Genomic DNA, 52,476 nt, shown 5'->3' with positions numbered 1-52,476 from the left:
TGGCAGCGCCGCCTGCCAGCAGTTGGTCGAGAAGCTCATTGGGGATTGCAGGCTCTTTGCGTCGAGACATAGGGGACTCCTTGTTTACCCACTATGCCCGACCACACACGGAAATCCTGACACTCCCGTCCGCAGGGCAACGGACACTGGACCGACGGCGAAGCACTGAACATGCCGGCCGCCGAGCGGCCGGCATTCTCGTCTCAGAAGCGATAATACAGCCGCACGCACCCCTTGCTCACCGGCTTTGCCGAAACCAGTTCGGGCGAGGCCCGGTACCCGGTGGCAGGAAACAGCGGCGCCCCGCCGCCCAGGATTTCGGGCATCACATAGATTTCCAGTTCATCCAGCGCACCGCGCTCCATGAATGCCATCTGCAAGCGACCGCCGCCAAGCATCCAGACATCACCATCATCGAGCCCGCGCAATTCGGCGATCAGCGCGTCAATATCGGACCGGGTCTCGAGCGGTCCCTTTGGGTCTTCGATCGGGCGCGAGGTCACTACGATGCAGCGCTGGTCAGCATAGGCCCAGGGTGCTTCCTGATCGGCCAGCCAGTCATAGGTAGCGCGACCCATGACAACAGTGCGGATCGACTTGATAAATGTGCGGTAGTCGTGCTTGCCCAGATCCATGTCGTCATATTTGAACAGCCAGTCCAGGCTGCCCTTTGCATCGACAATGAAGCCATCCAGGCTGGCGGCGATATATCCCAGAATGCGTGCCATACGGTCCTCGTTTGGTGGTCTGCGCCGGTTTGGCCTGAACGCGCGACAGAAATTGTCAGCAAAGGTCAGGGCAGGGCGCATGCCCCATCTGGCGTCCGCCTGAGCGGGCGCTTATGCTTTGGCCATGGAAACGGTAACTTTCGAGACAGCATTGGGATTGTTCGGCCTTGGCTGGACCGAGCGGGGTCTGGCCAGGGTCTTGCTGCCCGATACGTCGCAAAAGGCGATGCTGGAACGTCTCGGGCGGGACGGGGCGCAGCCGGGCGAGCCGACGCGGCTGATTGCCGGGTTGATAAGCCGGATCGAAGATTATGCGGAAGGTCTGGAGGTGCATTTCGGCGACGTCCCGCTCGACCTGTCCGGGGTCTCGGGCTTTCACCGCAGGGCCTATGAGCGCCTGGTGCAGGTGCCCTGGGGACAGACCATCACCTATGGGGCGCTGGCGCGTGAGCTGGGTGATCCCGGCCTGTCGCGCGCGGTGGGTCAGGCCATGGGCGCCAATCCCATTCCGCTGGTCATACCCTGCCACCGGGTGCTGGCCAGCAATGGCAAACCGGGCGGGTTCTCGGCGCCGGGCGGAACGGTCACCAAGGTCAAGATGCTGGCGATGGAAGGTGTCAATGTCGGCACACCGGCCGGCCAGATGAGTTTCGGGTTCTAGTTTTCGGGTTCAAGTCATGGCCTATGCCTTCAAGCAGTCCACTGGTGTTGCCGGTCAGGTGCGCGCTATCGCCGCCGAGCAGATCGACAAGGCATTGGAAGCGATTGCGGCCAGTGAGGATTTTGACCAGACCGTCCATACGCTGCGCAAATCGTGCAAGAAGCTGCGTGCCCTGCTCAAGCTCGTGCGGCCGGTCTTTGCCGAAAATGATGCGGAAAATGCCGCCTTTCGGGCCATTGCCGACCGGTTCTCGGTAGCCCGTGACGCTGCCGTGATGGTCCAGACCATGACGGTCCTGGTCGAACATTCCGGCGCGCGGCTCGGTGTCGATGGGGTGGGATCGGTAACCCTGCTCGATCGGCTGCGGGAGCGCGCCAGGCATCTGCGCCAGCAAATGGGCGAAGAGGAATTGCTGGCGCTGGCGGCCGCCGATTTCACTGAAGCGCGTGCGCGGGTGCCGAGTTGGCAGTTTGACGCCACGGGCACAGCTATTGTGCAGCCCGGTCTTAGGGCGGGGTATCGCCGTTTTCGCAAGCGTCTGGCCAAGGCGCGCAAGGCGCCCGAAGGCGAGGTGGTGCATGATTGGCGCAAGGCTGCGAAGGTTTGGTGGTATCACATGCGCCTTTACGAGCGCACCGCGCCCGCGATCATGGAAAATCTTTGTGCCCGGCTCGATGAATTGGGCGAGACCCTGGGTGACCACCACAACCTGATGGTGCTGTCCGACTGGATCGTTTCCACGCGTGCGCCGGGTGACAGCTCTGTCGACGCATTGCTGGCGATCATTGCCGAGCAACAGGCAGCGCTCAGCGAGAAGGCTTTCGTTCTCGGCCGGCAGTTGGCGGCGGAGCCTCCCAGCGGTGCGGCCAGGCGGTTCGATGCCTATTGGCAGCTTCTGAGATAGGGCGAAATGGCCGAAGAAATCGAACGTAAATTTCTGGTTGCCGGGGACGGCTGGCGACAGGCTGTCACGGGACAGAAGCGCTTGGTGCAGGGGTATCTGTCCAGCAATGCCAAGGCCACTGTACGCATCCGTATTGCGGACGAGCAAAGGGCGGTGCTGACCCTCAAGGGCCCCGCCGAGGGGATCAGCCGCGCCGAGTTCGAATATGACGTTCCACTGGACGATGCCCGGGAAATGCTCGCCCTGGCGCAGCCAAACGTTGTCGAAAAGACCCGATATCTGGTGCCGCATGGCGGATTGACCTGGGAGGTCGATGTCTTTGCCGGTGCCCATGCCGGCCTGATTGTGGCCGAAGTCGAGCTTGAGGCTGTCGATCAGGCGATCGACATGCCGGGCTGGGCGGGCCGGGAGGTCAGCCATGATGACCGCTACGCCAATGCGAGCCTGGCGCGAGTGCCTGGCGTGCCGCCTGTTGACCCTGACGCGGCGTAAGGGACTATTACCTCGTCTCGCGGAGGATGCGGGACCATGACCAAGACCTATACCGTCAATCAGCTCGCCCGGCTTGCCGGCGTAACGGTGCGCACGCTGCACCACTATGATGATATCGGTCTGCTCAAACCCGCATTCACCGGCGAGAACCGCTATCGCTATTATTGCGAGGAGGAATTGCTGCGCCTGCAGCAAATTCTGATCCTCCGGGAGCTGGATATGCCCCTGGCCGAGATCGGCGCCATCCTGGATGCGCCCGGCTTCGACCGGCTCGGCACGCTGCAGCAGCAACGCGAACGGCTGGATGCTCAGGCGAAGCGTTACGCCGGTATGGTCAGGACGATTGACCGCACGATCGCCCATCTCAAAGGAGAAGGCGCAATGACGCACGAAGAACTCTATTCGGGCCTGGTGGATCCGAAAAAACAGGCCGAATACGAAGCCTGGCTGGTCGAGCATTATGGCGAGCAGATTGAACAGGACATCATCCGCAGCCGCGCGAAAATGGCCGGGATGTCCAAGGACGAACAGGCCGCGATGATGGCCGAACTCAAGGACATCGAGGACGGGCTGGCCGAAGCTCTCCGCCGTGGCCTGCCGCCTCAGGCCAGCGCCCTTGATCCGCTGATCGAGCGTCACCGGCAATGGGTCGGGGTCAGTTGGGGCCGCGAATGCCCTCCCGAGGCCTATGCGGGCCTGGCCGACGTCTACGAGCATCCCGACTTTCGGGCCCGCTACGAGGCGATTGAAACCGGCTTTGCCGACTACCTGATCGCCGCCATGCGGTCTTGGGCCAGGCGCCAGGATTAGTCCTCGCCCCCATGCAATGGCAGGCGCGGTGGATCGCTTGGGTGGTTCGCCGCGTTAGCCCGGAAGGCAGGGACGGGGGAAACCATGACCGATCAATTGCTCCATATCATCGTGCGCAGTGTCGAATGGTTCGGCATCGCCATCATTGTCCTGGGCCTGATCGTGAGTACGGTCCGGTTCGCCATGCAGTTGCGCATCCAGGAGGCCCATGACCGGTTCCGCGCTTACCGGGCCGATATCGGCCGGGGTATCCTGCTTGGGCTCGAGGTGCTGGTTGCTGCCGACATCATTGCCACTGTTGCCATAGAGCCAACGCTGGACAGCCTGGCGGTACTGGCCGGCATCGTGGCAATCCGGACCTTCCTCAGCCTGTCGCTGGAAGTGGAGGTCAGCGGGCGCTGGCCCTGGCAACAGACAGCCAGGGAAGTCTCCGAGCGGCAGCAATCGAGATGATCGTCACTTCGTCCGTCGCTCCGCTGCCGGTTACCTTGCCGCCCGACATGAACATTGTGTTCGATCCCAAACTTGATCCAGCGCATGGCAGCACCCTTCGGGCAGCCCCATATGAAGGGGAGACAACAAGGAGATTGAAATGACCAATGATTTTGCAGGCAAGGTTGCGCTGGTAACAGGCGCCGCTTCCGGCATTGGCGAAGCCGTGGCGCGCCAGCTGGCAACGCGCGGAGCCAAGGTCGTCGTAGCCGATCTCAAGCTTGATGCGGCCGAGAAAGTCGTTGAGGCGATCAAAAGCGATGGCGGAGAGGCGGCGGCGGTGGCCGTTGATGTGGCACAGGCCGATCAGGTCGAGAAGGCTGTTCAGTTTGCCGTCGATACCTTCGGCAAGCTTGATCTTGGTGTGAACAATGCCGGCATTGGCGGCGCGGCGGCGCCGTTGGGCGATTACACGCTGGAGGACTGGCACAAGGTCATCGACGTCAATCTGAACTCTGTCTTCTATTCAATGAAGTACGAAATTGCCGCCATGCTGAAGTCCGGCGGTGGCGCCATCGTCAACATGGCCTCCATTCTCGGATCGGTCGCTTTCCCCAACGCACCGGCCTATGTCGCGGCAAAGCATGGTGTGGTGGGCATGACCAAATCGGCGGCGATGGACTATGCCAAGCAGGGCATCCGGGTCACGGCCGTTGGCCCCGGCTTCATCGATACCCCGCTTCTGGCTGCTCTGCCCAAGGACAATTACGATGCGCTGGCCTCCGCACATCCGATCGGTCGCCTGGGCAAGTCCGACGAAGTCGCTGCCCTGACCCTGTTCCTGCTTTCCGACGCAGCGTCCAACATCACCGGATCCTACCATCTGGTGGATGGCGGCTATGTGGCGCAATAGGGCGCGCTGCGTTCAGCGGGCTATTGCCAGCGCTTGAAGCTCTTGAGGTGATCGAGCGCGCCAGTGACGGTGCGTACGATCTTGTCGACGCTGTCGGTCACGGGCACATGCAACGTGTTTTCCGTGGCCGGGTCGGGCACTTCGAGCGTGGCGAACTGGCTGCCGAGGAGGCTCGTTGGCATATATTCGTGGCTGCGCTTGGCCATGCGCTCGCCAATCACCTCCTTGGAGCCGTCCAGGTAGACGAACAGCACCGGCTCGCCGGCCTTTTCAGTAATAAAGTCCCGATAGCTGCGCTTGAGGGCCGAACAGGCACCGATGGCAACGTCCTTCTTCTGTGCCGCCTGTATGAGGGCCGTACTCAGGGCCTCCAGCCAGGGCCAGCGATCCGCGTCGGTCAGCGGCGTGCCGGCGCGCATTTTCTCGACATTGGACTCGGGGTGATACTGGTCCCCATCAAGGAAGGGGGCATGCAGGGCGCGCGCGAGGGCCGCCCCTACGGTGGATTTTCCCGAAGAGCTGACGCCCATGACAATGATGATGCGAGCCGGTTCAGACCGTGGCTGTGAAGGCGCCGTCGACATAGAGAATGTGTCCGTTCACGAAACTGGAAGCGTCAGATGCAAGAAAGATTGCGGCAGGGCCAAGTTCCTCGACCTCGCCCCAGCGCCCCATGGGCGTGCGCTGCTTTACCCAGCCATCGAAGGCCGGGTCGGCGATCAGAGCCGTGTTGAGATCGGTCTTGAAATAGCCCGGCGCAATGGCGTTGATGTTCAGCCCACGCGGGGCCCAGTCGGCTGCCATTCCGCGCGTGAGGTTGGCAATGGCTGCCTTGGCAGCGCCGTAGGGCGCGGCGGTCGGGCGGGCATGATTGGTCAGGATCGAACAGATATTGATGATCTTGCCCCTGCCGCGCGCCAGCATGTGCTGGGCAACAGCCTTGCTGACCGAAAAGGTGGAGACCACATGGGCGCTCAGCATGGCCTCGAAATTCTCGTGGCTAAAGGTCTCCAATGATCCCCTTATCTGCATGCCGGCATTGTTGACCAGAATGTCGATTGGACCAATCTGTTCTTCGCAATGGCCGATGGCGTCGGCCACGCTGTCGGGGCTGGTCACATCGAAGGCCAGGGCCGAAACCGTGGCCCCGCTTTCGGACAGATCGGCGGCCGCTTTGCCCAGGGCTACTGCGTCCCGGCCGTTGAGGACCAGTTCTGCGCCGGCCCCGGCCAGGGCCGTTGCCATGGCCAGTCCCAGGCCGCGGCTGGAGCCGGTCACCAGGGCTCGCCGGCCCGTCAGGTCGAATTGCGCTATGCCCCGCTTCATTGTTGGCCTTATCCTCCCAGTATGGCACCGTCCTCATCGGGTGTTAGAGGACGCCCCGATGCGATGCAAGGTGGAGGAGGGACCCCATGGCGCTGGAATACGACACGTCAATTGTCATCGACCTGCCGCGCGACAAGGTCATTGAACTGTTCGACAACCCGGACAATCTGCCCAGATGGCAGAAGGGCCTTCTCAGTTTCGAGCCTCTCTCTGGAGAACCGGGGCAGGTTGGCGCGACGTCGAAACTGGTCTTTCTCATGGGCAGCCGGCGCATGGAAATGATCGAGACCATCACCCGCCGGGACCTGCCCGATGCCTTTGATGGTACCTATGATGTGGAGGGCGTGCACAATGTTGTACAGAATCGCTTCACTGAACTGGGACCGGACCGCACCCTCTGGGAAAGCCACAATGTCTTTGAAATGAAGAGCCCTTTCATGAAGATCATGGGCTTTCTGATGCCGGGCATGTTCAAGAAGCAGAGCCAGCAATATGCCGAGGCCTTCAAGGCTTTCGCTGAGCGCGGCGTGGATGTGCGCGAGGGCAGTTCGGCTTGATCTTCCATACAAGTTGTGCGATCTGGCCGGAAATTGTGTAATCCGCACTTCCTTCAAGGCGCGGATTGTGGTCATTTCCCGCCCGCGTGCCGTGCCCTTGAGCGCATGGAATGAACACGGAAGCGATTTAGAAGGACTGTTTGTATGTCGACAGCAGATATCGGCCTTATCGGCCTGGCGGTCATGGGATCCAATCTGGCCCTGAACATTGCCGAGAAGGGCTACACTGTTGCCGTTCACAACCGGTCGGCGGGCCGTATTGACGAGCATATGGCCGACGCTAAAGCCCAGGGCCTGGATGGCAACACCATCCCCAAATATGACCTGGCCGAATTCGTGCAGACGGTGAAGGCGCCACGCTCGATCATCATCATGGTCAAGGCCGGCCAGCCGGTCGATGACATGATCGAGCAGCTTCTGCCTCATCTGGCAGCCGGTGACGCCATCATCGAATGCGGCAATTCGCTGTTCTCCGATACCCAGCGTCGCTTCGACTATCTCAAGCCCAAGAATATCGGCTATCTCGGCGTCGGCGTTTCCGGCGGCGAAGAGGGGGCCCGGCACGGACCCTCGATCATGGTCGGCGGCTCCAAGGAGCAGTGGCACAATGCCGAGGCCGTGCTGACCGCCATTGCCGCCAAGTTCAACGGTGAAAGCTGCTGCGCCTATCTCGGTGAAGGTGGCGCCGGGCACTTCGTCAAGACCATCCACAACGGCATCGAATACGGCGACATGCAGATGATCGCCGAAGTCTACGGCGTGATGCGCGATGGCCTCGGGATGTCGCCCAAGGAATGCGCCGACGTCTTCAAGGAGTGGAACAAGGGGCCGCTCAATTCCTACCTCATCGAAATCACCGGTCACGTGCTGGATGCCATTGATGACCAGACCGGCAAGCCGCTGGTCGAATTGATCCTGGACAAGGCCGGCCAGAAGGGCACCGGGGTGTGGTCTGCCATTGCCGCCCAGCAAATGGGCGTGCCGGCCACAGCCATCGAAGGCGCCGTTGCGGCCCGCTCGATCTCCTCACGCAAATCCGAGCGCGTTGCCGCTGAAGGCATCTATGGCAAGCCAAACCGCGCCAAGACCGATGTGACCCTGGCCGATCTCGAAAAGGCGCTGCTCGCCGGCAAGATCGTTTCCTATGCCCAGGGTTTTGCCGTCATCGCCAAGGCTTCGGAAGAGAATGGCTGGGCCCTGCCGCTCGCAACCATCGCCAAGATCTGGCGCGCCGGCTGCATCATCCGTTCGCGCTTCCTCGACCAGATGGCGTCCGCCTATGACAAGGGCGAGGCGGTCAACCTGCTCGTCGTGCCAGATTTCGTCGAGATCATGAAGGACAGCCATCCGAGCCTGCGCAAGGTCGTGGCCGCTGCCGCCATTGGTGAATTCCCGATGATCTGCCTTTCGGCCGCGCTGAGCTATTTCGACAGCTATCGCCAGGCTCAGGGCACCGCCAATCTCATTCAGGGCCAGCGCGACTTCTTCGGCGCCCACGGCTTCGAGATCGAAGGCCGCGGTTCCGACCTGCACGGCACTTGGCCGAGCACCTTGGGCAACTAAAACCCTTGCAAATCGCGCCAATTGAGGCCGGGCAGTTTGCCCGGCCTTTTTCACAGGTCGAGCTCACCCTGTAGCGGCGGATTGGTTGTCGTCACTCCGGCATTGAGTCCATCCAGAAAGCGCGTCGCCCTCTGCTGCATGCCCTGAACAGCGGAAGCATCCATTCTGTCCAGATTGCGATAGGCCATTGCCATGCGCGGATTGGCCTGAAGGACCCTGCGGTTTTCAATGAGAAAGTTCCAGTAGAGCAGAGTGATGGGGCAGGCGTTCTCGCTGTCTTTGACCTTGGGGCTGTAGCGGCAGCCGGCGCAGTAGTCGGACATCCGGTTGATATAGGCGCCCGAGGCCGCATAGGGCTTGGACGCGAGCAAGCCACCATCGGCAAACATGACCATGCCGTGCACGTTTGGCAGTTCGACCCAGTCGAAGGCGTCAATATAGACCGCCAGATACCATGCCTCGATCTGGCGTGGTTCGATGCTGGCGAGGAGCGCAAAGTTCCCGGTGACCATCAGGCGCTGGATATGGTGGGCGTAGGCATGCCGCCGCGTGTCGTCAATCGCATTGGCCATGCAGTTCATGTCCGTCTCGCCGGACCAGTAGAACCACGGCAGGTCGCGCTGCGCGCCCAGAAAGTTGGTCTGCGCATAGTCGGGCATTTTCCACCAGTAGATGCCCCGCACATATTCCCGCCACCCTAGAACTTGCCGGATAAAGCCCTCGGCGGCGTTGAGCGGTGCGTCGCCGGCGTAATACGCCCTTTGCGCCGCCGCGCAGACTTCTTCGGCCCCCAGCAGGCCGATATTGAGATAGGCCGACAACAGGCCGTGATGCAGAAAGGGCTCCCCGCTTTTCATGGCATCTTGATAGGTGCCGAAGCCGGGCAGGGCCGCGGCAATGAAGTGGTCCAGGGCCCTGAGAGCATCGTGGCGGGTGACTGCCCAGGAGAACGGCTCAATCTCTCCAAAATTGTCCGGAAAGCGCTCACGCACCAGGCCAATCACCCGCCTTGTTTCGGCATCCGGGCTGAACCGCAGGCGCTCAGGTGCGCGATGACCGGGCGGCAGCGGACTCCGGTTCTCTGCGTCAAGGTTCCACTGGCCGCCCTCCGGCCGGCTGTCCTTCATCAGTAGGCCCGTCTCCCGGCGCATCTCCCTGTAAAAGAACTCCATGCGGAGCGATTTTCTGCCCTTCGCCCAGGCTGAAAAGCGCTCGTGACTGCAAATGAAGCGATCATCCTCGCGGATCTCTACGGGTACCCCAAGGTTTTGTTCCCACTTGTCCATGAGGGCACGAACGCGCCATGCCCCCGGCTCGGTCACCACCACGGCCTCCACGTCATGGCGGTTGAGGGCGCGCTTGAGTTCGCCATCCAGACTTTGCGTGTTGTTGGGGCAATCCAGGCTAACATAGTCGACCGTGATGCCTTCGGCGCGCAGCGCTTCGGCGAAGTGGCGCATGGCTGAGTAGATCAGCACCAGCTTCTGCTTGTGAAAGCCGACAATGGTGGATTCGCCTCCCACCTCGGCCATCAGGACGATGTCGTGGTCCTTGTCGATGTCCCTGAGGCTCGCAAGGTTGCGGGAAAGATGGTCACCCAGGATGAAGCGCAGTTTTGCCATGACTGCACTACGCATCGCGCCACGGCCCGGTTCAGCATTCAGGCACAATCGCTAGACAAACCCGATCCAGCGACCGGCAACCAGTACCGTGATCCAAAGCATGGAAGATGCTGCCGCCTGCCAACGCAGGACGGCGGCGATTTCATTGGTCTCGATGGCCTGCTTCCAAGCCCGGCCGCGATCGACGCTCACCGCGTTGGCGATGGCCAGCACCAGGATGAGAAGCTTGAGAAGAAAGGCCGGGTTGCCAGCATAGTTGGCCGGCTGCACGCTGAACAGGCCCAGGCCGGTCACAATGGCGAGCCCGACGCCGAGCTTGGCGACGGCCGCCAGGAACGGCCCCACGACACCAATAGGGATATGGCGGACCAGGCCGAGCAAGCGCGCATCCAGCGCCAGGATCGGACCGACAATCAGCCCGATCCCCAGGATGTGGGCGGCATTGACCAGCAGGTAAAGGACCGGGGAACCCCGCAGGGCGACCGCGCCCGGCCAGCTCTGCAGGGCGTCCCACATGCGCTAGGAGGGGATGCGCTCGGGATAGATGTCGTAAGCCGTGCCATCGATGGTAATGCGGACCGCCTTCATGCGAGTCGTCCCATCGGCATCCCGATTGCCCAGCGCCACGATTTCCTGGCCGATTTCGGCGGCGCCCTCAACGAAGCCGGCCCGCTGGGTGGCCGAGGGATTGCCCAGTTCCACGGTCCAGATCTCGCCATCGGCGTCGACTTCTATCACAGGGTGGGGCGGGGCAATGGTGATGCTGGATATGGTGCCGGTCAATTCGATCATGCCGGCTTCCGCCCAGCTCCAGCCGTGATGCGCCATGGCGGAACCGGCCAGACCGGCAAAGGCCAGCGCGAGACCTGCGCTCAAGATGCTGCGGCGGCCGAGATGATGAAAGTTCATGGTGGCTGTCCTCCGGGTTGTTCCCCTGGAACGGTAGTGTCCTCCTCTTGATCCGAGCCAGCCATTCAACAAATCGCGATGCCTCGGGTCCAATCCTGTACTGCGGGTTTTGCGCCTGCTCGTGACGTCATCATTGAGTCATTTGGCGCCGGTGGATATTTTGTCTGAACGATTGTTATCCCCGCACCCAATTCTCCCCGCATAATCCGTCCATCTCTCTCGCGTCAGGGCGGCCTGCAGCGACCAGTGGCGGGAGGGACAGCCGGGCGTGGGGCAGTCGCTTGCCCTCACGGTCTGCGGGTCGGCGGTTGAGAGCCTGGGCACCATGGGCGGCACATTGCGATGTCGTCCCCAGGATAGGCCTGCCAAGTTACCTGCTAACGAGAAAACCCGGCATCCCGAGACGGTTTTCGTCTCAGTTTTTAGTTTCAGGGACGGCGACCGTCTCGGGATTCCGCTCTATTTTTCAAACCCGCAGGTCCAGGGGCCGTGCGGATGCCTGTGCTGGAGAAATGGGTCCGTGCTAGAGCGCCCGGAACATCACATAGCTGTCTACATAGCCATGCGCCGGATGCTTGAAGGCCTCTGGCAGCGTCCCGACAATTTCAAAGCCCAGCTTCTGCCACAGTGCGACGGCGCCGGTATTGGTGGAGACGACATGGTTGAACTGCATGGCGCGGAACCCGCGTTCACGGGCCCGCTCGAGCGAGTGCAGGCACATGGTCCGGGCCACGCCCTTGCCGCGCGCCTCCGGGGCGGTCATGTAGCCGCAATTGGCCACATGCGCGCCGCCTCCGGCCTGATTGGCCATCAGGTAGTAGGTGCCGACGATCTTCCCCCCGATTTCGGCCACGAAGACCTCATGAGCCGGCATCAGCCAATAGGCGCGGACGCCGTCTTCGCCCAGACTGGTGTCGATGGCGTAAGTCTCGCCCGCGTCGAGCACCGGCTTGACGATGCGCAGCATGGCCGGCCAGTCGGCCTCAGCGGCGGGACGGATCACTATTGTCATCATCATCTTCCAGCGGCGCCACGCGCACCTGGCCGGGCGGTGGCATTTCAGGCGCGTGCGGGTGGTCGGCGATACTCGGGCGGCTGCCCAGTTCGAAGCGCCAGGCGGCAATTGCAAAGACGATCAGCGCAACCGCCACGCTGGCGCTGGCGGCGATAAAGGGGGCGCCGGGGAAATAGCCATGGGTGCCGGGGGTGGTGGTATAATAGGAGAAGATCTGCGTGGCCGCGAGCGGGCCGATGATCGTGGCCAGCGAGCTGGCGGCATTGACCGCGCCCTGCAATTCGCCCTGGCTGTTGTCCGGCACCTGGCGCGACAGCACACCGTTGATCGCGGGCGGGGCAAGGCCACTGATCGTGCCCACCAAAATGGCGAGATAGAGCATGTATTCTTCAGTCGAAAAGGCGACGCCGGCAAAGGCCGCAATCGCCGCCAGAAGCCCAATCATGGCGACCGCCGGTTCGCCAATCCCACGCGACATGGGACCGGCCAGCACGGCCTGGCTGATGGCAAAGCCAAGCCCGAACGCGCCCAGCGTGCGGCCAATGATCGAGGAAGTGAAATTGAACACCTCGACGGTGAAATAGCTGAACACCGTTGGCAAGGCCTGGGCCGAAAGCTGGAAGAAGAACAGCACGGTCAGCAGCCAGAGGACGGAAGGGTATTTCTTGAGGGCCAGCACGGCCCCGAGCGGGTTGGCGCGGCGAATGTCGAATTTGCGGCGCGAGGATTTAGGCAGGCTTTCGGGCAGGACGAAAAGGCCAAAGAGGAAATTGGCAAAGGCCAGGCCCGCCGCCGCAAAGAAGGGCACGCGCGGCCCGAACTCGCCCAGTTCGCCGCCGATCACCGGGCCGATGATGAAGCCCAGCCCGAAGGCGGCGCCGATCAGGCCAAAGCGGTGGGTGCGCTTATGAGGCGGGGTGATGTCGGCCATATAGGCGGTAGCGGTCGCCAGTGCCGCCCCGGCAATGCCGGCAATGATGCGGCCAATGAAGAGGTACCAGACGAAGGGGGCGATCGACATCATCAGATAATCGAAGGTCAGCCCCAGCAGCGAGAGCAGCAGCACCGGTCGACGCCCAAAGCGGTCCGAGAGATTGCCCAGCACCGGGGAGAAAACGAACTGCATGAAGGCATAGGCAAACACCAGATAGCCGCCGATCACGGCCGCCTGGGCTACGCTGCCGCCAGTCAGGTCCTCGAGCAGCTCGGGCAGCACCGGCACGATAATCCCCACGCCGATCATGTCGATCAGAATGGTGATCAGGATGCAGGTCAGGGTCAGGCGAGAGCGAATCGCAGCTTGCATGCGGTGGTTGTTACCTTTTCTTTGTTCCACCGGAATGGTGCGACGCAATTGACACGGCAGAAGCCGACAAGGCAAGGCCGGAGCCGATCACGGCGCGGGGCTGTCGCCCACGTCGTGAGAATAGACCCATGCAAGTCGCTTGAGGTGGGCTCTTGGCCCCTGCAACCGCATGACAACGTTCCGCGCCAGGCTGAACGGCCAGGCCATATGAAATATGCGCCCATTCTCTGCCGAAAGTGCGGCAACACGACGGGCGCGCGGCTGCCGGATGACGGCATATCGGGACAAGGCAGTTTCGGCCGATTCAGTTCCCATCAGCAGCGGCGCCAGGGTCGCCGCGTCCTCGATGCCCATGGCCGCACCCTGCGCCTGAAACGGCACCATGGCGTGGGCAGCATCCCCTATGATGCCGATATTGCCTCGATGCCAGAGCGGGGTATCCACCGTGTACATGGGCCAGGCTGTCCAGTTGCCCGCCGCCGCCGCCAGCAGTTGCTCGACCTTTGGGCCGGGTCGCCTTGGCTTAGGCTGAACGCCATCGGAGGGAATTGCGCCGGGCATGAACAGGGCCAGGTTTACTTGGCCGCGATGGGGCAGGGGGTAGCAAACCAGGTGAAAGCCGCTGCCGAAAAACACCGACACCCGATCCATGGCGATCGGTCCGCCAAGCGAAGCGGCCGGCACCAGCGCGCGCCAGGCAATGCGGTTGCGATATTGGGCGGTCGGGCCATCCAGCACACCAATGCGGGTCTGGGAATGCACACCATCTGCCCCGATGAACCCATCGGCGCGTGCCGTTCGGCTTTGCCCATTGGCTTCGTCGATAGCAACTGTCACGCCGCGGGCGTGGGACACCACGTCCCAGCCGCGCACGCCGAACAGGATGTCGATATTGGCAAAGCGCCTGCAGGCCTTGTAGAGAAGGTTCGCCAGGTCACCCCGGTGCATCACGGCATAGGGGGTGCCAAAGCGTTCGCGCATGATCGCACCCAGCTCCATGCTGACCAGCGGGTGCTGACCGCCCTGCGCATAGACATCGAGCGCGGCAGGCTCAAGGCTGGCTTGGTCGATGGCGTCGCCCAGCCCAAGCCGATCGAGTATGCGGCGGGCATTGGGGCTGATCTGCAGCCCTGCGCCAAACTCCTGGATCGTTGGGCTGCGTTCGAGCACCACCACCGTGGCGCCGAACTTCGCAAGCGCGAGCGCCAGGGTCATGCCGGCAATGCCCGCACCTGCAATGATATAGCTGCGGCCCGAACTGGGCATGGGGCTGATCAGGCGGCGTGGGCCTTGAAGATGGCCGAGGCGGGGTTGGCGTGACCCTCGCCCAGTTCAGCCTTGAAGACATAGAGTGTCGAGCAATAGGGGCACACGATTTCGTCGTCCTTGCCCATGTCGAGGAAGACATGGGGATGGTCAAACGGGGGCAGGGCGCCGACGCACTGAAACTCCTTGGACCCGATCTCGATGCTGCGCAGGCCTTCGGTATTGTGGAAATGCGGGGTCGAGCCGTGTGCCATGGTCGGGAACCTGGAGTGTGTTTGATTTGGCGCGACCATAGCCAAAGGCCTCAACCAAGAAAAGGGCAAAGGGCGCTTGATTTTGCGTCCTGAAGCCGCAACACCCGAGGGACTGAAAAGAGGATGCCCCATGCCCAGCTTCACCACGTCCGGCCTGTCGATCGCTTATGAGGTTACCGGAGAGGGGCCGCCGGTCCTGCTCATCCACGGCTTTGCCTCAAGCGGCAAGGTCAATTGGGTCGACACCGGCTGGGTGGAGACGCTGGTCGAAGCCGGGTATCAGGCCATCACGATTGATAACCGTGGTCATGGCCAATCGGACAGGCCGCATGATCCCGAGCTCTATTATCCGACCCAGATGGCCGAGGACGCGCTGGCGCTGCTCGATCATCTGGGAGTCGAAAGGGCGGCGGTGATGGGCTATTCCATGGGCGCCCGGATTGCCGCTTTTCTGGCCTTCCACCACCCCGAGCGGGTCGTTGCAGCGATTTTCGGGGGCATGGCCATGAACCTGATCAACGGGCTGAGCGACGGCAATGACATCATTGCCGGGTTGCGGGCACCGGACCTATCCGACCTGACTCATCCCACCGCGCGGCAGTTCCGCATCTTTGCCGACCACACCGGTTCGGATCGTGAAGCGCTGGCGGCTTGCATGGAGACCTCGCGCCAGCCCATGGCACGCGCCGATGTGCGGCGAATTGAAGTGCCGGCACTGGTGGCGGTTGGGGAAGAGGACGAGATGGCCGGCGGGCCCGAGGCGCTGGCTGAGTTGCTGCCGCAGGGTGAGGCCCTTGTCATTCCCCGGCGCGACCATATGCGGGCGACCGGGGACAAGGTGTTCAAGGCAGCGGCACTGGAGTTTCTGAGCAAGCATTGCTCCAGCGTGCCGGTTTCGTGAACCAAAGGAGCAGCTTTGGCTTTGAACAGCGAAATGATGTAGCTTATATCGGCATCTATCGATGAAGCGGAGACTCGCGACATGAGCGGCAATGCCAAGATTTCGCCCCAGATACAGGCCGTCGACCCGGTTTGGGAGGCTGTTCGTGCCGGGGCCCGGCAGGTGCTCGACAATGAGCCGTTCCTGGCCAATCTGGTTCTCTCCACCATTCTCAATCATGAGACCCTGGAAGAGGCGCTGGCGCACCGACTGGCGACGCGCCTCGACCATGAAGACGTGTCAGCGGACATGATCCGCCAGGCTTTCGCGGAAACCCTGCGCGATCATCCCGAAATCGGTCAGGCCGCCCGGGTCGATCTGGCCGCGACGCTGGAGCGCGATCCGGCTTGCCACCGGGCCATCGAGCCGCTGCTCTATTTCAAGGGCTATCAGGCGATCCAGACCCATCGCTTCGCCCACGCCATGCACAAGTCGGGGCGCCGCGACTTTGCGCTGTATCTGCAGAGCCGTTCGAGCCAGGTGTTCCAGGTCGATATCAATCCGGCCGTGCCCATGGGCAAGGGTGTCATGCTCGATCATGGCACCGGGCTGGTCATCGGCGAGACCGCCATTGTGGGGGACAATGTCTCGATCCTCCAGAATGTCACGCTTGGCGGCACCGGCAAGGCGGATCAGGATCGGCATCCCAAGATCGGCAATGGGGTGCTGATCGGCGCCGGGGCCAAGGTGTTGGGAAACATCAAGGTTGGTGATTGCAGCCGGGTGGGCGCCGGGTCCGTAGTGCTCAAGGAGGTGCCGCCACGCACGACCGTGGCTGGTGTGCCGGCCAAGGTGATCGGCGAGGCCGGATGCGCTCAGCCGGCCCTGGTCATGGACCAGATGGTGCTGGTGCACGACGGAGCGAAATAGCGCCGGGCAAGCCACTCGGGCCAGTTGTTACCGGTAAATTGGTCCGTGCAGGGGTTGTCAGGGTTTGTCGAGACACTAGATTGCCGCCTCAACGCAACCAGCAGGACATGTTCCCGTGAACCACCCCGAGATCATCAAGCTGCAGAAATTTCTGCAACGCACCTTCAACAATCGCAATATCGATGTCCGCCCGCGGCCGAAGCTAAACGATTCCGTTGAAGTGTTCATTGGCGAGGAGTCGATCGGCCTGATCCACCTCGACGATGAGGATGGCGACAAGTCCTACATGTTCTCCATGTCGATCCTGGACATCGACCTGGACGATATCGACTAATTGTCCAATGCGCCGATCTTGCCCAGCCACTGGGCGAGCTCGGCGTCGAACTGACGCCAGGCGACCAGCGCCTCCGCGTCAAAGCTGAGGATGGCTGCCAGCCCGTTGGGCAGGTGAATGGTCCTCAGACAGCGATCCGAGCGGCTCGGATCGGGCGCTGCGGCGCATTTGGCAACAAATGGGGCAGGCGAGAGTGGGTCATACCAGACCGTTTCGTCTGCATACCCATCGGCCGCGAGAAGCGGCTTGCCCACCAGTCCGGGGATGCCACTGACCGAACCATCGGCAAATTGGTGCAAGTAGACCGCGTCGAGCAACGCACCGCTGGCGCGCGCTGCGCTGCGTGAAATCAGCGTCACATCGACCGTCGTTGGCTGCTGGCCGGCAGCCAGCGGCAGAGCGAAGGTCAGATCGATCTGGCTGACGAAACCAGGCTTGATGGTTTCGCCAAAGCGGAACCAGGTCGTGGGAATGTGCAATTCACGCCCTGCGACAGTCTGCGTTATCGGGTCTTCATCAAGCAGGCTGGGCATGGGCCGCTGCATGTTTCGGGCCGTCTGGTCGACCAGATAAGCCACACCCACCGCCAACAGCAGGATGATCAAGGCAATTCCGGCAAGGTTGTAGGCGAGCTGGCCTTTGCCACCTTCCACAGCGTTCGCATTGATGCCTGAGGCCGCCATGGTGGAAATTAACCAGAATTCTCGCTTCGGGGTGACAACCATTAGGGGGCGCAATATGCTTAACAAACAGTAAACAGTCTCGCAGCATGGGCAGATGGCACGGGGATGGGCATGACCAGGGAACTTTTGCTTGCGGCATTCATCATGGGCGTGGGGCTTTGCATGGCGGGGGCTGGGACCCACCTCTACCAGTGGGTTACGCGGCAGCAGGCCATGCTGCGCTGGGACGGTCGGTCTTACCTGGCCTCGCTGGGCAATCTGGCGATGAGTTTCGTGTGCGGTCCCTACATTCTTCTCCAGGTGGGCTGGAGCCATGATGAGGATGGCACGATCTCGACGCCGTCTGTTCTAATCTCGGCCCTGGTGGCCTTTGGCTGGGCCTTCATAACCGGGCTCTTTTTCATGAGTATCTACGTGGCGCTTCGGCCATAATCTCAAGCCCATTTCTGGACGCAGCCAGGCCGGCCACGCTTGCGCGTGACCGGCCTGGCTCTTCAGACCCCTATCAGGGATAGGCTTTGGGCGGGGTCCGGAAACTTGTCAGTTGGCGGCAGCGACGACCAGCACGCGGTTGTCGATCATGTCGACCCACTGCCCGGCATGAGCCTGCGACTGGCGCTTGATGAACTTGTAGGGCGTGTCGCTCCAGAGCTCGATCGTGCCGACCTGATTGTCGAGGACGAGGTCACCGCGATCTGTGCGGGCGATCAGCACGGCATGGCCGTTGCCATTGGCTTCCTTGACCACCGCGATCATCAGCGTAGAGGGGTGCCAGCCTGAATTGATCAGGTCACGGCGCTTGGCCAGGGCAAAGTCCTCGCAGTCGCCATAGCCGTTGGGGTAAGTCCAGAACTCGGCGACTTTGTAGAGATCCTGGTCAGTGACCGGGACAACGTTCCGATTGTAGTAAGCGTTCACGGAAACAAGCTGCTGCCAATTTCGATCGTCCAGCACGGTTGCCGGCTCAACGCGGTCGTAGCCGCGACATTCCGTCGGGTTGGACTTGCAGAACTCCAGATGTCCGACCGGGATCGAGGTCGTGCCGGAACTGGTCTGGACATAGGCAATGTTGGTGAGGTCGAGTGCTGCGCTTGGGGCGGCCGGGGCGATTGCAAAGAGGGCGGTGAGTAGCCCCGCCAGCAGGCCCTTCTTGATCAAAGTCATGGTGTCGTCTCCCTGATGGAGACCACACTAGGGACGGCCGATTGCCCCGATCCGAAAAGTGCCACGCAGTTTTTATGCGTGTTTTATCGATGCTTATAGGGATTTGTTGACCATGACGGCGCCGGGCAATGCACCGGTGCATTCGGACACGCGCCTCTGCTCCTGCGCGGCAGGGGGCGCGTTGGTGCTTGCCCTGTCGGGGTCAGTTCATGCGCAGGTTCTGCTGCACCACGGTCAGCATTTCCTGGGCGGCCACGAACTCGACGGCGACACCATTCTGGAAATGACGGACGACGCGGGCGCGCATGCGGCCCAGCGTGATGGGCGTACCCATGGCCGGACGCACGTCGAGTTCGACGGCAGCGCCGGAAAGTGAGATGTCGATGATCTTGCAGTTGTAGCGGCGTCCATCGTCGAGCACGACGGTCGAATGGCGGATGTCGGGGACAACGCGCTCGTGGCGGCGGTCCTCGGGGAGATTGAGAATATCCTTGTTGGCCAGCCAGGTGAGCTGGGCCGCCATCTTGTCGCGCTTACGCGGGGATGCGGCGATATCCATGATGAAGCCGCCATCCACCTGGGAAAGAATGGTCCCTTCAACACGTCCCAGATGATCGAGATAGGCGATGATCCGCTCGCCAACAATGCCAGGGACCGGGGCAATCACCACGGCATCGCCGGGGGACATGGACAGGACCTGACACGGAAATTCACGACGGTCCGCCAGCATGTAGCGGCCCAGGATCGACACTTTGACGCGCTGGAAGCGGCGATCTCCCGCACCGGCGTGCAGGCTGGTAATGGGCTGTGGAGCAGAAATGTCGTCACTGAGCATACGTCAACCTGTTCCACGCACTGGGGAAAACCACAGCAAACTTAGCTGGGCTTGGTTAACGCTTGATGAGAATTGGTCCGAATTGGTCGCTCAAAAGCGAACCAATCAGTTCCGGCCGCCATCGATCACGGCAAGATGGGCATAGCGGCGCGCGCTACGGCCATAGACCGTGGTCGGCATGGCTGCGGGCTGTGCCGACGAACCATATTCGGCGTCGTTGACAACACTGGCCATGACTTCGCGCGCGGATTCTTCGGCAGGAACCTCGTCAGGCCAGATCAGCCGGAGACCAGTGATGCGCTGTTCGAGGATAGGTTGCACGCCGAGCCAGTAAGGTACTTCAACCGCCGACATGGCACCCAGAATGCGGGTATGCGTCGAGCCGTTGTGGCGCAAAGGCATGAGAATGGTTTCAAAGCTCACCTTGGTGTGCAGGGCCGTGGTGCCCTGAAAGGTGACCAGAGCCACGGCATGGTCTTCGGTAACAGCGCGGATCAACGTGTCCATGGCGTCACCGTCGCGGTCATGCCAGAGCGCAGAAAAGGAGCGCCCCTTCAGTTCCCGGCAATAGCTGGTGCACAGATGTGAGCCGGCAAGGCGGAAAGAGAACTTGTCGGCGCTATCGAGCTCAAGAATAAAGGTATTGGCAAGCGCCTCACGAATACGTGTCGGGTCAATGTCGCGACGGTCTGGCGCGCTGCGGGAACCCCGAATCGTGTTCCAATAGGTATAGAGTGTTTTGGTGCTCTGCATCTGCATCGTTCGGACCCGCAATGTGTGGCGTCGAGGCATTCTCCAAGAGGAGGCCGCCGCGCTTCCCGGACAATCGCAAAATGCCGCGCTCGTGGCGCGCTTAAAGGTTAGTTAAGGTTAACGTCTGTGGCCAAATGTGGAAAAGCGCGAGCGGGGCGACGGCCCGCCGGTGCCTTGGGGTGTTGCCAATGAATGAACAAGAGCGGGCACCGGTGTCCCAGGGGCCTGAAGGGCGTGAACCGGTGTTTCTATTGCCGGTGTCCATTACGGCCCTTGCGAGCATATTGATTGCCGTTCATCTCGCATCAACCCTGGTTCTTAACCTTGACGGCCAGGTGGAGCTGCTGCTGTGGTTCGCATTTCAGCCCTATCGAATCGTGGTGGCGCCCTTTGAACCGAGCATCGCCATTCCACTGATCTGGACGCCGTTCACTCATGCGTTCCTCCATGCCGGATGGGACCATCTGCTCATCAATGTTGCCTGGCTGGTGATTTTCGCAACACCCGTGGTGCGCCGCTATGGGGCAGGGCCGATGGTGTCCCTGTTCCTGATATCGGCCTTTGGCGGTGCGGCTCTGTTCGCGGCAACCACGCTCTATAGTCAGGTTTACCTGATCGGCGCATCGGGAGGTGTTGCGGGTCTGACGGGTGCTGCCATTCGCTTCATGTTCCAACCGGTGTTGATGGCCCGCAATCCTGAAACCGGCGAAGCGGTGGTGCTTGGGCGCCAGCTGGCGAGCCTGCGCGAGGTGTTCGCCAACCCCCGCTCGCGCTTTTTCACGTTGATCTGGCTGGCGCTCAATGCGGCAGTACCGCTGGTGCCGTTATTGACGGGTAGCGCGCTATCCATCGCCTGGCAGGCCCATCTGGGCGGATTCGCTGCCGGTTTCCTGCTGGTGCCGCTGTTTGAGCGGAAAACCTAACCCCCGTACACATCCTTCGGGTTGAACAGGCGAGGCAGGCCGGTGTCTTCAAGCCGGGTCTCCCCCTGATCGGTTGTTACGCGCCGATAAAAGCAGGATTTGCGACCTGTGTGGCAGGCAGCGCCCCGTCCGGTTTGGCGCACCACCATGACCATGCAGTCCTGATCGCAATCGGTGCGCAGCTCGACCACTTCCTGCAGTTCGCCCGAAGTTTCGCCCTTCTTCCATATGGCCTTGCGTGAACGCGACCAATAATGGGCGATACCGGTCTCCAGGGTCAGCGACAGGGTCTCGGCATTCATGTGTGCGACCATCAAGATATCCTTGGTGCCGTCTTCGATGGTGACCACGGACAGCAGGCCATGGGCGTCAAAGCGTGGGGCGAAGGTTGTGCCTTCTTCCAGCGCGGCATGATCGAGGGTCTTGGGGTCGGTGAAGGAAATGGTCATGATGCGCGCCATTGCTCGTGCGGATGCCGAGCCTCTAGCGCGCATCACAGCGGATTGGAAGGGTTCAGGCCTGAAGGCCGAACCAGATTTCGATGTCGCCGCTACCACTGCGGGCATCAAAGTCAGGGCCATAATATTCGAGGAAGCTATAGCTGGCTTCGCTCGGTTCGTGCCCGTTATCGCTTAGCCACTGTTCGGCGGCGGCGATGCTCTGGCGAATGGTGGAGAGATCGCCGCCATGGGTGAACCTGGCCCACTTCAGTGCAGGAACGGTGACGCTTTCGAGATCGGGTTGTATTTCCGCGCCGGGACGCATTTCCATGGCGACCATATATTCAAAGCGATTGTCGGCGATCTCACCGACAAGGCCGTAGGCCACCCCGGCAATGGCACCGTCGATATTGCCGATATGGGGCTGGAACCGTTGCCACTGCGCGGGCAGGCCCGCTGGATTGTTCATGGGATGGCGCTCGGCAATACCGGCGAAGATCATTTCGGGGCGATTTTCGAACCGGGGCGGTGCGATGCTGACGGGGGCTGCAATATCCATTCTAAGAGGCTCCACTAGGGTAATCCCGTTGAGATTGCGCTGCTGGCGGACATGTTGCGGCGTGATGCCGAACTGGTCGCGAAATGCGCGGGTGAATGCCTCATGCGAGCCGTAGCCGGCTTCAAGAGCGACCGACAGGATGTCGGGCGCGCCGTCGGCCAGTTGACGAGCGGCGTCACTCAGGCGCCTCGCCCTGAGATAGGCGGTTACGGAGTACCCGGTTACCAGGGGAAATACGCGCGAGAGATAGCTTCTCGACTTGCCAGTGACAGACGCCAACTCGTCCAAGCCTAGCGGTTCACGCGAACGGCTTTCCAGGACCCAGAGCATTTTGGAAACAACTGACATGGCACAGACCCGTTTGAGACAGGCAGTCTATGACATAATCAGGACAAGCGCATTTGATCGCGCTTGTCATTTGAACGAGGCGGGCGTTCAGCGATGCCCGACCATGGCGAAAAACCGGTCCTGTTCCTGCCGGTCCTCGGCGAAAACACCGGTGAAGCGGTGGGTGACCGTGCTGACGTCATGGGCCTTCACGCCGCGCATGGTCATGCACATGTGCTCAGCTTCCAGCATCACGGCGGCACCGCGCGGGCCAAGGTTTTCGTTGATGGCGTCGATGATCTGCGCCGTCATGGTTTCCTGCGTCTGCAGGCGCCGGGCAAAGACTTCAACGAGCCTGGCCAGCTTGGAGAGGCCGACAACCCCATCATGGGGGAGATAGGCAATGTGGGCCTGTCCGTAGAAAGGCACCATGTGATGTTCGCAATGGGCATAGAAGGGGATGCCCTTGACCAGCACCAGGTCGTCGTAGCCGCCGACTTCCTTGAAGGTCTTGGACAGCACTTCGCCGGGGTTCTGGTCGTAGCCGGCAAACAGTTCGCCATAGGCCTTGGCCACACGTGCGGGCGTGTCCAGCAGACCCTCGCGATTGGGGTCGTCACCGGCCCAGGCGATGAGCGTGCGCACGGCAGCCTCCGCTTCATCGCGGCTGGGACGCGAAACGGGCGTGTCAGGGGTAACGGGCTTGAGCGGCTTTACTTGGGCGTCCATGGGGTCCGGCTCCTTGCGTTGCGACCGATGCTCACTACGCGACGAACGACGCGTCGGATTTCGACAGGAGCACAATCCCCTGACAGTTGGATGGAGAACCCCTATATAGAAGCGGAACGAGACCGGAACAAGAAACAGAATTGTCGGGATTATGGAGCTGAGCGATCTCTATTCCGAAAAGATACTCGACCTTGCGGGGAACGCCCCTCAGCCAGGCCGGCTGGCCGCTGCGGACGTTTCGGCGCGCAAGGTCAGCCGCGTCTGCGGCTCGGTGATCGAGGTCGACCTGGTCGTGCGCGATGGGGTGATCGTCGGCTACGGCCACGAGATTTCGGCTTGCGCACTGGGCCAGACCTCAGCGGCCGTGGTGGCGCGGGAAATCGTCGGAACATCGACGGGCGCTTTTCTGGACCTGCGACAGACCATGCACGACATGCTCAAGGCGGATGGGGCGCCGCCCTCGGGGAGGTGGGAGGATCTCAAATATCTTGAGCCGGTCCGGGGGTATCCAGCCCGCCATATGTCAACCCTTCTGGTGTTCGATGCCGTCGCTGCGGCGCTGGAAAAGCTTGAGTCGAACCAATCGGTTGCAGTGAGTGGCTGATGGATCGATTCATCGCATTGATGTGGCAGGTCATCGACATGCCGTTCAAGGTTGCGGCCGTCTTTCTGATTACGCTCTATCGCTATACGCTTTCGGCCTTTGTCGGACGCACGTGTCGACATCTGCCGACATGCTCGGAGTTCACCAGCACTGCCATCTGGACGTTCGGATTCTGGCCCGGCGGCTGGATGGGGCTGGCGCGTTTCTGGCGCTGCCGCCCCGGCGGGACGCATGGATATGATCCGGTGCCGGAGACACTGCCGGCAGAGGGGCGATGGTATTTGCCCTGGCGGTATGGGCGTTGGCGGGGAAACAAGCATGACCATGCTCAAAGGTAGCTGCCTGTGCGGGGCGGTGACCTATGAAGTCGAGGACGCCTTCGAGGCGGCCTTTTATTGCCACTGTTCCCGATGCCGGCGCGCGACGGGATCGGCGTTCAAGCCCATGGCTTCGATCAAGACTGGCAGTTTGCGGCTAACACAGGGCGAGGCAAGCGTTCTCAGCTATGGTAACCCTGCGGGCACACATGATGTGCATTGCGGGCAGTGTGGTTCGTTTCTCTACTCGGTGATCGCCGAGAACGGAAACACGCATGTTGCCATGGGCACGCTGGTCGATGACCCCAAGGTTCGACCATCGTTTCATATGTTTGTCGGCTCCAAGGCACCTTGGTACGAGATCACCGACAACCTGCCGCAGTTCGAGGGATTGCCGGGTTGAACGCCAGCTTGAGGCTGGCATTCGGCTCTTTTCATGCTAAGGCAGCGACCGCACGTATTGTGGAATGCGTGACAACCCAATTTCATGGAGACTTCAGATGTCGATCAAGGTGACTTTTCCCGATGGTGCTGCTCGCGACTATTCGCGCGGCACTACCGGCACCGAGATCGTGGAGGGGATTTCCAAGTCGCTGGCCAAGAAGACGGTCGCAATGCGCTGGAACGGTGTACTCTCTGATCTTTCCGACGCGTTGGAAAGCGACGGCAAGATCGAATTTGTCACGCGCGATAGTGGTTCGCAGGATGTGCTGGAGCTGATCCGGCACGATGCTGCGCACGTGCTGGCCGAGGCCGTGCAGGAGCTTTGGCCCGAGACGCAGGTAACGATCGGGCCAGTGATCGAAAACGGCTTTTATTACGATTTCTATCGCCCGGCCGGCCCATTTACCGAAGACGAACTGCGCGTCATCGAAAAGAAGATGGGCGAGATCATCGATCGCGGCGCTGCGTTCACCAAGGAAGTGTGGAGCCGCGACCAGGCCAAGGATTGGTTCGAGACCAAGGGCGAAGCTTTCAAGGTGGAACTGGTCGACGCCATTCCGGCGGACCAGTCGATCAAGATGTATGCCCAGGGGCAGTGGAAGGACCTGTGCCGTGGGCCGCATATGCGTACGGTCAAGGATGTCGGCCAGGCCTTCAAACTGACCAAGGTGGCCGGGGCCTATTGGCGCGGCGACAGCAATCGCGAAGTGCTCAGCCGCATCTATGGCACGGCATTCGCAACCAGGGATGAGCTCGAAGCCTATCTCACGATGATGGAGGAGGCCGAGAAACGCGACCATCGCAAAATCGGCCGCGACCTCGACCTGTTCCACCTGCAGGAGGAAGCCCAGGGTTCGGTGTTCTGGCATCCGCGCGGCTTTGTTATCTACAACCAGATGGAAGCCTATATTCGTCGGCGCCTCAACAAATCGGGCTATCAGGAGGTAAAGACCCCTCAACTGATGCACGCCAAGTTCTGGGAGCAGTCGGGGCACTGGGGCAAGTACCGCGAAAACATGTTCGTGGTGCCGGACGAAATCCCCAATACCGAAGAAGACGGTCCGGTCGTTTCAGGCGATGTCGATTATCTCGCCCTCAAACCGATGAATTGCCCTGCCCACGTGCAGATCTTCAACCAGGGCATCAAGTCCTACCGCGATCTACCTCTGCGCATGGCGGAATTTGGCTGTTGCCATCGCAATGAGGCGCATGGGGCGCTGCATGGGTTGATGCGTGTGCGGCAGATGACGCAGGACGACGCGCATATTTTCTGCCGTGAGGACCAGATCCAGTCCGAGACCGAGCATTTCGTGCATCTGCTCTATTCGGTCTATGGCCATATGGGCTTCGACAATGTCGTGATCAAGCTCGCCACGCGTCCCGAAAAGTTCGGTGGCACGATCGAGCGCTGGGATGCGGCCGAAAAAGCGCTTGGCGATGCGCTGCGCGCCACCGGCTATGACTTCGAGATCGCGGAAGGCGAGGGGGCGTTCTATGCACCCAAGCTCGAGTTTCATCTCAAGGATGCCATCGGTCGGTCCTGGCAAGTGGGCACACTTCAGCTCGACTATGTGCTGCCCGAGCGGTTGGATGCGACCTATGTGGCCGAGGATGGCTCGCGCCAATATGCGGTCATGCTGCACCGGGCCATCCTGGGGTCGCTAGAGCGGTTCATCGGCATCCTGATCGAGAACTATGCAGGCAAGATGCCGATGTGGCTGGCCCCGACCCAGGTGGTCGTGGCTACGATCGTTTCGGAAGCGGACGATTATGCCGAAAAGCTGGTGCGTCAGCTGCGCGACGCCGGCATTCGGGCCGAGATCGATACTCGCAACGAGAAAATCAACTATAAGGTGCGCGAGCACTCGGTGCAGAAGGTGCCGTTGATGTTCGTTGTGGGGCGGCGTGAGGCCGAGGAGGGAACCGTGTCGGTGCGCCGCCTGGGCACGGAAGGCCAGAAGGTCGAACCGTTCATGGACGCGCTGGTGGCGCTGATGGCTGAAGCCACTCCGCCTGATCTCAAGGAAACGGCGGAAAAGACCGCCTGATGCCGCAGCGTCCGTCCAACCGCGAGATGAAGGCGCTCTATCATCTGGGCGAGGCCAATGTGCTTGGTCCAGATGACTTCAAGGATATTGGCGAAAAGGTCTTCACCGGGATGCTGAAGAAGAAATGGGTCGAAGAGGTGGAGCCGGGTAAGTTCCGCACCACCGAGAAGGGCCGTGTCATCCATGATGAGGAAGTCTGGTTCGCGGGCCGCTCCAAACGCTGAACAGAACAAAGATTGGGTGAGGCATGGCTGAGCCAATTCACATCACCCGTTCCCTCAGTATCGATCCGTCAGAGATCGAGGAGAGTTTCGTTCGTGCTTCAGGACCGGGCGGGCAAAACGTCAACAAGGTCGCGAGCGCGGTACAGCTGCGCTTCAATCTTGCAGCCAATACCAGCCTGCCAGAGCCGGTAAAGCGTCGAGTTGCCGGCCTGGCCGGGAGCCGTCTCACCAAGGATGGCGTCATTGTCATCACGGCAAACAGTCATCGGGACCAGCCCCTCAACCGGGCGGATGCTCTCGAACGCCTGGTGGCGCTCCTGCGCGCAGGCGTTTTTGTGCCCAAGCCTCGTGTCGCCACGCGCCCGACGCTGGCGTCCAAGAAGCGTCGGCTGGACAAGAAGACCAATCGAAGCGCCGTCAAACGTATGCGCTCTCGGCCGAGCGATAGCGAATAGTGGCGTTTACTGTAATTGAAATGCAGATTTGCGTTCACTGTCATGGATTTGATTTGAGTATAGTGCTTTTCTGAGACCATGCGCGGGTGCTCTTTCTGGTCCCGGGATATCAGGTGAAAATTGCCGCAAGGAGAATGGCCCGGTGAAGATCGCAATCGTTGGATCTGGCTATGTCGGCCTGGTTACGGGTGTGTGCCTTGCTGATTTCGGGCATGATGTGACCTGCATCGACAAGGACCAGGGCAAGATCTCGGATCTTGAGCGCGGTGTGGTGCCAATCTACGAGCCCGGCCTGTCCGAACTGGTCAATGCCAATGTGGCGGCCGGACGGCTGAGCTTCACGACCGACCTGCCGAGCGCCGTTGGACAGGCAGAAGTGGTCTTCATCGCTGTGGGCACCCCTAGCCGGCGCGGAGATGGTCATGCTGACCTGAGCTATGTCTATGCCGTCGCGCGTGAAGTGGCACAGGCTGTGACCGGCTTTACCGTGGTGGTGACAAAGTCCACGGTTCCGGTCGGTACCGGTGACGAGGTCGCGCATATCATCGGAACGGTCAATCCAGAGGCGGATGTTGCGGTTGTCTCAAATCCCGAATTCCTGCGTGAAGGGGCGGCCATCGAGGACTTCAAGCGGCCTGACCGCATCGTGGTGGGCCTTGACGACGAGCGGGCGCGGGAGGTGATGACGGAAGTCTATCGCCCGCTCTATCTGAACCAGGCACCGCTGCTCTTTACCGATCGTCGCACATCGGAACTCATCAAGTATGCCGCCAACGCCTTCCTTGCCATGAAGATCACCTTCATCAATGAGGTTGCCGATCTTTGTGAGGCGGCCGGGGCCAATGTGCAGGAAGTGGCGCGCGGTATTGGCCTCGATAATCGTATTGGTGCCAAGTTCCTTCATGCCGGTCCCGGCTATGGCGGTTCGTGTTTCCCCAAGGACACCACGGCTCTGGTCAAGATCGGCCAGGATTTCGGCAGCCCCATGAGGCTGGTGGAAACCACGGTCTCGATCAACGACCAACGCAAGCGCGCCATGTCGCGCAAAGTGATCGCGGCCTGTGGTGGGGAGGTGCGCGGCAAGACCATTGGCGTATTGGGCCTGACCTTCAAGCCCAATACGGACGACATGCGCGAAGCGCCTTCGCTCGACATTATTCGTGGTTTGCAGGATCGTGGCGCCAGGGTCGTTGCCTTCGACCCGCAAGGCATGAAGGCAGCCAGGCTGCTGTTGGAAGATGTTGGTTTTGCCGAAAGTGCCTATGACGTCGCCCAAGGCGCTGACGCGGTGGTTCTGGTGACGGAATGGAACGAGTTCCGGTCCCTTGACCTTGAGCGGCTCAAGTCAATGATGAAGACGCCGGTCTTCGTTGATCTGCGCAATGTCTATCGCCCGCACGAAATGGCCCGCCATGGGTTTGCTTATGTCAGCATCGGCAGGTCTGGCGAGGATATCGGCGAGCATGTCTCGGACGCAGCAGAATAACACCAAGGGTCTCGTCGCGTGAAAATTCTGGTTACCGGTGCGGCCGGGTTCATTGGCTTTCATTTGAGCCAGAAATTGCTTGCCCTTGGACACGAGGTCGTCGGTCTTGATGCCCTGACGAGCTATTATGACCCGGCTCTCAAGCAGACCCGGCTCGATATCCTGGTGGAACAGCCGGGGTTCCGCTTTGGCAAGATTGACCTGACGGATGCAGATGCACTCGAGGACTTCGTCGGGGCGGCAGGGGCCGATATCGTTTATCACCTCGGTGCCCAGCCGGGCGTGCGCTACAGCATTGAAAACCCGCAGAGCTATATCCAGTCCAATATTGTCGGTACCGCAAACCTGCTCGAAGCCTTACGTCGCTATTCGCCCAAGCACCTGATCTTTGCCTCGACCAGCTCGGTTTATGGCGGCAATGCAGAAATTCCTTATGGGGAGACGCACAGGGCCGATTCTCCTCTCTCGCTTTATGCCGCCACGAAGAAATCGGGCGAGGCGCTGGTCCATTCCTACGCGCATCTTTGGTCGATCCCATCGACCTGTGTACGCTTCTTCACGGTCTATGGTCCGTACGGGCGCCCTGATATGGCTTTGCTCAAATTCGCCACTGCCATTGATGCGGGCAAGCCGATCGATGTGTATGGCCAAGGTGAGATGCGGCGCGACTTCACCTATGTCGAGGATCTGGTGGCGTCGCTCATTGCCATCATGTCGCGGGTCCCGGTTGCTGACCAACCGGTCGAGGGTGACAGTCTTTCGGCAGTGGCGCCGTTCCGCCTGCTCAATGTCGGTGGTGGACGCCCCGTGCAACTGATGGACTTCATCGGCGCGCTGGAGCGCGCGATGGGTACCAAGGCACAGCTCAATATGCTGCCGATGCAGCCTGGAGATGTTGTTGCGACGGAGGCCGATACGGCGCTGCTTCAGGCACTGGTTGGCGAATTGCCTGCTACGCCGATCGATGTCGGGATCGAGAAGTTCGTGGCCTGGTTTCGAGACTATCAGAAAAACAAGTAGGGCAGGGCGCGGCCTTGCGACTTGCGGCCGAGCCTGAGTGGTGTTGGGCGAGCTGCCCTATGGCTATGGGCGCCTTGCGGGTACGTCCCCAGGCAAGGACCAGTCCGGTTCATTCCCGGCCGACGCTTGTCTGCGACGGCCAGGAATGATTGCTCCGGTCGGACGACTATTTCGCTTCGGCGCTGATATTGACTTTGCCGATCAGCGATGTGGGATCATCTTCGGCCTGCATGAAATCCAACATGCCAAGTCCGGGTTCAGATTTTGCATCGAGACCGATCATCAGTGTCTTGGCGTTGCCGGCAACAAAGCTGTTGATCGCCTCGCCCAGCTTTGCCGCGTCAGCAGCCCCGGCCATCATGCCAATGACACTGCCCTGGGCCAGTCCGGCAAAAACCGGGCGAAGGGTCGCTGGGTCAGCGCCTTGTTCGGCGGCGACCACGGCCAGAATCACATCGGAAAGACCAGCATCGGTTACCGTCAGATCGAGATTCTTGACGGCAACGGCCATGCTGGCCGCCATTGAGGCATTCATGTCGAGGGCGAAAAGGTCTTCGGTCGCGTTGGCGATGGTACCGGCAATCAGGACGGTAGCGAGATCGGCGCCGGTCAGAGACATCTCCTCGATTGCGATGGACTGACTCGCTGCATCCCAGGCGGCAGCGATGCGGAAGCTGGCGTCGACTTCGGTGATACCCAGCTCAAGCATTTGCTCCAGTGCATCTTCGCCGGTTCCCTCGGGAACGGCCGCCTGGATGTTTGTCGCCGAGACATCAAGATCGGTCGGGATGCCATTGACGTATTTGGCCAGCGACACGTCGAACGCGCCCACCTTTGCCTGAATACGGGCGCCCTCGGTCTCAGGATCCGGGATGTCGATGTCGAGCTCGGAAAGCGAAAGTCCTTCCATGGCCGGTATCAAGGCGCGCGCATTCTCTTCGAGCCAGGCCTCGTCAACCTCGGCGGGTGCCGCTTCCAGTGCGGCGATGGTCGAGGTCAGGTCCATTGGCTTTATGGTCAGGTTGTCCAAGGCAAAGGAGCCGTCGCCTTCCACCACGATATCAAAGCCGTCCATGTCGATGGAGGGGTAGATGCCCGGCGACATGCCGCCCATGGTCATGCCAGCGACAGAGAAGGTCATGGGGCGGCCATCCTCGTCGAGCCCGCTGCAGTCAAAGCCTTCAAAGCTCACTTCGGAGGTTTCGAAAGCTGTCAGGATATCCGCATACATCTTGAGGAACCGGCCCATGGTTGCCGGGTCTACATCGTCACCCTGGTCTTCCATGGCCTGGCCGATGGCCATCATCTCAACAAACGATGTTTCCAACGGACGCGCCTTGAACTCGGCCCCGGTGACGCCGCCAAAGCTGCACGAAACGTCTTCGGCTTCAAGCGTACCGCCTTCCGACACGAGGTCGGTGTAGATGGTTTCGAGGCTGGTCTGTTCCGCAGTCTCGACCAAGCCGTAAATGCCCAGAATGCCGGCGATGTCGAGGTTTGCTGCCGACATGGCTCCGAAGGCGAAATTTGCATCATCGGCGATCAGGCTAATGCCGGCGAGGCTGATGCTTGCCGCCTTCCCGTCCACCACATTTTCGAGCAGCAGGTCGGTCACTGTCACCGTCGCGTCATGCGCATTGTCATCCGACTGCGAAGAGACGCTGAGCGTGATCTCGGGCACGGCGATGCTGGTGGCATCAAGATTGGCGAGCGCCTCGGCGTTATCGACGATGTTGCCGCTCAGGATTTCGGTAAGGACTGCGTTGTCGAGATTTGACCCGGTGGCGTCAACTGTCGGGATGGATACCGAATAGTCCATCTCCAGCGCAGCAGCACTGTCACCGCCAGATTTCACTTTTTCCTTTGCCATGCCGACTGTTGCGGGCAAAGCCACGCTGAGAAGGCAAGCAGCGGCAATGGCCGGCAGGCGGCCGCGAATAGTCACGTTCATCGACATGGTCTTCTCCCGTTGGTCTTATGCATCTGGGCCGCATCCCAGCGCCATTCAAGTCGAAGTACCATCTGCCCGCAACGTGTTGCGCAATTGAGACAGATCCCGCCCACGAAGAGGTATTTCGCTGGAGGTAATGGCCCCCTAGTAGACGGTCGTCAGCACTTCGATCTCTCTCGGACCGCCGGCCTGAACCTGAATTTGGCGGTTGTAGACCTGATCCCCGAGCTTGGCGAGCACCAGATACTCGCCCTCAGACAGAACCGCGGACGGGAAGGCACCGCGCTCGCTGAATATGGTTGCGCCCTCAGCGGTCTTGACCGTCCATTCAACGTCCGCGATGGCTTCACCGGCCTCTTCGGAGACAAGTTTGAATGATATTTCGGCGGCATGATGATAGAGCGTGGCATCTGTCAACTGACCGGGCTCTACCCTCAGATCGGCGCGGACCACGGCGTTGATTGCACCGAAGCGAGAAACGATCTCGTAGGTGCCGGCATTGAGGGTGACAATCTCATTGGGTGGGAGATCATCCACGACAAGTGCCCGGCTGGCGTCGTCGCTGGCGGTGAAGATGTCAAAATGCAGCAGGGCCGGGGAGATTGGAATGTCCCCCGTTACAGCAGAATTCAGCCGCAAGGCGCCGGCTTCAAGGTTGATGTCGTGGCTATTCGTACCAGGCATCACGGTGAATGGTTCGCTGAGCTGGGCCTGGCCATAGGCGACATGGACGACGTAGTCTCCAGGGGGCAGATCAAGTTGCGCACTGCCAGTGTCGGCCTTGGCAATCAGTGCCATTTCGCCATCTTCCCCCGGGCTTCCCTCGAAAATGCGCCAGACCAGCCCTTCAGGTATGGGCGCGCCATCAGCGGTGATGCGGGCGGTGAGTGTGACTGGCTGCGGCACGTTTGACACCGCGGCGATGGCTTCGGCCGCTGTGGTGTCGTCTGGCGTGGTGGTTACGAGTGCCGCGTCGCGGTCGGGACGGGGGCGTGGGAGGGGAGGGATTTCTGCCGATTGCTGGGCCATGGCCGGCTGGGGCGCCGCCAGTGGACCAGGCGCCAAAAGCACTACGATCAGGGTTGCCAATAGTCTTGCCGAATGCATGTGCTCTCCAGCTTGCGGCACCGTTGCGGGTCCGAATCCGGCTTTCGCCTAGACCCCAATTGGGGAAAAGCTGTGTCACAATCGAATGCGATTATAAACCGCCCAATGACTGCTGACGGGATTTTTACATCACCTACTGGTCGGTTGCGCACACTGCTGATCGACACCGAGCCGCCAGAGACGCCTTTGTGTGTCGTTTCGCGGTGACACGGGCGCAGGGTGGTTAACAGGGTGTTAACGAGATTGGGTGCTAGTGTGGGGTCGGTGATTCCTGTTGAGACAAGCTGCCATGGGTGTGCAGTCCATTTCCATTTCGCAGAGCCTGGCCAATGCTCTGAACGCTGCGGGCAATCGCAGCGGGGTGGATTTTGACTATCTGCTGCAAACGGCAATGCGGGAAAGCAGCCTCAATCCACAGGCCCGGGCCAGTACCTCTTCGGCGGTCGGGTTGTTCCAGTTTCTCGAGGGGACGTGGTTGCAGGTGATGAAGGAAGAGGGCCCGCGACTGGGCTATCAATCCTATGCTGATGCAATCGCCCGCACATCGAATGGCGACTATGTCGTGGCCGATGCTGCCAAGCGGGAGCAAATTCTGCAATTGCGTGAAAATCCGCAGATTGCCGCAGATCTGGCAGCGGCATTCACCCGATCCAACGGGGATTATCTGCGCAGCCAGTTTGGCCGGATGCCTAGCGCGGGTGAACTCTACATCGCGCATTTCCTGGGTGCTCAGGGCGCGGAGCGGATGTTCAAGGCCGGCCTTGAGAATCCGGAGCAGATTGCCGTCCAGCTCTTTCCGCGCCAAGCGGCCGCCAACCGGGCCATCTTCTTCGATGGCAGTGGGCAGGCACGAACCATTCGACAAGTCTATCAGGTGCTGGTGGCCAAGCACGAAGCTCCTGACAACGCCGGATTTGCAGTCCAGCAGATGACCAGCGGAAGCGATCAAGGCGCCCCACAAGTCTCCGAACCGCCGCTGCCTTCAAGGTTCTCGCCCGCGAACATGTCCTTCACCGGTCTGTTCAAGAACGAGATCGAAGAAGAGCAGGAGGCTGGCCAGGAGAGCTCTGCATTCTTTACTCAACTGTACGCTCAGTAGGCCGATGGGAAGCGATCTAGATCAAATGTGCGGGTTGGCGAACATTGCAGAACCCGCTCTGGTGCTGGGATGGCGCCATTGCTGTCGTGTCGCCTGCCGACGTGTTGTGGAGTAAGATGATGGCGCATCCATTGCGCGAGGCGAGCGCGGGGTCTGAGGTTCCTTTGCCCAGGGGCGTGATTGTTCTTGTCCTGGCCCTGTTGTCCTGGGTGATCGTGTTTGCATCCTGGGAGACGTTCTCCCGGATTTTTGCCGCGTTGGCAGGCGGTTGATTGCGCGGTTCGGCCTTGGCCCATGCTGCGCCAAGTGCATCCGTTTATGGTGAACCGTTCCTTAAAGTTTGATCGCTAGCTTCACTCCATCGGAGTGGGGTGCGTAATGGTCGGTTACGAGGCGTTTGCAGAACTGTCACAGTCCAAGGACAGTGATGAGCGAGGGCATGCGGCACATCTTGCGGCCTTGGCCTATCTTGATCACAGCGGGCCCGCCGATGAGCATGCAGCGCTCTACGCCGCATTGATCGGTTTTCTCGATGACAGCTCGGTCAAGGTGCGGGCAGCTCTGGCCTATGGGCTCTTGCATTCGTGTCAGGCACCTCGACCGATTATCCTCTCGCTGCTGCAGGACAGCGCGGTGATATCTCGCGCCGTTTTGCAGTATTCGCCCGTTCTGGTCGATGCGGATCTGTTGTCCATCGTGGCAAGAGGCGATCACGGTGCCTTGCTGGCGATTGCACAGCGTACCCGGGTCAGCCCGAGGCTCTCGTCGGCGCTAATCGGCCGAAATGACCAGCGCATTACATTGCGCCTGCTTCGCCGCGACGACGTATGCATCGAGGCGGCCACGCTAGACCATTTGGCAGAGAGCTTTGGCGCCGATGCTGAATACCGTGGCGCATTGCTTGCCCGAAAGGATCTGCCGGGAAAGGCGCGGCTGGCCCTGGTGCACCAGGTTGCCGAGAGCCTGCGCGGATGCCGTATCGTCAAGGGTGCCCTCAATGCCGACCGTCTGGGTCGGGTGCTGCGCAACGGCACCGATACAGCAGTGGCGGTTATTGGCGAGCGTGTCGCCGAGGCGGGCCGATCGGCGTTTGTCGATGATTTGCTGGGTGCAGACCAGATCAATGCGCGATTGCTGCTGCATGCCGTTGTGACAGGGCGGGTGTTGTTTTTTGCGGCCTGCATCGGCGGGCTGGCCAATACCAGCGCGGACAAAGTGTTTACCTTGCTTGAAAGCGGCAGTCGCGCTGCCCTCATGGCGTTGTTCGCCCGCTGCGGGCTTTCCGGTGCAATCGGCGGGCTGCTGGTCCGGCTGGTTATGCATGCGCGTTCTACCGATCTCGCCGACGATGCAGCGGCGCGCCACTATGTGATCACAGCGCTTACCGAGGAACTGATCAGCGAGTATGAGGGAGAAATCCCGTCCGAGCTCGAAGAAGTGTTCTGTTACCTCAACGAGCAGAACATCATCCTCGCCCGCAAGGCTGCGCGCGGTGTTATGGCCGCGTTTGCACGATCGACCCAAGGCGCGATGTCTCTGCCTCCAAGCGCAGAACCTGTGCTGATGCAATTGCCCGCCGCCTAGAGGTACCGCAAACGCGAGTCTCCACGCCGTTCAGAAGCGGAACTGTTCGCTCAAAACGCGTTCTTCCAAGCTTGTTCCCGGGTCGAACAGCAGCGTCACTCCGTGTGTGCGATCTTCGCGCACCGTGACTTCGAGTACGTTCTGAAATTCCACATTGTCAGCGACCGCGCTGACGGGGCGCTTATTGGCTTCCCGGGTCACAAATTTCACGACCGCCCTGTTTGAGAGGATGGCGCCTCTCCAACGCCGCGGTCGGAAAGGTGAAATAGGCGTCAGGGCCAAAAGCGGTGCTTCGATGGGCAAGATCGGGCCGTGGGCCGAAAGATTGTAAGCCGTCGAGCCGGCTGGGGTCGCCAGCAAGGCGCCATCGCAGATCAACTCATCGAGGCGGACTTCATCGTCCACCAATATCTGAAGCTTGGCGGCCTGGTAGGTTGAGCGAAAAAGCGAAACTTCGTTGAGCGCCAGCGCTGAGCGCGTCTGTCCCGATATGTCCAGTACGGTCATGGAGAGCGGGTAAATGCAGGTCCTTTGGCTGGCCTGGAGCCGCTCAATGAGGCCATCTTCACTGAAGGTGTTCATCATGAAGCCAACGGACCCGAAATTCATACCGTACACGGGCCGATCAGTACCCATGACCCTGTGCAAGGTCTGAAGCATCAGGCCGTCACCGCCCAAGGCCACGACAATATCGGCATCTTCCATTGCGACCTCGCCATAGCGTTGTCGAAGACGCTTGGCCGCCACTTCAGCGGCTGCGGTCTCGCTGGTCACGACGCAGATTTTGCTCATGCACCGGGGTCCTTACGGCAAATTACTCGGGCGTCTGACTATCACGGGTAGCTGGGACCCGCCAGCTTGATGCGTGGCGGGAAGGGTGTGTCGCATTTGAATAAAGTTTGCCGACAGCTCGTCTCAAATTGCGCCGCGGGAAGCAAGATCGCCTTCTTCGGGGAAGATTAGGAGACTTTCCAGGAGCGGCCGGAACCGCGCCAAATTGAATAAAATTGTATCTATCCTGCAAAGCCGGGCGCAATCTGTTGCGTGCATCTTGCCGTCATCAACGCATCAGGGATGGCGCAAATGAACACCAAGTTTTCCATGAAGATCGCAGGCGTCGCACTTGCAATCACCATGTCGAGCATCGGCGGTGCTGCCGCCTACACGAATTACACCGGCATAGACGGTTTCGACCCGGCAATGCGCCTGGCAGCGGTGACCCCGTTGTCGATGCAATTCTTCTGCGCAAAGAACCGCAGTGAGTGCCGGAGCGGCGGCAGCGCACAAGTGGCCATGACCCCCAATCTTATGACGATGCTCAAGCAGGTCAATGTGCATGTAAACAGGTCCATTCGGCCCGAGACTGACACAGCCGATGTCTGGTCGCTCAACCCCGAAGCTGGGGATTGTGAGGATTACGTGCTGAGCAAGCGCAGCATGCTGATCCGTCACGGGGTATCTTCCGGTTCGCTGCGCATTGCCTACACGAAGACCCGCCAGGGAGAGCCGCATGCCGTTCTGGTTGTCCGCACCAGCCAGGGTGATTATGTCCTCGATAACCTGAACAACTCGGTCAAGACGCTGCGTGCCTCGGGATACCAGATCCGCTCCATGTCATCGGCCAACCCCACCCGGTGGACTGCCGGCTAAAGACAGCCAATCTATCGAAACAGAAAAGGCATCGCTTCGGGGCGGTGCCTTTTCTGCATATCATCGTGAACCCATGCGGTCAGCGCAAGGCGGCCTTGCGATCGTTTGGTCCGAGGCCGCCATACGCGCCGATTCTGTCTAAAAAACCGTTGGTTTATAATGCTTTGCCGAGTGTCACGGAACATACATCAATCAAGATGTTTACCAATACGGGTCAATCGTCATTGTCAAAAGAGTAAACAAAGTCTAAACAGCGGGCAGTGTTCATTTCTGAGCGTTGATTGAACGGGCGCGACGAACAAGCGAGGGTGGCGAATGCGTAAGCTTATCACTGTACTTGGTGCAACTGGATTTGCAGGTCTGGCAGCAATGTCGTCCGCACAGGCTGCTCCTGTCCCAGGTTACGAAGCTTTGTATGAGGCTGTATTCCTGGCTTGCACACCTGACGCGGGTGTAGCGCCTGTCGTGGCAGTCTGCACGGACGCAATCAATGCCTACTCGAGCGCTCTGATTGCCGGCGGCGTTTCGGAAGAGGCCGCCCTGCAGTCCTTTGCCGCGCTGCGTGGCGAAGTGGCCGTAGCCGATGGTGGCCTGCCGATCGATGCGGTGTTTGAAGAGCTGCTGCCGGAATCCGGAGCAATTGGGCCGGCCGCAGCAAGCCCTGTGGCGTAACCTTGTTATTGCAGTCTGTTGGCGTCGCTCAACAATATTGAGCGGCGTCAGTAGATTTTCATCTATTTAAGAATACTTTTTGGCACATATGTCGGAAATGCGTGCATAAACAGTCTTTGTGCTGGTGCTTTCATTTGAAAGTGGCGCGGCTGGTTGTGTGAGTTTGCCTGCCCTGGTCGGTCGCGATGTGCTCATTTCTCCGTGGCGTGGGCGAAATCCAGATAGTGTTGGTCTATTCAAAGTACTGTCATACAGTGTTTTTGTCAGGACCTTGGCCCTTCCAGGACTTTTCAGAGGTCGCTGACCGCGCACGTCTCGGCCATTTCCAAGCGCTCCGCTCCTGATTAACCGAAACACTCTTTATCACGATTTATGTGCTTGGTGTTTCAGGAATATTGTGGCTATATTTGAAATTAACGGGCAATTAACCTTTGGTCGTTCTGGCGCTGATGCGAAGAGGCAGCGGCGTCTGGTTAATTGTTCAGTCAGTTACGCAAAGCGGTGGGACAACGATGAGCGTAGACGGGGTGACGAAAGTGTCGAGCGGCAGGGGCCTGTCCATGCGCTCGTCCATAGGAATTGATGCCACTCATGGGCGCGTGCCTTCACATGGGGTCCCAGTCGTGGGGCGACAGAATGGATTGCCGATCCTGTGGTCGAATGGCATGCCAAGACCTGCTGAGGCAACGACTGGCCGGCGCTTCCAACTGGTGTTGAAACGCGCTCTTGATGTTACCTTGACCGTCAGCGCACTGCTATTCCTGCTTCCATTGCTGATTATTGTGGCGATGTGTATCCGCATCACCAGCGACGGTCCGGTCTTGTTCCGGCAAGTGCGGGAAGGCTACCGGGGCCAGCGGTTCGTGGCCTACAAGTTTCGCACCATGTGGATGGACATGGCCGATCCTTCCGGCGTGTCGCAAACGCTGCAGGGGGATAGCCGTGTTACGCCCCTTGGTCGCTTCCTGCGTCGCACCAGCATTGATGAATTGCCGCAATTGCTCAACGTGCTCAAGGGCGACATGTCGCTGGTCGGGCCGCGCCCGCATGTTCCTGGCATGCGAGCCGCCAAACGCGACTATCGTGAACTGGTGCCCTATTATGATGCACGGCTGGAAATGTTGCCTGGTCTGACAGGCTGGGCACAGGCGAACGGATTGCGTGGCCCCACGGACGATGCGCAAAAGGCCAAGGCCCGCATCGACCACGACATTGCCTATGTGCAGAACTTTTCGCTGTGGCTTGATGCCAAGATCCTGGTGAAGACAGCGGTACGCGAATTCATCACCGGCACCGGGCATTGAGACGCGGGCGGCTTGGTTCGTGCTCCAAAGAGCACCATTGCGGGGCCCGGACCTTCGATTGGGTCAACGCATGTTTTCTCAAGCAAAGCATCCGAACAAGCGCTGCGGCAGATGATGATCCGATGGTCATATCGGCTTTGACAAGGATTTTTCGTTGCGGCGGTTAGGTTTACCATTGGCAGGAGAGATGCTTGTTCTCCATGACTATTCCGAGGATATCTGAGGGCAAATGTCCTGAGACCTCGGGGCAACAGCAAATTACCGTCGATGCTGCATTTTGACGGTAGGGAGAGGCAAGTCTTTCATGAACAAGCCAGGCCAAACTTACTGGGGGCAACTGAACGTCGAGAGGGCCATTTTTGGCGCGCTTGGCGCCGTTCTCGCCTTCAGCCTTCTGGTCAATTTGCTGGTGCTGGCACCGTCTCTTTACATGATGCAGGTTTATGATCGGGTACTGGTATCCGGCCAGGTCGAAACTCTGGTCTTTGTCAGCCTTATCGCGCTGGTCGCCCTTGTCGTGCTCGGCATGCTGGAAGGCATGCGCAGTTTCATGATGACACGGGTCGGGCGCTATCTTGATCTGAAACTGCGTGACGCCGTATTGTCGCAAGTCATTGAGCAATCCCGTGTTGAGGGAGATGCCAAGCGCCGCGTGCTGGAAGATTTTGGAGTCATCCGGAATTATCTTGGCAGCCCCGCCATTCTCCCATTCATGGACGCGCCCTGGGTCCCGCTGTTCCTGATCATCATTGCCCTTATGCATCCATGGCTCGGATTGCTGGCCACGGCAGCCGCTGTTGTGCTGTTCGGGCTTGCCTTGGCAAACGACTTGCTGACACGGAAGGCGCTGCGCGAGGCGAATGCCCGGCAGTCCATCGTGCAGGAGCAGGCTCTCGGCGCGATGCAGAACGCCGAGGTCATTCAGGCAATGGGCATGCAGGATGCCATTATCGGCCGCTATCGGCGCCAAGTGGCGGATATGGGTGCGGCAGTTCAGCAATCATCCGACGCTGGATCGACCATTACGGCGATCTCAAAGGCGATCCGGCTGCTGGTGCAGAGCATGATCCTTGGGCTTGGCGCCTATTTGGTCATTCGCGCGGAGCTTACGCCGGGCGGCATGATCGCATCCTCGATTGTGCTGGGGCGGGCGCTGGCCCCCATCGAGCAGACCATCGGCTCCTGGAAGCAGTCCCTGCTGGCACTTGATGCCTACAGGAATGTGCGTGGCTTTCTCTCCGCTGTACCGGGCGATCGCGCTCGGATCGCCAATCCCAATCTTAATGGCCGTCTCACGGTGGAGGGTGTGAGCTATGCAATTCTCGGACATGCGCGACTGACCCTGAACCGCGTTGCATTCCAGATCGATCCTGGCACCGTCATGGCGCTTGTTGGACCTTCTGCTTCGGGCAAGAGCACAATGTGCCGTCTGATTGTTGGGGCGATCAGCCCCGCCGCTGGCGTGGTGCGCCTGGATGGTGCCGACGTCACCTCGCTTCGGCCGGAAGATGCGGCAACGACCATTGGCTATCTGCCGCAGGCGGTGGAATTGTTCAGTGGTACCGTCAAGGAGAACATTGCTCGGTTGGGCAGGGTGGACGACGCGGCGGTCATGGCGGCAGCCAAGGCCGCTGGTTGCCATGACATGATCCTGCGGCTTGAGAATGGATATGAGACCGAACTGGGGCCGAGGGGTATCTTCCTCAGTGGCGGGCAGCGGCAACGCATAGGGCTGGCGCGTGCCATTTATGGCGAACCGAAACTGGTGGTGCTCGACGAGCCGAACTCGAATTTGGACCAGGAAGGGGAGGCGGCGCTGATCGAAGCCATTTTCCACCTTAAGCGGCGCGGCGCGGCCGTTGTTCTGGTCAGCCATCGGGCTTCGTTGCTGCGTCCAGTTGATAAGGTCGGCGTCCTGCGAGATGGCATACTCGAGAAGTTCGGTAACCGCGACGAGGTGTTACGCGAAATGTCGCCGCAACCAACGCCGCCGCGTCCGACGCTGGTGCCAAATGAGCAACAGTCGGCCCGGAGTGGAGGGGTTTCGATATGACAAGCCTTGCGGACGGGCAAACGGGCAATAATGCTCGAGCATTGGCGCTTGCCGGCTCCACGGGCGGAGAGAAGCCAGAAGCGTCGGCCAGCATGCGGCAATTGCTCAAGGGCCCGATCCTGTTCGGCCTTGTCGTTGCCGGCCTGTTCTTCGTCGCGGGCGGACTGTGGGCAGCCACGGCGCCTTTGTCGAGCGGGGCGGTGGCGAGTGGCCAGGTCAGCGCTGATGGCGCCAATCCGGCAATTCAGCACCTGGAAGGTGGCATCGTGGGGGCCGTCTATGTCCGGGAAGGGCAGCAGGTGAGCGCCGGTGATCTGTTGGTGAGCCTGATTTCGACCAGAGCCGAGGCCGGCCTGTCCGCGCAGCGCGAGGAATGGTTGCGCCTGCTGGTGCGGCGTGCGCGACTGACGGCATTGGTCGATGGGGCAGATTCCATTGTCGTTCCGCCAGAGCTCGAACAGTATGCCTCCGCAGGGATGCAGGAATACTGGACGAGCGAAAGCAAGCTATTCGAGAGCCAGCGCACGAGCTATCGGCAGCAAATCAGTATCTATGATCGCCAGATTGAGCAGTTCAATAGTGAAATCAGTGCGTTGCAGGCAGAGATCAAGGGTCTCGAGGCGCAGATCGGGTTCATCGACCTGGAGATACAGGACAAGCAGAGACTGCTGGACCAGCAATTGATCGCGCGCTCGGAAGTGCTGACATTGCAGCGCCAACAGGCTTCCATCGCTGCCGCCATAGCTTCGAACCAGTCGCAAATCGCCAGGGTGAACCAGAGCATAGAAGAGGTGCGGCTGGCCAAGCTCCAGGAATATGAAGCGCAACTCGACGCGGCGACGCGCGAGGCTGCCGACGTGAACAACAGCCTGGCGCAAATCGAGCAGGAACTGGTCGCGGCCACCGACCAGGTCAGTCGCACCGAGGTGCGCAGCCCGGTTGATGGCGTGGTGCTCAACATGCGCCATGAGCGGGCAGGCGGCGTCGTCGCTCCTGGTGCAACCATCATGGATATCGTTCCTTTGAACGACGACATGGTTATCCTGGCCAAACTCAATCCGCAGGACATCGACTCCGTTTCGGTTGGCCTCAAGTCGCATGTTACGCTGGTGCCCTTTGCCAGCAGAAACGAACTGCCGCTCAACGGCGAAGTCATGCAGGTTGGGGCCGACAGCATTACGGACGAGCGTACGGGGCAGGCCTATTACGAAGTGCGCGTGCGTGTGCCCTCGGAGGAGCTGGCCAAGCATGCGGACATGTATATGTCACCCGGCATGCCGGCCGACGTCACGATCGTGACCGGTGAGCGGACCATGCTTCAGTACCTCGTGGATCCATTCGTTCGTTCGGTTCGCCGTGCGTTCGTCCATGACTGACCTGATGGTTGGGCCACTATGGGACGCCGCCGTCTTGGCCAATGCGGGGCTGACATGCTGGTCGTCCTCGTGGCGATATGTGTGCCGCCCACGCCGGTTAGCGTATTTTGACTATTGCAATTCTTGTACCGCGCCTTCTTTGGACTTGACGGCACAATCCTCATTTTGTGTTGCAGCTATTTATCGAGAGGCAGAGCTCCAAGGTTACAGTCTCAAGGTCCCACGAAATCAGCGACTTTGCGCTATGCCCGCACTGTTACACAAGTTTTACAATTGCGAAATTAACGAAAAGTAATCATCTCATCTTGCTCTGTTTCATACTGGCACATATGGTGGCGGTCGGCAGTAGGGGACGGGGGTGCCGGTATCCCAACTGCATTGTCAGTAATTTGGGGTACTTTAAATGGCCATTTCCATCACTGCCGAGCAGTTCAAGGCTGCTTGGGTTCAGCTCGACGCCATCTATGTGCAGATTCTGAACTCACCGTCGCCAGGCGCTGGTGGCGCCGTGCTCTCCGGTGTCGGCTATGACACCAATATCGACCCATTCACGCTCGCGTCTTCGATCGATGCCGTCGCCGGTCTTGGCGCGCCGTTCGACGACCTTGCCGCAATCCTGAGCGATCCGGGCGCCGTTCGCGGAGACGCGGCCCTCGCCGTCAATCTGGCGTTCATGGAGCTGGGCAATGCCTATGTTGCCTACCTGAGCGAAGGCCATCCGGCCATTCTCGACATTGCCAAGCTGCGCCCGAATGGCCCCGGTCAGTCGTTCCACGACAATATCCTTGGCAATGTCACTGATGGCGCGACGAATGCACGTTTCCCCACAGCCTATGGTGATGGATACGAACTGACCGAAGATGTCATCGTTGACTTCAATTCCGGTGTGCGCACTGAAGCCGCCGAAGCCTTTGGTACACGTCCGATCTATTCGGGTACCGGTACGGTGGGCGACAATGCTCTGCTGGGAAAAACGATCGCCTTCGACCTCGCCGCCGGCCTCTCGCCTGCGCAGATCGATCTGGACGGTCGCCAGGGCGACATCGTCGGCGACCGCTTCTTCGTGGTCACAACGTCGGGTGTAGTCACGGGCTATCCCGATGAAGCTTCTGCCCGCGCCGCGGCTGCCGCCAGCGCGGACAGCACTTTCGTCAACACCGAAGACGCGCTGGTGACCACAATCCAGACCGATGCCACTGGCACGGCTGGCAATGACTGGTTCGTGGCTGAGGCCGGCAACCAGACTATTGAGGGTGGCGAGGGCAGTGATACCTATAGCGTTGCCGAAAACAATGACGGTGGCGCGTTCGTTGATCTGAGCTCCGGCATTGCGTTCGGTGGTGCTGAAACCGGCTTTGATAATCTGCAGAGCATCGAAAACGTCGCCGGCGGCGACGGCAATGATGTCATTTACGGCAATTCCGGCGACAATGTCTTTTTCGCATCGGCTGGCGAAGACCAGATCGATGGGCGCGGTGGCAATGATGCGTTCAATGCCAGCTCGGCCACTGGCGATGTCGAGATTAACCTGTCAGCGGGGACGGCGACCGGCGCAGGTATCGACACGACCCTTGTGAGTGTCGAGCGCGCCATTGGCGGCCAGGGGAACGACACCCTGGTTGGTACCGTCGGCGACAATATTTTGGTTGGTGGCGCCGGCAATGACACCATCGAGACCCTTGGTGGCAACGACATTGTTCAGGGCGGAGAGGGTACCGACAAGCTGGTTCTAGACGTCGCCTCGGGCGATGCAACGATCGCCTTCGTCAATGGTGCATGGACCGTGACGACGGGAGAGGGTGAAGCGGCCCAAACCGTCATCCTCACCGGCATTGAAGAAGTGCAGTTCAACGATGCGACCTCGACCTGGCTGGTAGGTGGCGGTAGCGAACTGGGTTTCGCCGGCGCCGTTGCGTCTGCAGACGTCAATGGTGGCGATACCGTCCTGCTCGCTGACGGCACGTTCAATCTTGGTGGAGCTCAGGTCGTCATTGACCGCGACGTTACCATCAAAGGTCAGGGCAAGAGCGACACCACGCTGCATATCGACTACAACACCACCAATAGCGGGGATGCCCGCGGGGCGATCTTTGTTGCCGATGGGGTCAATGCCACTATTTCGGACCTTGCGGTAAACGGTACGGGCCAATTGGTGTCACAGGCCATTCGTGTCGTGGGCAACGCCACGATCGACAATGTCGCCGTCTATGACGTTTATTATGCGCAGTATGTCGGTACGGGTGTGGCGGTTCAGTTCGGCCATGCCGATATCAGCAACTCCGATTTCTATAACATCCAGCGTATCGGCGCCCATTTCCGCGATGATACCACCGGTAGCGTGAGCCACAGCACCTTCACGGGCAAGGGCGATGGCGCGCATCTGGACTACGGCATCGAAGCAGGTGCCGGCGGCCAGATCACAGTCGACCATGTCACGATTACCGGCAATACTGGCGGCGCCGGTGACGGTTCGGGGTCTGCGGGCATTCTGGCAACGACCTATTACGGTGATGGTACTTCGGTCGTCATCACAAACAGCAATATTACCGGCAATGGTAGCGCCGTCGCGGTCGGTTATGACGAAAATGACACGAGCTACGCCGAGTTCGGCGAGGGCAACACGTTGGAAGACGGTGTCAGCATCATCGGCAACGGTACATATGTTGGCGTCGATGCACTCAATACTCCAGTCGACTGGCAGGGTGGCGCACAGCCGAACGTCATTGAAGGCGGCCTGGTTGACGACGATCTGGCCGGTGGCGAGGGCTCTGACACCTTTGTCGATAGCCCAGGCGTCGACGAATATGACGGTGAGGGCGGTATCGACACTGTCCAGTTCGGGGCGGATGCCGGCGAACTCCGGATTGTCGATGGTCAATGGGTGATCTGGAAGGACGGTGAAGTTGCGGACACCCTGAGCGGTATCGAGCGTGTCGAAATCGGCTCGGATGTGTACCTGCTGGTCGACCAGCTCGCTGACGGCGGGTTCACCTCGGTCCAGGCGGCGATTGATGCTGCAGCGGGTGGTGAGACCATCCTGGTCGCGGCCGGCGAGAACCCCTATGTCGAATCGGCGGATTTCACTGCTTCGCCGACCGCTGAGCACGCTCAGGGTCTGCCGGGCACCAATTCCGGCAACAACCCGCTGGGCCTGCTGATCAACAAGTCCGTGACGCTGCAGGGCGTGGATAGCGCCGGCAATCTTGTGAATGCCGCAAGCGAAGACGCGCCGGTCATTCAGTCCGAACGGCAGAGCGGCTGGGGCACGCACTTCTTTGTCACCGCTGATGATGTGAGCATCAATGGTCTGACGCTGGAAGCCACCCCAACGGCCTGGAATGGCTCACCTTTGTCGGTGATCAACAAGGTCGTCGAGGTTGTTGGTGACAACTTTGTCCTGACCGGCAGCACCGTCGGGGCTCCTGGTGAAGTGGACGTCGCCTCTTCCGTCTATGTGAACGATCGTTCCGTGCCGGTTGGTACCGGCAGCAACTGGGTGTCACAGATCCAGACGCTGACCATTGACGGCAACATCGTCGAGGGCAGTGTTGTAGTGGCCAATGGTGTGGGCCTGAATGGCGCCAATGCGCCGTCGGAACTGATCCTTGTGGTCAACAATCAGTTCGTGAACAACAATGCCGATCCCGCCTATCGCGGTGGCATCATCATCACGGGCAATGATGACCAAGTGGCCTGGCGCAATGCCGAGGTGGCCATGCCGGTCGTTGAAGGCAACACGTTCAATGATCCGAACCAGAGCTATCTGTACGCTCGTTCGGACGATCTGAACTTCATGCCGGATCGCGCGTTTGTCGACGATTTCATCGCCGACAACACCATCGAGACCTATGCCTTTGTGACCAATGACGGCGACAGCCTGCAGTATCACGACGCGCAGACCGACCTTGGTGGCGGCAATATTGCCCACTCCAACGGATTCACGCTGCATAAGGACGTCGGTTCGGCTTCCGCTGATGCGGAAGAAGGCAATGCCGTTCTGGTTTCGAAAAGCGCGGATGAGGCCGGCACGCAGACCATCGTGACCGACGGCCTGATCGTGAAGGAACTCAATGCCGACACCGACCTGACGCTGGAACTCGGCAACGGCGTGACCAGCATCGAGCTGGCCGACTATGCCGAAGGCCTGGGCGCCAACGTCAACGTTACCGGCAATGATGAAAATAACGACATCACTGGCAACAGTGGCGACAACGTTCTCAACGGCGGTGGTGGCAACGACACCCTGTATGGCGATGAGGGCGCCGACACCATCGAAGGTGGCGCCGGCAATGACGTACTGTACGGCGGCGCTGGGGCCGACAGCCTCGACGGCGGCGAGGGCGACGACACGCTCTATGGCGAGCTTGCCGACACGTCTCTGGCTGGCGGCGAAGGCACAGACCTTCTGGTGTTCGCCGACGGCACGGAGGCAGCCGATGTCATGGCCAAGGCCGACGACATCACCGGCGTTGAGCTGATCCGTATCGGCGATACTCCGGGATCGAACACGTATGTCGTCCTGAACGGCATGTCGATCCAGGCGGCCATCAATGGAGCCGCGTCCGGCGACACGATCGTCATCGGTGCCGGCACCTTCGCGGAAGTCCTCTCCGTCACCAAGAGCCTGACTTTCCTGGGTGCCAATTCCGGGCTTGGGGGCACGGATGTTCTGCGCGGCGACGAGACGATCATCTCCGGCTCGATCAGCTTTGGTACCGGTTCCGACAACAGCACGCTCGATGGTGTACGCTTTGAAGACGGCGCGGCAACTGTCGGCCGCCTGATCTATGTGGACGCCGATGGCATCGCGATTACTAACTCGGTTCTCGACGGTGACTATCCGACGGATGGCAGCACACGCGGCATCATCACGACCGGCAACGCAGACAATCTGACGGTCACGGACAACATGATCGTCGAACTGCGGTCCGGCATCTACTTCAACGATGGTCCCGGTGCGATCGTTACTGGCAACACCTTCGTTGGCAACGGCAATGCCATCAATATCGATGATCCGGCACTGTCCGACGTCTCGGGCAACGACTTCCAGAGCAGCGCCGGCGCCCATATCGCGGTGGCCGTGAATGCCGCAAATGTGGATCTGAGCACGTTCATAAGCGATACGAACACCTTCGACACCGCGGACAAGAACGTCAGCATCTATGCCGCGAACTCCGATCAGGAGGTCACCGGCACCGAGCTTGTCGACAAGTTCTTCGGTGATCTCAGCGCCAGCAACAATGCCGAGCACACCTTCTACGGTCTTGGTGGCGATGACGTCATCTATGGCGGTGGCGGCAACGACACCCTTTATGGCGGTGAGGGCAACGACACCATCGAAGGTGGCGCCGGCAATGACGTGCTGTACGGCGGCGCTGGGGCCGACAGCCTCGACGGCGGCGAGGGCGACGACACGCTCTATGGCGAGCTTGCCGACACGTCTCTGGCTGGCGGCGAAGGCACAGACCTTCTGGTGTTCGCCGACGGCACGGAGGCAGCCGATGTCATGGCCAAGGCCGACGACATCACCGGCGTTGAGCTGATCCGTATCGGCGATACTCCGGGATCGAACACGTATGTCGTCCTGAACGGCATGTCGATCCAGGCGGCCATCAATGGAGCCGCGTCCGGCGACACGATCGTCATCGGTGCCGGCACCTTCGCGGAAGTCCTCTCCGTCACCAAGAGCCTGACTTTCCTGGGTGCCAATTCCGGGCTTGGGGGCACGGATGTTCTGCGCGGCGACGAGACGATCATCTCCGGCTCGATCAGCTTTGGTACCGGTTCCGACAACAGCACGCTCGATGGTGTACGCTTTGAAGACGGCGCGGCAACTGTCGGCCGCCTGATCTATGTGGACGCCGATGGCATCGCGATTACTAACTCGGTTCTCGACGGTGACTATCCGACGGATGGCAGCACACGCGGCATCATCACGACCGGCAACGCAGACAATCTGACGGTCACGGACAACATGATCGTCGAACTGCGGTCCGGCATCTACTTCAACGATGGTCCCGGTGCGATCGTTACTGGCAACACCTTCGTTGGCAACGGCAATGCCATCAATATCGATGATCCGGCACTGTCCGACGTCTCGGGCAACGACTTCCAGAGCAGCGCCGGCGCCCATATCGCGGTGGCCGTGAATGCCGCAAATGTGGATCTGAGCACGTTCATAAGCGATACGAACACCTTCGACACCGCGGACAAGAACGTCAGCATCTATGCCGCGAACTCCGATCAGGAGGTCACCGGCACCGAGCTTGTCGACAAGTTCTTCGGTGATCTCAGCGCCAGCAACAATGCCGAGCACACCTTCTACGGTCTTGGTGGCGATGACGTCATCTATGGCGGTGGCGGCAACGACACCCTTTATGGCGGTGAGGGCAACGACATCATGGACGGCGGCGCCGGCAATGACGTACTGGACGGTGGCGCAGGGCTCGACACCTATGTGGGTGGCGATGGTGTCGACACGGTCAAGCTCGGCTTCAACCGTGAAAATGTCGATCTGAGCGATCTGGTCTCGTCCGGCGAGATCACCTCGGACGATGGTGTCGAAACCGTCTCCGGTGTCGAAATTCTCGAGTTCGCCGACTCGGCCTCGGAAGGCCGCGTGCTGATCGTGGGAGCGAATGGCTTTGCCACGCTGCAGGACGCGATTGACGCGGCTACTGGGCTCGACACGATCCTGTTGTCCGAAGGTGCCTTCGGTGGTGGCGTTATCGGCGCTTCCAAGGCCGGGCTGACCATTATCGGTATCCGTGCCGAGGATGATGCCGCCGGTCGCACCGGCTCGGAAAGCGTGATCGACGGCAACCTGCTGGTTCAGGCGGAAGGCGTGCGTATCGAGGGCGTCAAGTTCTCGAAGGACGGGGCGGGTGCGGCACTGACCGCGGCCGCAACGGGTCTGGTCGTGGTCAACAGCCTCTTCGTGCAGGATGCGGTGGCTTACTCGGGCATAGGTATTGAAACCAATATCGGCGGTGCGGGTAGCGGGCTTGACGTGTCGGGCAGCGCTTTCCACGGCTGGGCGACAGGCATTTATGTCAATGGTGGCGAGAATATCGCCGTTGGCGACAACCTGTTTGACGGCAACAATGTCGGTGTCTCGGTCGATGCCTATCCGGGCAGCAGCAACATCTCCGTGTCGGGCAACGCGTTTGCCAATAGCGGGTTCGAGCATGTTGGCGTGGGTCTGTTCGATGCTGTGGTCGACGCCGGTTCGATCGTTGGTCCCAACACGTTCGACGCCAGCGTGCGCGAAGTCGGGCTCTACGGGCTCAACAGCGGTGGCCAGTCGATTTCGGGCACTGAGCACTCCGATGGCGTGTTTGCCGGTTCGGGCAATGACACGTTCATCTATGAGATCGGCCAGGGTAGCGACACCTTCGACGGTGGAGCGGGCAGCGACACGCTCAAGATCGATGCCTCCTCGGTGGCCGGGGACGGCACTGTCACGATCGGTTCGAGCAGCCTGTCCGTGGGTAGCCTGACGGTGAACTACAACAGCGTCGAGCGGTTCGACATCACGTTGGGTGCCGGCAACCACGAGGTTGACGCCAGCGGCAGCGCCTTCGATCAGCTTACGTTGAACATGGGCGGCGGTGACGACATCTATCGGGCAGCAGCGGGCCTTGGCCACACGCTGAACGGCGGTGATGGTGAGAACGATCTGGTCGACTATAGCGGCCTGTCCAACGGCCTTAACATCATCCTGAACGGGACGGTGTCGGGGAGCGGGGTCAGCCACACCCTGTCAGGCTTCGAGAATGTTCGCGGTTCGACCGGGAACGACTCGATCGTGGGTACCACAGGGAACAACGTGTTCCTGGCGTCCAACGGCACGGACTTCATCAGTGCTGGCGGTGGCCTTGATACCTTCGACGCTTCCAGTGCAAGTGCTGCGGTCATTGCCTTCCTCAATGAAGGTTCTGCCTGGGGCTCGGCCAGCTGGGGTAGCAACTCGACGTCGCTGCGCCATGTGGAAAACCTGAAGGGTTCGGACTTCGACGACGTCCTGGAAGGCAATTCGAGCGCCAACGAGCTGCATGGCGGCCTCGGAAATGACCGTCTTGCCGGCTATGGCGGGGATGACTTCATCTTCGGCGGCGACGGCATCGACACGGCGGTGTTCGACGGTGGCATTGGGTCCTATCGCATCGATACGGCCACCAAGACCATCATTGGCAGTGACGGCACCACGGTGCTCGACGGGGTCGAGAATCTCGAGTTCAACGGCTTTGCCTTTGATTGGGATTACAAGGTTGGTATCGGCGACTTTGATGGCGACGGCACCCAGGACCAGCTCATCAAGAACCCGAATGGCTGGCATTATGTGACAGATGGCGATGCCCTTGTGGGCGTTGGCTTCCAGAGTGTTGCTGCGGTCGGCGATTTCAATGGCGACGGCAAGGACGATGTCCTGACCTATAGCTCCAGCGGCTGGCTTGGCTATATCAAGCCGGGTGTCGGCGGGGTTGGTCTGCGTTCGCTGCCAAACCATGAAATCCTGGCTGTCGGAGACCTTGACGGTGACGGCAAGGACGACATCCTGATGATGAACAAGGGCAATGGATATCTGTCTGCCCAGGTCAATGGCGGCACGACCTACATGGGTCTTGGCGGTATCAATGGCCGTGAAGTCATCGGGCTGGCCGATCTGAATGGTGACAACAGCCAGGACGTCATCTTCAAGTCCGCAAGTGGTTGGGTTGCCGCCTATGATCTTGCCAACAACAGCTACACCAATATCGGCTTCCAGATTGGCCGTGACCTGATTGGCGTTGGTGACTTCAATGGCGACGGCAATGACGATCTGCTGTTCCAGACCGTTGACAACAGCAATGGCGGCACGATCGGCTACACATCGTATCTCAGCGGCGGCGGTGCCAATGTGGGTGTGGGCATGCTGGGTGCCGGTGCGGTGCTGGCCGTGGGCAACTACGACGGTGACGCCACCGACGACATCTTCCTGCTCAATGGCGATGACTCGATCAGTGTCCTGCCATCTGGCCTTGTGTCGCAGCAGCAGACGGTCACCGACCTGATGCTGGACGAAGTGCTCGACTTCGGGAATGGCACGCGCGTCGACGACGACCTGTTCATCGCCTGACGCTTCTCGCCTCAGCTAAATATTGCAGCCCCGGCCGGTCTCGGCCGGGGTTTTTGTTTGGCGAGTTATCCCCGCTGTTCAGCGCAGTCTTATTGTCTACAGGGACCATGAGATCACGGGCTCGCAGGCCCGCGCAGGAAACCAGGAGCACATGGATGCCAAACGATCGTTACTCTACTCATACGCAGGCGCTGGATGCCCCGGCCACGCATGGCTTTGCCATCACCCCTAATGACGCGACGGATCTCAGCGAGATTACGCGCGCGATCTATGTCGGGTCGTCCGGTGCCCTGGCGGTGACATTCGTATCGGGCGCCGAGCTGGTCCTGCCCAACGTTCCAGCGGGAAGCCTGTTGCCCCTGCGCCTTCAGCGGGTGCGTGCTACCGGCACGACAGCGACCGATATCGTGGGGCTGTCGTAATGATTGGTCTCTCGCTGGGCCAGGCAGGCCGCGTCGGCGATCGGCTGTCGGGCGCGCCATATGCCCTCTCGTTTGCAGAAGGGCTGTATCGGATCAATGGGTAAGCCTCCGCTGAGGGCCACGGCGCTGTCAGTTCGTGGCTGATTGTTTCTCTTCAATGAGATGGCGTAGATGATCAATGCCATCTTCGGTGAAGGCCATGATGCCGTGCTCATGGTTGCCGCTGT

General features: G+C 60.3%; 50 protein-coding genes. 30 read left to right on the top strand and 20 right to left on the bottom strand.

All coding sequences use genetic code 11. The features are described 5' to 3' along the window. Window positions 1–203 precede the first annotated feature (203 nt). A complete protein-coding gene (locus DDE76_RS17875; RefSeq protein WP_104895000.1) occupies window positions 204–728 on the bottom strand; it encodes a dihydrofolate reductase family protein in 525 nt (174 codons plus the stop codon). A 124-nt stretch (window positions 729–852) separates the two neighbouring features. Here DDE76_RS17875 and DDE76_RS17870 point away from each other — a divergent pair, with 124 nt between their 5' ends. The 6 genes from DDE76_RS17870 to DDE76_RS17845 all read left to right on the top strand — a co-directional run bounded on the left by DDE76_RS17870 (window position 853) and on the right by DDE76_RS17845 (window position 4,940). Beyond that, a complete protein-coding gene (locus DDE76_RS17870; protein ID WP_104894024.1) occupies window positions 853–1,389 on the top strand; it encodes a methylated-DNA--[protein]-cysteine S-methyltransferase in 537 nt (178 codons plus the stop codon). Window positions 1,390–1,405: 16 nt separating this feature from the next. After that, a complete protein-coding gene (locus DDE76_RS17865) occupies window positions 1,406–2,293 on the top strand; it encodes a CHAD domain-containing protein (RefSeq protein WP_104894025.1) in 888 nt (295 codons plus the stop codon). Window positions 2,294–2,299: 6 nt separating this feature from the next. Further along, window positions 2,300–2,785 carry a CYTH domain-containing protein gene (locus DDE76_RS17860; protein WP_104894026.1) on the top strand — a complete coding sequence of 162 codons (486 nt, stop codon included), beginning with the start codon at window positions 2,300–2,302 and terminating at the stop codon, window positions 2,783–2,785. Window positions 2,786–2,821: 36 nt separating this feature from the next. Continuing rightward, window positions 2,822–3,595 carry a MerR family transcriptional regulator gene (locus tag DDE76_RS17855; RefSeq protein WP_104894027.1) on the top strand — a complete coding sequence of 258 codons (774 nt, stop codon included), beginning with the start codon at window positions 2,822–2,824 and terminating at the stop codon, window positions 3,593–3,595. 84 nt (window positions 3,596–3,679) lie between these two features. Further along, the gene (locus DDE76_RS17850) at window positions 3,680–4,048 is read left to right on the top strand and encodes a DUF1622 domain-containing protein (RefSeq protein ID WP_104894028.1); all 369 of its coding nucleotides are present in this window, start codon (window positions 3,680–3,682) and stop codon (window positions 4,046–4,048) included. A gap of 139 nt (window positions 4,049–4,187) precedes the next feature. After that, window positions 4,188–4,940, top strand: coding sequence for an SDR family NAD(P)-dependent oxidoreductase (locus DDE76_RS17845; RefSeq protein ID WP_104894029.1), 753 nt, complete (start codon window positions 4,188–4,190; stop codon window positions 4,938–4,940). Between the two features lie 20 nt (window positions 4,941–4,960). Here the strand turns inward: DDE76_RS17845 and DDE76_RS17840 are convergent, their stop codons facing one another. After that, window positions 4,961–5,524, bottom strand: coding sequence for a gluconokinase (locus DDE76_RS17840; protein ID WP_104894030.1), 564 nt, complete (start codon window positions 5,522–5,524; stop codon window positions 4,961–4,963). Beyond that, window positions 5,493–6,266 carry an SDR family oxidoreductase gene (locus DDE76_RS17835; RefSeq protein ID WP_104894031.1) on the bottom strand — a complete coding sequence of 258 codons (774 nt, stop codon included), beginning with the start codon at window positions 6,264–6,266 and terminating at the stop codon, window positions 5,493–5,495. Before DDE76_RS17835 ends, DDE76_RS17840 begins: the two co-directional genes overlap by 32 nt. An 86-nt stretch (window positions 6,267–6,352) precedes the next feature. Between DDE76_RS17835 and DDE76_RS17830 the strand changes: the two genes are divergently transcribed. Together DDE76_RS17830 and gndA are read left to right on the top strand one after the other, a co-directional pair. After that, window positions 6,353–6,823 carry an SRPBCC family protein gene (locus tag DDE76_RS17830; RefSeq protein ID WP_198650943.1) on the top strand — a complete coding sequence of 157 codons (471 nt, stop codon included), beginning with the start codon at window positions 6,353–6,355 and terminating at the stop codon, window positions 6,821–6,823. Between the two features lie 144 nt (window positions 6,824–6,967). Beyond that, window positions 6,968–8,386, top strand: a complete 1,419-nt coding sequence (gene gndA / locus DDE76_RS17825; protein ID WP_104894032.1) for an NADP-dependent phosphogluconate dehydrogenase — start codon at window positions 6,968–6,970, stop codon at window positions 8,384–8,386. Window positions 8,387–8,436: 50 nt separating this feature from the next. Here the strand turns inward: gndA and DDE76_RS17820 are convergent, their stop codons facing one another. The 7 genes from DDE76_RS17820 to DDE76_RS17790 all read right to left on the bottom strand — a co-directional run bounded on the left by DDE76_RS17820 (window position 8,437) and on the right by DDE76_RS17790 (window position 14,758). Beyond that, a complete protein-coding gene (locus DDE76_RS17820; protein ID WP_104894033.1) occupies window positions 8,437–10,008 on the bottom strand; it encodes a cryptochrome/photolyase family protein in 1,572 nt (523 codons plus the stop codon). A gap of 51 nt (window positions 10,009–10,059) precedes the next feature. Next, complete coding sequence (locus tag DDE76_RS17815) at window positions 10,060–10,524, bottom strand: DUF6644 family protein (protein ID WP_104894034.1); 465 nt, start codon at window positions 10,522–10,524, stop codon at window positions 10,060–10,062. Window positions 10,525–10,527: 3 nt separating this feature from the next. Then, window positions 10,528–10,917 carry a DUF6152 family protein gene (locus DDE76_RS17810; RefSeq protein ID WP_281261868.1) on the bottom strand — a complete coding sequence of 130 codons (390 nt, stop codon included), beginning with the start codon at window positions 10,915–10,917 and terminating at the stop codon, window positions 10,528–10,530. 523 nt (window positions 10,918–11,440) lie between these two features. Then, on the bottom strand, window positions 11,441–11,923 hold the full coding sequence (locus DDE76_RS17805) for a GNAT family N-acetyltransferase (protein ID WP_198650944.1): 483 nt from the start codon (window positions 11,921–11,923) through the stop codon (window positions 11,441–11,443). Beyond that, on the bottom strand, window positions 11,901–13,238 hold the full coding sequence (locus DDE76_RS17800; protein WP_104894036.1) for an MFS transporter: 1,338 nt from the start codon (window positions 13,236–13,238) through the stop codon (window positions 11,901–11,903). Before DDE76_RS17800 ends, DDE76_RS17805 begins: the two co-directional genes overlap by 23 nt. Before the next feature lie 87 nt (window positions 13,239–13,325). Then, window positions 13,326–14,504, bottom strand: coding sequence for an FAD-dependent monooxygenase (locus DDE76_RS17795; RefSeq protein WP_104894037.1), 1,179 nt, complete (start codon window positions 14,502–14,504; stop codon window positions 13,326–13,328). 8 nt (window positions 14,505–14,512) lie between these two features. After that, the gene (locus DDE76_RS17790; RefSeq protein ID WP_104894038.1) at window positions 14,513–14,758 is read right to left on the bottom strand and encodes a zinc-finger domain-containing protein; all 246 of its coding nucleotides are present in this window, start codon (window positions 14,756–14,758) and stop codon (window positions 14,513–14,515) included. A gap of 130 nt (window positions 14,759–14,888) precedes the next feature. Here DDE76_RS17790 and DDE76_RS17785 point away from each other — a divergent pair, with 130 nt between their 5' ends. The 3 genes from DDE76_RS17785 (at window position 14,889) to DDE76_RS17775 (ending at window position 16,902) form a co-directional block, all read left to right on the top strand. After that, window positions 14,889–15,659 (top strand): alpha/beta fold hydrolase, encoded by a 771-nt coding sequence (locus DDE76_RS17785; RefSeq protein WP_104894039.1) that lies wholly within the window; start codon window positions 14,889–14,891, stop codon window positions 15,657–15,659. Between the two features lie 81 nt (window positions 15,660–15,740). Beyond that, complete coding sequence (gene cysE, locus DDE76_RS17780; protein ID WP_104894040.1) at window positions 15,741–16,568, top strand: serine O-acetyltransferase; 828 nt, start codon at window positions 15,741–15,743, stop codon at window positions 16,566–16,568. Between the two features lie 115 nt (window positions 16,569–16,683). Further along, window positions 16,684–16,902 (top strand): DUF3126 family protein, encoded by a 219-nt coding sequence (locus DDE76_RS17775; protein WP_104894041.1) that lies wholly within the window; start codon window positions 16,684–16,686, stop codon window positions 16,900–16,902. Here DDE76_RS17775 and DDE76_RS17770 read toward each other — a convergent pair. Continuing rightward, window positions 16,899–17,585: a hypothetical protein gene (locus DDE76_RS17770; protein ID WP_104894042.1), complete on the bottom strand. Its 687-nt coding sequence runs from the start codon at window positions 17,583–17,585 to the stop codon at window positions 16,899–16,901. The genes DDE76_RS17775 and DDE76_RS17770 overlap by 4 nt on opposite strands. A 111-nt stretch (window positions 17,586–17,696) precedes the next feature. Between DDE76_RS17770 and DDE76_RS17765 the strand changes: the two genes are divergently transcribed. Beyond that, window positions 17,697–18,017, top strand: a complete 321-nt coding sequence (locus tag DDE76_RS17765) for a DUF6949 family protein (RefSeq protein WP_157955897.1) — start codon at window positions 17,697–17,699, stop codon at window positions 18,015–18,017. Window positions 18,018–18,125: 108 nt separating this feature from the next. Here the strand turns inward: DDE76_RS17765 and DDE76_RS17760 are convergent, their stop codons facing one another. The 3 genes from DDE76_RS17760 to DDE76_RS17750 all read right to left on the bottom strand — a co-directional run bounded on the left by DDE76_RS17760 (window position 18,126) and on the right by DDE76_RS17750 (window position 20,337). Beyond that, window positions 18,126–18,749, bottom strand: a complete 624-nt coding sequence (locus DDE76_RS17760; protein ID WP_104894044.1) for a transglutaminase-like cysteine peptidase — start codon at window positions 18,747–18,749, stop codon at window positions 18,126–18,128. Window positions 18,750–18,951: 202 nt separating this feature from the next. Further along, entirely contained in the window at window positions 18,952–19,584 is a 633-nt protein-coding gene (locus DDE76_RS17755; protein ID WP_104894045.1) for a PilZ domain-containing protein, read from the bottom strand. A 105-nt stretch (window positions 19,585–19,689) separates the two neighbouring features. Continuing rightward, window positions 19,690–20,337 (bottom strand): PAS domain-containing protein, encoded by a 648-nt coding sequence (locus DDE76_RS17750; RefSeq protein ID WP_157955896.1) that lies wholly within the window; start codon window positions 20,335–20,337, stop codon window positions 19,690–19,692. Window positions 20,338–20,525: 188 nt separating this feature from the next. Between DDE76_RS17750 and DDE76_RS17745 the strand changes: the two genes are divergently transcribed. Continuing rightward, window positions 20,526–21,260, top strand: coding sequence for a rhomboid family intramembrane serine protease (locus tag DDE76_RS17745; protein ID WP_157955895.1), 735 nt, complete (start codon window positions 20,526–20,528; stop codon window positions 21,258–21,260). On the opposite strand, the gene hisI is transcribed toward DDE76_RS17745, so the two are convergent. The 3 genes from hisI to folE form a co-directional block, all read right to left on the bottom strand. Next, window positions 21,257–21,709 carry a phosphoribosyl-AMP cyclohydrolase gene (hisI, locus tag DDE76_RS17740; protein WP_104895003.1) on the bottom strand — a complete coding sequence of 151 codons (453 nt, stop codon included), beginning with the start codon at window positions 21,707–21,709 and terminating at the stop codon, window positions 21,257–21,259. The genes DDE76_RS17745 and hisI overlap by 4 nt on opposite strands. A 64-nt stretch (window positions 21,710–21,773) precedes the next feature. Continuing rightward, complete coding sequence (locus DDE76_RS17735; RefSeq protein ID WP_104894048.1) at window positions 21,774–22,607, bottom strand: AraC family transcriptional regulator; 834 nt, start codon at window positions 22,605–22,607, stop codon at window positions 21,774–21,776. Between the two features lie 87 nt (window positions 22,608–22,694). Further along, window positions 22,695–23,315: a GTP cyclohydrolase I FolE gene (gene folE, locus DDE76_RS17730; RefSeq protein WP_104894049.1), complete on the bottom strand. Its 621-nt coding sequence runs from the start codon at window positions 23,313–23,315 to the stop codon at window positions 22,695–22,697. A 151-nt stretch (window positions 23,316–23,466) separates the two neighbouring features. Between folE and DDE76_RS17725 the strand changes: the two genes are divergently transcribed. From DDE76_RS17725 to DDE76_RS17690, 8 genes are all read left to right on the top strand, one after another. Further along, complete coding sequence (locus DDE76_RS17725; RefSeq protein WP_104894050.1) at window positions 23,467–23,919, top strand: iron-sulfur cluster assembly scaffold protein; 453 nt, start codon at window positions 23,467–23,469, stop codon at window positions 23,917–23,919. Between the two features lie 20 nt (window positions 23,920–23,939). Beyond that, window positions 23,940–24,257, top strand: coding sequence for a membrane protein insertion efficiency factor YidD (gene yidD / locus DDE76_RS17720; protein WP_245892054.1), 318 nt, complete (start codon window positions 23,940–23,942; stop codon window positions 24,255–24,257). After that, on the top strand, window positions 24,238–24,639 hold the full coding sequence (locus tag DDE76_RS17715; RefSeq protein WP_104894052.1) for a GFA family protein: 402 nt from the start codon (window positions 24,238–24,240) through the stop codon (window positions 24,637–24,639). The genes yidD and DDE76_RS17715 overlap by 20 nt, the downstream gene beginning before the upstream one ends. A 97-nt stretch (window positions 24,640–24,736) precedes the next feature. Beyond that, window positions 24,737–26,728, top strand: a complete 1,992-nt coding sequence (gene thrS / locus DDE76_RS17710) for a threonine--tRNA ligase (RefSeq protein WP_104894053.1) — start codon at window positions 24,737–24,739, stop codon at window positions 26,726–26,728. Beyond that, window positions 26,728–26,952, top strand: a complete 225-nt coding sequence (locus tag DDE76_RS17705) for a hypothetical protein (RefSeq protein WP_104894054.1) — start codon at window positions 26,728–26,730, stop codon at window positions 26,950–26,952. Before thrS ends, DDE76_RS17705 begins: the two co-directional genes overlap by 1 nt. Window positions 26,953–26,975: 23 nt before the next feature. Next, entirely contained in the window at window positions 26,976–27,407 is a 432-nt protein-coding gene (arfB, locus tag DDE76_RS17700; protein ID WP_104894055.1) for an alternative ribosome rescue aminoacyl-tRNA hydrolase ArfB, read from the top strand. A gap of 142 nt (window positions 27,408–27,549) precedes the next feature. Further along, window positions 27,550–28,893 carry a UDP-glucose dehydrogenase family protein gene (locus DDE76_RS17695; protein ID WP_104894056.1) on the top strand — a complete coding sequence of 448 codons (1,344 nt, stop codon included), beginning with the start codon at window positions 27,550–27,552 and terminating at the stop codon, window positions 28,891–28,893. Between the two features lie 18 nt (window positions 28,894–28,911). After that, window positions 28,912–29,913 carry an NAD-dependent epimerase/dehydratase family protein gene (locus tag DDE76_RS17690; protein WP_104894057.1) on the top strand — a complete coding sequence of 334 codons (1,002 nt, stop codon included), beginning with the start codon at window positions 28,912–28,914 and terminating at the stop codon, window positions 29,911–29,913. A gap of 166 nt (window positions 29,914–30,079) precedes the next feature. Here the strand turns inward: DDE76_RS17690 and DDE76_RS17685 are convergent, their stop codons facing one another. Together DDE76_RS17685 and DDE76_RS17680 are read right to left on the bottom strand one after the other, a co-directional pair. Next, window positions 30,080–31,870 carry a hypothetical protein gene (locus DDE76_RS17685; RefSeq protein ID WP_157955894.1) on the bottom strand — a complete coding sequence of 597 codons (1,791 nt, stop codon included), beginning with the start codon at window positions 31,868–31,870 and terminating at the stop codon, window positions 30,080–30,082. Window positions 31,871–32,008: 138 nt separating this feature from the next. Beyond that, a complete protein-coding gene (locus tag DDE76_RS17680; RefSeq protein ID WP_157955893.1) occupies window positions 32,009–32,971 on the bottom strand; it encodes a hypothetical protein in 963 nt (320 codons plus the stop codon). A 289-nt stretch (window positions 32,972–33,260) separates the two neighbouring features. Between DDE76_RS17680 and DDE76_RS17675 the strand changes: the two genes are divergently transcribed. Further along, window positions 33,261–34,070 (top strand): transglycosylase SLT domain-containing protein, encoded by an 810-nt coding sequence (locus DDE76_RS17675; protein ID WP_104894060.1) that lies wholly within the window; start codon window positions 33,261–33,263, stop codon window positions 34,068–34,070. Window positions 34,071–34,448: 378 nt separating this feature from the next. Further along, window positions 34,449–35,654 carry a DUF2336 domain-containing protein gene (locus DDE76_RS17665; RefSeq protein WP_104894062.1) on the top strand — a complete coding sequence of 402 codons (1,206 nt, stop codon included), beginning with the start codon at window positions 34,449–34,451 and terminating at the stop codon, window positions 35,652–35,654. 30 nt (window positions 35,655–35,684) lie between these two features. Here the strand turns inward: DDE76_RS17665 and DDE76_RS17660 are convergent, their stop codons facing one another. Then, complete coding sequence (locus tag DDE76_RS17660; RefSeq protein ID WP_104894063.1) at window positions 35,685–36,446, bottom strand: NAD kinase; 762 nt, start codon at window positions 36,444–36,446, stop codon at window positions 35,685–35,687. 291 nt (window positions 36,447–36,737) lie between these two features. Between DDE76_RS17660 and DDE76_RS17655 the strand changes: the two genes are divergently transcribed. From DDE76_RS17655 to DDE76_RS17625, 7 genes are all read left to right on the top strand, one after another. Beyond that, window positions 36,738–37,304, top strand: a complete 567-nt coding sequence (locus DDE76_RS17655) for a transglutaminase-like cysteine peptidase (RefSeq protein WP_157955891.1) — start codon at window positions 36,738–36,740, stop codon at window positions 37,302–37,304. A 465-nt stretch (window positions 37,305–37,769) separates the two neighbouring features. After that, on the top strand, window positions 37,770–37,976 hold the full coding sequence (locus DDE76_RS17650; protein ID WP_104894065.1) for a hypothetical protein: 207 nt from the start codon (window positions 37,770–37,772) through the stop codon (window positions 37,974–37,976). Window positions 37,977–38,425: 449 nt separating this feature from the next. Then, window positions 38,426–39,280 (top strand): sugar transferase, encoded by an 855-nt coding sequence (locus DDE76_RS17645; protein WP_342748408.1) that lies wholly within the window; start codon window positions 38,426–38,428, stop codon window positions 39,278–39,280. Between the two features lie 304 nt (window positions 39,281–39,584). Further along, on the top strand, window positions 39,585–41,333 hold the full coding sequence (locus DDE76_RS17640; RefSeq protein ID WP_104894067.1) for a type I secretion system permease/ATPase: 1,749 nt from the start codon (window positions 39,585–39,587) through the stop codon (window positions 41,331–41,333). After that, window positions 41,330–42,709: an HlyD family type I secretion periplasmic adaptor subunit gene (locus DDE76_RS17635; protein ID WP_104894068.1), complete on the top strand. Its 1,380-nt coding sequence runs from the start codon at window positions 41,330–41,332 to the stop codon at window positions 42,707–42,709. The genes DDE76_RS17640 and DDE76_RS17635 overlap by 4 nt, the downstream gene beginning before the upstream one ends. Window positions 42,710–43,112: 403 nt before the next feature. Continuing rightward, window positions 43,113–51,827: a beta strand repeat-containing protein gene (locus DDE76_RS17630; protein ID WP_104894069.1), complete on the top strand. Its 8,715-nt coding sequence runs from the start codon at window positions 43,113–43,115 to the stop codon at window positions 51,825–51,827. Window positions 51,828–51,982: 155 nt separating this feature from the next. Then, window positions 51,983–52,249, top strand: coding sequence for a spike base protein, RCAP_Rcc01079 family (locus DDE76_RS17625; protein WP_104894070.1), 267 nt, complete (start codon window positions 51,983–51,985; stop codon window positions 52,247–52,249). Window positions 52,250–52,476 lie beyond the last annotated feature (227 nt).

This window comes from Devosia indica, from assembly GCF_003056405.1.
Lineage (GTDB): Bacteria > Pseudomonadota > Alphaproteobacteria > Rhizobiales > Devosiaceae > Devosia > Devosia indica.
Note: the sequence above shows the minus strand (reverse complement) of the source record. Positions and strands in the feature narration are given on the sequence as shown.

What these genes read in the sequence shown, in the direction of transcription:
- DDE76_RS17875 (WP_104895000.1), bottom strand. Translation starts at nt 728, where the DNA reads ATGGCACGCATTCTGGGATATATCGCCGCCAGCCTGGATGGCTTCATT.
- DDE76_RS17800 (WP_104894036.1), bottom strand. Translation starts at nt 13,238, where the DNA reads ATGCAAGCTGCGATTCGCTCTCGCCTGACCCTGACCTGCATCCTGATC.
- DDE76_RS17830 (WP_198650943.1), top strand. Translation starts at nt 6,353, where the DNA reads ATGGCGCTGGAATACGACACGTCAATTGTCATCGACCTGCCGCGCGAC.
- DDE76_RS17865 (WP_104894025.1), top strand. Translation starts at nt 1,406, where the DNA reads ATGGCCTATGCCTTCAAGCAGTCCACTGGTGTTGCCGGTCAGGTGCGC.
- yidD (WP_245892054.1), top strand. Translation starts at nt 23,940, where the DNA reads ATGTGGCAGGTCATCGACATGCCGTTCAAGGTTGCGGCCGTCTTTCTG.
- DDE76_RS17770 (WP_104894042.1), bottom strand. Translation starts at nt 17,585, where the DNA reads ATGGCGGCCTCAGGCATCAATGCGAACGCTGTGGAAGGTGGCAAAGGC.
- DDE76_RS17685 (WP_157955894.1), bottom strand. Translation starts at nt 31,870, where the DNA reads ATGTCGATGAACGTGACTATTCGCGGCCGCCTGCCGGCCATTGCCGCT.
- DDE76_RS17625 (WP_104894070.1), top strand. Translation starts at nt 51,983, where the DNA reads ATGCCAAACGATCGTTACTCTACTCATACGCAGGCGCTGGATGCCCCG.
- DDE76_RS17640 (WP_104894067.1), top strand. Translation starts at nt 39,585, where the DNA reads ATGAACAAGCCAGGCCAAACTTACTGGGGGCAACTGAACGTCGAGAGG.
- DDE76_RS17845 (WP_104894029.1), top strand. Translation starts at nt 4,188, where the DNA reads ATGACCAATGATTTTGCAGGCAAGGTTGCGCTGGTAACAGGCGCCGCT.
- DDE76_RS17725 (WP_104894050.1), top strand. Translation starts at nt 23,467, where the DNA reads ATGGAGCTGAGCGATCTCTATTCCGAAAAGATACTCGACCTTGCGGGG.
- arfB (WP_104894055.1), top strand. Translation starts at nt 26,976, where the DNA reads ATGGCTGAGCCAATTCACATCACCCGTTCCCTCAGTATCGATCCGTCA.
- DDE76_RS17795 (WP_104894037.1), bottom strand. Translation starts at nt 14,504, where the DNA reads ATGCCCAGTTCGGGCCGCAGCTATATCATTGCAGGTGCGGGCATTGCC.
- DDE76_RS17680 (WP_157955893.1), bottom strand. Translation starts at nt 32,971, where the DNA reads ATGCATTCGGCAAGACTATTGGCAACCCTGATCGTAGTGCTTTTGGCG.
- DDE76_RS17755 (WP_104894045.1), bottom strand. Translation starts at nt 19,584, where the DNA reads ATGCTCAGTGACGACATTTCTGCTCCACAGCCCATTACCAGCCTGCAC.
- DDE76_RS17715 (WP_104894052.1), top strand. Translation starts at nt 24,238, where the DNA reads ATGACCATGCTCAAAGGTAGCTGCCTGTGCGGGGCGGTGACCTATGAA.
- DDE76_RS17840 (WP_104894030.1), bottom strand. Translation starts at nt 5,524, where the DNA reads ATGTCGACGGCGCCTTCACAGCCACGGTCTGAACCGGCTCGCATCATC.
- DDE76_RS17675 (WP_104894060.1), top strand. Translation starts at nt 33,261, where the DNA reads ATGGGTGTGCAGTCCATTTCCATTTCGCAGAGCCTGGCCAATGCTCTG.
- DDE76_RS17750 (WP_157955896.1), bottom strand. Translation starts at nt 20,337, where the DNA reads ATGCAGAGCACCAAAACACTCTATACCTATTGGAACACGATTCGGGGT.
- folE (WP_104894049.1), bottom strand. Translation starts at nt 23,315, where the DNA reads ATGGACGCCCAAGTAAAGCCGCTCAAGCCCGTTACCCCTGACACGCCC.
- DDE76_RS17785 (WP_104894039.1), top strand. Translation starts at nt 14,889, where the DNA reads ATGCCCAGCTTCACCACGTCCGGCCTGTCGATCGCTTATGAGGTTACC.
- thrS (WP_104894053.1), top strand. Translation starts at nt 24,737, where the DNA reads ATGTCGATCAAGGTGACTTTTCCCGATGGTGCTGCTCGCGACTATTCG.
- DDE76_RS17635 (WP_104894068.1), top strand. Translation starts at nt 41,330, where the DNA reads ATGACAAGCCTTGCGGACGGGCAAACGGGCAATAATGCTCGAGCATTG.
- DDE76_RS17705 (WP_104894054.1), top strand. Translation starts at nt 26,728, where the DNA reads ATGCCGCAGCGTCCGTCCAACCGCGAGATGAAGGCGCTCTATCATCTG.
- DDE76_RS17760 (WP_104894044.1), bottom strand. Translation starts at nt 18,749, where the DNA reads ATGACTTTGATCAAGAAGGGCCTGCTGGCGGGGCTACTCACCGCCCTC.
- DDE76_RS17665 (WP_104894062.1), top strand. Translation starts at nt 34,449, where the DNA reads ATGGTCGGTTACGAGGCGTTTGCAGAACTGTCACAGTCCAAGGACAGT.
- DDE76_RS17810 (WP_281261868.1), bottom strand. Translation starts at nt 10,917, where the DNA reads ATGAACTTTCATCATCTCGGCCGCCGCAGCATCTTGAGCGCAGGTCTC.
- DDE76_RS17850 (WP_104894028.1), top strand. Translation starts at nt 3,680, where the DNA reads ATGACCGATCAATTGCTCCATATCATCGTGCGCAGTGTCGAATGGTTC.
- cysE (WP_104894040.1), top strand. Translation starts at nt 15,741, where the DNA reads ATGAGCGGCAATGCCAAGATTTCGCCCCAGATACAGGCCGTCGACCCG.
- DDE76_RS17660 (WP_104894063.1), bottom strand. Translation starts at nt 36,446, where the DNA reads ATGAGCAAAATCTGCGTCGTGACCAGCGAGACCGCAGCCGCTGAAGTG.
- DDE76_RS17835 (WP_104894031.1), bottom strand. Translation starts at nt 6,266, where the DNA reads ATGAAGCGGGGCATAGCGCAATTCGACCTGACGGGCCGGCGAGCCCTG.
- DDE76_RS17745 (WP_157955895.1), top strand. Translation starts at nt 20,526, where the DNA reads ATGAATGAACAAGAGCGGGCACCGGTGTCCCAGGGGCCTGAAGGGCGT.
- DDE76_RS17645 (WP_342748408.1), top strand. Translation starts at nt 38,426, where the DNA reads ATGCGAAGAGGCAGCGGCGTCTGGTTAATTGTTCAGTCAGTTACGCAA.
- DDE76_RS17860 (WP_104894026.1), top strand. Translation starts at nt 2,300, where the DNA reads ATGGCCGAAGAAATCGAACGTAAATTTCTGGTTGCCGGGGACGGCTGG.
- gndA (WP_104894032.1), top strand. Translation starts at nt 6,968, where the DNA reads ATGTCGACAGCAGATATCGGCCTTATCGGCCTGGCGGTCATGGGATCC.
- DDE76_RS17855 (WP_104894027.1), top strand. Translation starts at nt 2,822, where the DNA reads ATGACCAAGACCTATACCGTCAATCAGCTCGCCCGGCTTGCCGGCGTA.
- DDE76_RS17870 (WP_104894024.1), top strand. Translation starts at nt 853, where the DNA reads ATGGAAACGGTAACTTTCGAGACAGCATTGGGATTGTTCGGCCTTGGC.
- DDE76_RS17820 (WP_104894033.1), bottom strand. Translation starts at nt 10,008, where the DNA reads ATGGCAAAACTGCGCTTCATCCTGGGTGACCATCTTTCCCGCAACCTT.
- DDE76_RS17815 (WP_104894034.1), bottom strand. Translation starts at nt 10,524, where the DNA reads ATGTGGGACGCCCTGCAGAGCTGGCCGGGCGCGGTCGCCCTGCGGGGT.
- hisI (WP_104895003.1), bottom strand. Translation starts at nt 21,709, where the DNA reads ATGACCATTTCCTTCACCGACCCCAAGACCCTCGATCATGCCGCGCTG.
- DDE76_RS17765 (WP_157955897.1), top strand. Translation starts at nt 17,697, where the DNA reads ATGACCAGGGAACTTTTGCTTGCGGCATTCATCATGGGCGTGGGGCTT.
- DDE76_RS17630 (WP_104894069.1), top strand. Translation starts at nt 43,113, where the DNA reads ATGGCCATTTCCATCACTGCCGAGCAGTTCAAGGCTGCTTGGGTTCAG.
- DDE76_RS17655 (WP_157955891.1), top strand. Translation starts at nt 36,738, where the DNA reads ATGAACACCAAGTTTTCCATGAAGATCGCAGGCGTCGCACTTGCAATC.
- DDE76_RS17735 (WP_104894048.1), bottom strand. Translation starts at nt 22,607, where the DNA reads ATGTCAGTTGTTTCCAAAATGCTCTGGGTCCTGGAAAGCCGTTCGCGT.
- DDE76_RS17790 (WP_104894038.1), bottom strand. Translation starts at nt 14,758, where the DNA reads ATGGCACACGGCTCGACCCCGCATTTCCACAATACCGAAGGCCTGCGC.